The 57,671-nt window shown below is 61.4% G+C and carries 47 protein-coding genes and 1 pseudogene; 18 read left to right on the top strand and 30 right to left on the bottom strand.

Annotation, left to right across the window (positions count from 1 at the left end; genetic code table 11):
• Positions 1-18 precede the first annotated feature (18 nt).
• Positions 19-333, bottom strand: coding sequence for a hypothetical protein (locus tag KGA83_RS17225; RefSeq protein WP_223530299.1), 315 nt, complete (start codon positions 331-333; stop codon positions 19-21).
• A 173-nt stretch (positions 334-506) separates the two neighbouring features.
• Between KGA83_RS17225 and KGA83_RS30090 the strand changes: the two are divergent.
• A pseudogene (locus tag KGA83_RS30090) lies at positions 507-652 on the top strand (lipid kinase YegS); the annotation flags it as partial.
• Here KGA83_RS30090 and KGA83_RS17220 read toward each other — a convergent pair.
• From KGA83_RS17220 to KGA83_RS17210, 3 genes are all read right to left on the bottom strand, one after another.
• Positions 614-1,273, bottom strand: a complete 660-nt coding sequence (locus KGA83_RS17220; RefSeq protein ID WP_108219610.1) for a response regulator transcription factor — start codon at positions 1,271-1,273, stop codon at positions 614-616. The pseudogene KGA83_RS30090 and the gene KGA83_RS17220 overlap by 39 nt on opposite strands.
• Positions 1,270-2,163 carry a sensor histidine kinase gene (locus KGA83_RS17215; protein WP_108219609.1) on the bottom strand — a complete coding sequence of 298 codons (894 nt, stop codon included), beginning with the start codon at positions 2,161-2,163 and terminating at the stop codon, positions 1,270-1,272. Before KGA83_RS17215 ends, KGA83_RS17220 begins: the two co-directional genes overlap by 4 nt.
• A gap of 395 nt (positions 2,164-2,558) precedes the next feature.
• On the bottom strand, positions 2,559-3,029 hold the full coding sequence (locus KGA83_RS17210) for a hypothetical protein (RefSeq protein ID WP_108219608.1): 471 nt from the start codon (positions 3,027-3,029) through the stop codon (positions 2,559-2,561).
• A gap of 463 nt (positions 3,030-3,492) precedes the next feature.
• Between KGA83_RS17210 and KGA83_RS17205 the strand changes: the two genes are divergently transcribed.
• Positions 3,493-4,428 (top strand): chemotaxis protein CheV, encoded by a 936-nt coding sequence (locus KGA83_RS17205; RefSeq protein ID WP_108219607.1) that lies wholly within the window; start codon positions 3,493-3,495, stop codon positions 4,426-4,428.
• A gap of 216 nt (positions 4,429-4,644) precedes the next feature.
• Positions 4,645-5,451: an MOSC domain-containing protein gene (locus KGA83_RS17200; RefSeq protein WP_223530298.1), complete on the top strand. Its 807-nt coding sequence runs from the start codon at positions 4,645-4,647 to the stop codon at positions 5,449-5,451.
• Positions 5,452-5,535: 84 nt separating this feature from the next.
• Here the strand turns inward: KGA83_RS17200 and KGA83_RS17195 are convergent, their stop codons facing one another.
• From KGA83_RS17195 to KGA83_RS17160, 8 genes are all read right to left on the bottom strand, one after another.
• Complete coding sequence (locus KGA83_RS17195) at positions 5,536-5,820, bottom strand: pyrimidine/purine nucleoside phosphorylase (protein ID WP_108219605.1); 285 nt, start codon at positions 5,818-5,820, stop codon at positions 5,536-5,538.
• A 69-nt stretch (positions 5,821-5,889) separates the two neighbouring features.
• Positions 5,890-6,432 (bottom strand): exonuclease domain-containing protein, encoded by a 543-nt coding sequence (locus KGA83_RS17190; RefSeq protein ID WP_108219604.1) that lies wholly within the window; start codon positions 6,430-6,432, stop codon positions 5,890-5,892.
• A 70-nt stretch (positions 6,433-6,502) separates the two neighbouring features.
• The gene (locus tag KGA83_RS17185; protein WP_223530296.1) at positions 6,503-8,464 is read right to left on the bottom strand and encodes an acetyl/propionyl/methylcrotonyl-CoA carboxylase subunit alpha; all 1,962 of its coding nucleotides are present in this window, start codon (positions 8,462-8,464) and stop codon (positions 6,503-6,505) included.
• A gap of 108 nt (positions 8,465-8,572) precedes the next feature.
• Positions 8,573-9,370, bottom strand: a complete 798-nt coding sequence (locus tag KGA83_RS17180) for an enoyl-CoA hydratase/isomerase family protein (protein WP_223530294.1) — start codon at positions 9,368-9,370, stop codon at positions 8,573-8,575.
• Complete coding sequence (gene atuD, locus KGA83_RS17175; RefSeq protein ID WP_108219601.1) at positions 9,367-10,524, bottom strand: citronellyl-CoA dehydrogenase; 1,158 nt, start codon at positions 10,522-10,524, stop codon at positions 9,367-9,369. The genes KGA83_RS17180 and atuD overlap by 4 nt, the downstream gene beginning before the upstream one ends.
• Positions 10,525-10,549: 25 nt before the next feature.
• Positions 10,550-12,166, bottom strand: coding sequence for a geranyl-CoA carboxylase subunit beta (gene atuC / locus KGA83_RS17170; protein WP_223530292.1), 1,617 nt, complete (start codon positions 12,164-12,166; stop codon positions 10,550-10,552).
• 3 nt (positions 12,167-12,169) lie between these two features.
• Entirely contained in the window at positions 12,170-13,039 is an 870-nt protein-coding gene (locus KGA83_RS17165; protein WP_108219599.1) for an SDR family oxidoreductase, read from the bottom strand.
• Positions 13,040-13,051: 12 nt separating this feature from the next.
• Entirely contained in the window at positions 13,052-14,854 is a 1,803-nt protein-coding gene (locus tag KGA83_RS17160; protein WP_223530290.1) for an acyclic terpene utilization AtuA family protein, read from the bottom strand.
• A 177-nt stretch (positions 14,855-15,031) separates the two neighbouring features.
• Here KGA83_RS17160 and KGA83_RS17155 point away from each other — a divergent pair, with 177 nt between their 5' ends.
• The 3 genes from KGA83_RS17155 to KGA83_RS17145 all read left to right on the top strand — a co-directional run bounded on the left by KGA83_RS17155 (position 15,032) and on the right by KGA83_RS17145 (position 17,659).
• Positions 15,032-15,658 (top strand): TetR/AcrR family transcriptional regulator, encoded by a 627-nt coding sequence (locus KGA83_RS17155; protein WP_108219597.1) that lies wholly within the window; start codon positions 15,032-15,034, stop codon positions 15,656-15,658.
• A gap of 93 nt (positions 15,659-15,751) precedes the next feature.
• Entirely contained in the window at positions 15,752-16,570 is an 819-nt protein-coding gene (locus tag KGA83_RS17150) for a substrate-binding periplasmic protein (RefSeq protein WP_108219596.1), read from the top strand.
• A 75-nt stretch (positions 16,571-16,645) separates the two neighbouring features.
• Positions 16,646-17,659: a GNAT family N-acetyltransferase gene (locus tag KGA83_RS17145; protein ID WP_223530288.1), complete on the top strand. Its 1,014-nt coding sequence runs from the start codon at positions 16,646-16,648 to the stop codon at positions 17,657-17,659.
• Between the two features lie 132 nt (positions 17,660-17,791).
• Here the strand turns inward: KGA83_RS17145 and KGA83_RS17140 are convergent, their stop codons facing one another.
• Positions 17,792-18,340 carry an RNA polymerase factor sigma-70 gene (locus KGA83_RS17140; protein ID WP_108219594.1) on the bottom strand — a complete coding sequence of 183 codons (549 nt, stop codon included), beginning with the start codon at positions 18,338-18,340 and terminating at the stop codon, positions 17,792-17,794.
• A 380-nt stretch (positions 18,341-18,720) separates the two neighbouring features.
• Between KGA83_RS17140 and KGA83_RS17135 the strand changes: the two genes are divergently transcribed.
• Together KGA83_RS17135 and KGA83_RS17130 are read left to right on the top strand one after the other, a co-directional pair.
• Positions 18,721-31,719 (top strand): non-ribosomal peptide synthetase, encoded by a 12,999-nt coding sequence (locus KGA83_RS17135; RefSeq protein ID WP_223530286.1) that lies wholly within the window; start codon positions 18,721-18,723, stop codon positions 31,717-31,719.
• A gap of 114 nt (positions 31,720-31,833) precedes the next feature.
• On the top strand, positions 31,834-32,646 hold the full coding sequence (locus KGA83_RS17130; RefSeq protein WP_223530284.1) for an alpha/beta fold hydrolase: 813 nt from the start codon (positions 31,834-31,836) through the stop codon (positions 32,644-32,646).
• Between the two features lie 94 nt (positions 32,647-32,740).
• Here the strand turns inward: KGA83_RS17130 and dsbG are convergent, their stop codons facing one another.
• From dsbG to dsbD, 3 genes are read right to left on the bottom strand one after another with little or no spacing between them, the layout of a single operon-like run.
• Complete coding sequence (dsbG, locus tag KGA83_RS17125; protein ID WP_223530282.1) at positions 32,741-33,508, bottom strand: thiol:disulfide interchange protein DsbG; 768 nt, start codon at positions 33,506-33,508, stop codon at positions 32,741-32,743.
• Positions 33,484-34,338, bottom strand: a complete 855-nt coding sequence (locus KGA83_RS17120) for a TlpA disulfide reductase family protein (protein ID WP_108219590.1) — start codon at positions 34,336-34,338, stop codon at positions 33,484-33,486. The genes dsbG and KGA83_RS17120 overlap by 25 nt, the downstream gene beginning before the upstream one ends.
• Positions 34,338-36,074 (bottom strand): protein-disulfide reductase DsbD, encoded by a 1,737-nt coding sequence (gene dsbD / locus KGA83_RS17115; protein ID WP_223530281.1) that lies wholly within the window; start codon positions 36,072-36,074, stop codon positions 34,338-34,340. Before dsbD ends, KGA83_RS17120 begins: the two co-directional genes overlap by 1 nt.
• 154 nt (positions 36,075-36,228) lie before the next feature.
• Between dsbD and KGA83_RS17110 the strand changes: the two genes are divergently transcribed.
• From KGA83_RS17110 to KGA83_RS17095, 4 genes are all read left to right on the top strand, one after another.
• Complete coding sequence (locus tag KGA83_RS17110) at positions 36,229-36,909, top strand: response regulator (RefSeq protein ID WP_108219588.1); 681 nt, start codon at positions 36,229-36,231, stop codon at positions 36,907-36,909.
• Positions 36,906-38,231 carry an ATP-binding protein gene (locus KGA83_RS17105; RefSeq protein WP_223530280.1) on the top strand — a complete coding sequence of 442 codons (1,326 nt, stop codon included), beginning with the start codon at positions 36,906-36,908 and terminating at the stop codon, positions 38,229-38,231. Before KGA83_RS17110 ends, KGA83_RS17105 begins: the two co-directional genes overlap by 4 nt.
• Positions 38,232-38,440: 209 nt before the next feature.
• Complete coding sequence (locus KGA83_RS17100; RefSeq protein ID WP_108219586.1) at positions 38,441-39,841, top strand: aspartate aminotransferase family protein; 1,401 nt, start codon at positions 38,441-38,443, stop codon at positions 39,839-39,841.
• An 81-nt stretch (positions 39,842-39,922) separates the two neighbouring features.
• Positions 39,923-40,150: an MbtH family protein gene (locus KGA83_RS17095; RefSeq protein ID WP_108219585.1), complete on the top strand. Its 228-nt coding sequence runs from the start codon at positions 39,923-39,925 to the stop codon at positions 40,148-40,150.
• A gap of 202 nt (positions 40,151-40,352) precedes the next feature.
• Here the strand turns inward: KGA83_RS17095 and KGA83_RS17090 are convergent, their stop codons facing one another.
• The 9 genes from KGA83_RS17090 to KGA83_RS17050 form a co-directional block, all read right to left on the bottom strand.
• Positions 40,353-41,255: a metal ABC transporter substrate-binding protein gene (locus tag KGA83_RS17090; RefSeq protein WP_108219584.1), complete on the bottom strand. Its 903-nt coding sequence runs from the start codon at positions 41,253-41,255 to the stop codon at positions 40,353-40,355.
• Positions 41,256-42,155: a metal ABC transporter permease gene (locus KGA83_RS17085; RefSeq protein ID WP_108219583.1), complete on the bottom strand. Its 900-nt coding sequence runs from the start codon at positions 42,153-42,155 to the stop codon at positions 41,256-41,258. It abuts the gene before it with no gap.
• Entirely contained in the window at positions 42,155-43,015 is an 861-nt protein-coding gene (locus KGA83_RS17080) for a metal ABC transporter ATP-binding protein (RefSeq protein WP_223530279.1), read from the bottom strand. The genes KGA83_RS17085 and KGA83_RS17080 overlap by 1 nt, the downstream gene beginning before the upstream one ends.
• A complete protein-coding gene (locus KGA83_RS17075; RefSeq protein ID WP_223530278.1) occupies positions 43,012-43,938 on the bottom strand; it encodes a metal ABC transporter substrate-binding protein in 927 nt (308 codons plus the stop codon). The genes KGA83_RS17080 and KGA83_RS17075 overlap by 4 nt, the downstream gene beginning before the upstream one ends.
• Positions 43,939-43,972: 34 nt before the next feature.
• Positions 43,973-44,545 carry a DUF6162 family protein gene (locus tag KGA83_RS17070; protein ID WP_115948239.1) on the bottom strand — a complete coding sequence of 191 codons (573 nt, stop codon included), beginning with the start codon at positions 44,543-44,545 and terminating at the stop codon, positions 43,973-43,975.
• Positions 44,542-44,871 (bottom strand): hypothetical protein, encoded by a 330-nt coding sequence (locus KGA83_RS17065; RefSeq protein ID WP_223530277.1) that lies wholly within the window; start codon positions 44,869-44,871, stop codon positions 44,542-44,544. The genes KGA83_RS17070 and KGA83_RS17065 overlap by 4 nt, the downstream gene beginning before the upstream one ends.
• Positions 44,868-45,410, bottom strand: coding sequence for a thiamine pyrophosphate-binding protein (locus tag KGA83_RS17060; protein WP_223530276.1), 543 nt, complete (start codon positions 45,408-45,410; stop codon positions 44,868-44,870). The genes KGA83_RS17065 and KGA83_RS17060 overlap by 4 nt, the downstream gene beginning before the upstream one ends.
• The gene (locus tag KGA83_RS17055) at positions 45,407-46,609 is read right to left on the bottom strand and encodes a PepSY-associated TM helix domain-containing protein (RefSeq protein ID WP_223530274.1); all 1,203 of its coding nucleotides are present in this window, start codon (positions 46,607-46,609) and stop codon (positions 45,407-45,409) included. Before KGA83_RS17055 ends, KGA83_RS17060 begins: the two co-directional genes overlap by 4 nt.
• Before the next feature lie 287 nt (positions 46,610-46,896).
• Positions 46,897-47,355 carry a VOC family protein gene (locus KGA83_RS17050; protein WP_108219576.1) on the bottom strand — a complete coding sequence of 153 codons (459 nt, stop codon included), beginning with the start codon at positions 47,353-47,355 and terminating at the stop codon, positions 46,897-46,899.
• Between the two features lie 291 nt (positions 47,356-47,646).
• On the opposite strand from KGA83_RS17050, the gene KGA83_RS17045 reads away from it, so the two are divergent.
• The 4 genes from KGA83_RS17045 (at position 47,647) to KGA83_RS17030 (ending at position 51,869) form a co-directional block, all read left to right on the top strand.
• Positions 47,647-47,916, top strand: a complete 270-nt coding sequence (locus KGA83_RS17045) for a hypothetical protein (protein ID WP_218427822.1) — start codon at positions 47,647-47,649, stop codon at positions 47,914-47,916.
• A 101-nt stretch (positions 47,917-48,017) separates the two neighbouring features.
• Positions 48,018-48,632 carry a LysE family translocator gene (locus KGA83_RS17040; protein WP_223530272.1) on the top strand — a complete coding sequence of 205 codons (615 nt, stop codon included), beginning with the start codon at positions 48,018-48,020 and terminating at the stop codon, positions 48,630-48,632.
• Positions 48,633-48,837: 205 nt separating this feature from the next.
• Positions 48,838-49,995, top strand: a complete 1,158-nt coding sequence (locus tag KGA83_RS17035) for a cysteine desulfurase family protein (RefSeq protein WP_223530270.1) — start codon at positions 48,838-48,840, stop codon at positions 49,993-49,995.
• Positions 49,996-50,060: 65 nt separating this feature from the next.
• Complete coding sequence (locus KGA83_RS17030; protein ID WP_223530268.1) at positions 50,061-51,869, top strand: aminopeptidase P family protein; 1,809 nt, start codon at positions 50,061-50,063, stop codon at positions 51,867-51,869.
• 45 nt (positions 51,870-51,914) lie between these two features.
• On the opposite strand, the gene KGA83_RS17025 is transcribed toward KGA83_RS17030, so the two are convergent.
• The gene (locus tag KGA83_RS17025) at positions 51,915-52,835 is read right to left on the bottom strand and encodes a LysR family transcriptional regulator (protein WP_177413313.1); all 921 of its coding nucleotides are present in this window, start codon (positions 52,833-52,835) and stop codon (positions 51,915-51,917) included.
• Positions 52,836-52,939: 104 nt separating this feature from the next.
• Here KGA83_RS17025 and KGA83_RS17020 point away from each other — a divergent pair, with 104 nt between their 5' ends.
• Entirely contained in the window at positions 52,940-53,938 is a 999-nt protein-coding gene (locus KGA83_RS17020; protein WP_108219651.1) for a zinc-dependent alcohol dehydrogenase family protein, read from the top strand.
• Here the strand turns inward: KGA83_RS17020 and KGA83_RS17015 are convergent.
• Positions 53,935-54,525: a 2-hydroxychromene-2-carboxylate isomerase gene (locus tag KGA83_RS17015; RefSeq protein ID WP_108219570.1), complete on the bottom strand. Its 591-nt coding sequence runs from the start codon at positions 54,523-54,525 to the stop codon at positions 53,935-53,937. The two genes, KGA83_RS17020 and KGA83_RS17015, sit on opposite strands and share 4 nt — an antisense overlap.
• Before the next feature lie 36 nt (positions 54,526-54,561).
• Entirely contained in the window at positions 54,562-55,290 is a 729-nt protein-coding gene (locus KGA83_RS17010) for an SDR family oxidoreductase (RefSeq protein ID WP_223530266.1), read from the bottom strand.
• A gap of 93 nt (positions 55,291-55,383) precedes the next feature.
• On the opposite strand from KGA83_RS17010, the gene KGA83_RS17005 reads away from it, so the two are divergent.
• A complete protein-coding gene (locus tag KGA83_RS17005) occupies positions 55,384-55,944 on the top strand; it encodes a TetR/AcrR family transcriptional regulator (protein ID WP_108219568.1) in 561 nt (186 codons plus the stop codon).
• 14 nt (positions 55,945-55,958) lie between these two features.
• Here the strand turns inward: KGA83_RS17005 and KGA83_RS17000 are convergent, their stop codons facing one another.
• Positions 55,959-56,240 (bottom strand): hypothetical protein, encoded by a 282-nt coding sequence (locus KGA83_RS17000; RefSeq protein WP_223530265.1) that lies wholly within the window; start codon positions 56,238-56,240, stop codon positions 55,959-55,961.
• Between the two features lie 169 nt (positions 56,241-56,409).
• A complete protein-coding gene (gene rhtA, locus KGA83_RS16995; RefSeq protein WP_108219566.1) occupies positions 56,410-57,297 on the bottom strand; it encodes a threonine/homoserine exporter RhtA in 888 nt (295 codons plus the stop codon).
• Positions 57,298-57,671 lie beyond the last annotated feature (374 nt).

Genomic DNA, 57,671 nt, shown 5'->3' with positions numbered 1-57,671 from the left:
TTTTGTGTTGAGGGCCACTCAATGCGCCAGAAGCAATGAAATAACCTGCTCGAAACGGCTATTGGCGATCCAGCCAAGGAGGCCGAGGATCACGGCTGTTCCGCAGGCGGAATAGGCAAGCCTGTGCTTGATGGATTTGACGTCATCCAGGACTTCGTCCATGTCCCTGCGTAAGCTCTTGAGGTGTGTTTCCAGCTCGGTGACGCGAGGTTCCATATCAACTTCTCCCGTGGCTTTTGGGCTGTTGCGGTATTCAGCTCGATGGCCTGCATTTTTATTGTCTGTGAGCGGCAAGAACGAAATGGCCGGCGATCCGAGGTTTTGGCTTTGCATGGCACGTCCTTGTGGTGTCCTGCTCTGGCCCCCAAAAGTCTACCAATTCAAGTTTCCGGTCAATTGAGCCGATTCCTCACGTTTTGTAAGAAAAATCCTGCCGTGTGGGGGGATAAGACTGTCCGACTGGAAGTCATTCGTTTTCTTGCGACTTTTAACGGGGGGAGGCTTCTGGCGTCGACAGCATGTTTATTCGCGCGCGCCTGCCCTGGAAGGGGACAACTTGCGTTTCTCGGTTCGCCCGGCGGCGTTACTCGTGCATCTGCTTGAGGATTCGCTGCTAGTCGTCAAGGCTGATGATTTGTTCGCGTACGGCAAACAGCACCAGGCCGGCCACGTCGTAGATCTGCAGACGCTTCATGATCTGCGAACGGTGGGTTTCTACGGTCTTGACGCTCAGCCCCAGGCCATTTGCGATCTCTCGAGTGGATTTTCCGCGAACGATCAACCGCAGGATTTCCAGCTGACGTGCCGTCAGGTTGTGCGAGTCGGCAGGTTCGGGCGGGTGCTTCTGGTTTCGGGTCAGCGCCTGGTTGATCACCGTGTGGGCAATGGCCGGGCTCAGATAGCGCTCGTTGTTGCGCAAGGCCTCCAGCGCGTGCTCGAGCTCGGTCGCCGTGGTGTCCTTGAGCAGGTAGCCATGGGCTCCGGATTCCAGCGCCTGCATGATCAGGGCCGGGTCGGTATGCATCGAGAGGATCAGGACCTTGCTCTGCGGGCGCACCCGCTTGAGTTGCTGCAAGGCTTCGAGGCCGCCGGTCTGGCGCATCGAAATATCCAGCAGGACAATGTCCGGGGACAGCTGCTCGACCATTTCCAGCAACTGCGAGCCGTCACTGGCCTCACCGATGACGGCATAGCCCGGCAGATCCATTACCAGAGCGCGCACGCCAGCCCTGATCAGCGAGTGGTCATCCACCAGTAGTAAATTACAAGTCAATGCATAACCTTATTCGAACTGGCCCGTTCGAGCGTACGGGGCGCCCAGGGAAAAAGAGCTTCGATCTGGGTGCCTTTGCCCGGCTCGCTGGTCACGGTCAGCGTGCCACCCAGTTGATCGATCCGTTCCGACATCCCGGCCATGCCACGTTGCCCTTCACGACCGGGGTCGGTTGCAGGCGCGAAGCCCTGACCATCATCGCTGACCTGCAACTTCAGGCCTTGTGGCAGGCGCTGCAGGCAGACCACCAGGTTCTTGGCCTGGGCATGTCGCAGGATGTTGGTGACCGCTTCCTGGGTGATGCGGAAAGCCGCCAAGGCCATTTCCTCCGGTATGCCGGTCAGGCGCTGCTGGCATTCCAGGCTCCAGTGCACCGGGGTGTTGGTCAGGGTCTTGAGCAGGTGCGCGCGCAGACTGGCCTCCAGCCCGAGGCTGGTCAACTGCCGGGGATTGAGAATGGCGGATACGTCACGAACTTTGGTCAGGGTTTCTTCCAGCGTGTCGCAGAGGACCGAGCATTGCTCCTGGAGTTCTTCGGGCATCCGGCGCTTGAGCCAGTCACTTTGCAGTTTTGCGGCGGTCAGCAATTGACCGATGTCGTCATGCAGTTCCCGGCTCAGCCGGTGACGCTCGTTTTCCTGAACCTGCAACAGTCGGTCGGCCAGTTCCTGGGGCTGGAATTTGATGGATTTGCGCGAGAGGCAGTACTGCACGGCCGCACTGGTCAGCGCCGCAACGTTGAGCACCAGCAATGGCAGGGGCAACGGGTTGGACAAGCCATAGGCCAACAGACTGCCGAGCGTCGAGCAGGCGCATAACAACAGCGTGAATGTGCGTGCACTTTCTCGAGAGGGTGGCCACGTGGCGATTGACTTGAGGCTGGCGTGCATAGCGGATGGAGCCAATGGATGTTCGCTGCGGGCAGGCCGGTCATGCTGGCTGACAGGCCCCTGTTTTTTAATCTGGAGCGTCGACTTCAACGGGGTGTACTTATTTGGAGAAATCAGCCCCAAACCGTCCGGCTGCAACCACACTGCCACTAATTGGCGTCAACTAACAGGCGGCATAGTAGCACTTAAGATACCGTTGGTCGCGTCCGTATATATGTCCGAAAAGTCAGGAGTCCAGTCGTTCGGCGATGGTTCCATAAAGGAACAAGTTGGTTGATGTGTTTGTTAAAAGAGGTCGTTTATAGCGTTGAGAAAATCAATTGCGACATGTGCGCACTCAAGTTACAGCGCGGTATTGATAACCGAAACACGCCATGGGGCGTGGTTCGGCAAGTTCAGGCCTGTCGTTGCGAATAGGACACGAGGGTGAACGGCCTGGAGTTGACCGGTGGTTGAAACCGGCTTTGCCCGACCTGAAAGGCAAAGGCTTCGATCAGGGTGGCCTGTTCGCTGTCGTCGAGACTGAGCTGTCCGGTGGTCTGGTCGATGAGTTCGAGTTGCCAGGCAATCAGGGTCAGGCAGTCTTTCAGGGCATTCAGTGCCTCGTCGTGCAGGCTCATGGTGTTCTGTGCGTGGTTCAGCAGGCCATGAATATGCAGGGAGAATTCAGACACGGTCGCCAACGCCAGGGCATCGGCCTTGTTGGCCAGCTTGAGTAGTGTGCTGAGCAGGCAGTCGATGGCGTCCTTGTCATTGCTGATCAGCTGCAGATGACTCAGGCATTCCTCGGTTTTAGCCAGGAGTGTTTCAGCCTCGACGAGGAATTCCGGGAGCCGCCGGGCCCACTCTTTACGGTCGTTCGGCATACTTATCTCCACAACGTCATGTCAAATGAGGGGATATCGAGTGTGTCGACGAGGGCGGTCGGGACCCCGGCATTGTCGAGTCGTCGGGTGAACGAGCTGCGGCTGGCCCGCAGGCAGGCTGGGGAACACGAGAGGGTGGTTGGCCACTTACTTGCGATCGCACACACAAGCCTGACTCCGTTCATGCAATGAGAATGGCGTCACATTAATGGCTATTGGATATTGCGAATATCAGGTTGCGCCTGATTGTTGATAGGGGAATCCCTTACGCAGGGGAACCTTTCGCACGCGCAAAGGTCGTGTGGCGCAGAAGTGCGGCGGATGTGATAACGGCGCCAGTAAAGCATGATGTTAATATGACATCAATGGCCGGGCGTGGCATTTCAGAGAGGGTCAAGCTTCGGCAAAAACAGCCGATAACCTTCCTTGAGTGAAATCATCCGAACAAGACCAGGAGTCATTGATGGCCGGCATTCTCGACACGGTAGACCAACGCACGCAATTGGTGGGTGAGAATCGCCTGGAAATTCTCATGTTCCGGCTCGCCGGACGGCAATTGTTCGCGATCAACGTCTTTAAAGTACAGGAAGTCTTGCAACTGCCAAAGTTGACGCTGATGCCGCAGCGCCATCCTTTTGTGTGCGGCGTGGTCAACCTGCGTGGCCAGACCCTGCCGGTGATCGACCTGTCCCAGGCCATTGGTATGCGCCCGTTGGTGCCGGGGCCTGGCAGCACGATTATCGTCACCGAATACAACCGTTCGGTGCAGGCCTTCCTGGTCGGTGGCGTGGACCGGATCGTCAACATGAACTGGGAAGCCATCCTGCCGCCACCGAGCAGTGCCGGCCGCCAGCACTACCTGACGGCCATCAGCAAAGTCGATGATCAACTGGTGGAAATCATTGATGTCGAAAAGGTCTTGGCCGAAATCGTCCCGTACAACGCCAAAGTCTCCCGCGACAAGCTCGAAGATCCGGTGCTGGAACGTGCCCGTGGTCGTGAGGTGCTGCTGGTGGACGACTCGAACGTGGCCCTGGCGCAATTGCGCGATACCCTGGGACAGCTCGGCGTGAAGATGCACATCGCCAGTGACGGGCTGAAGGCCTTGAACATGCTCAAGGCCTGGGCCGATACCGGCGTGGACATGACCGACAAACTGCTGATGGTCTTCACCGATGCGGAAATGCCGGAAATGGATGGCTATCGCCTGACCACCGAAATTCGCAACGATCCACGCCTGCGCGGCTTGTACGTGGTGCTGCACACCTCTTTGTCCGGTAGTTTCAACGACTCGATGGTCAAAAAGGTCGGCTGCGACAACTTTCTCTCCAAATTCCAGCCGGACAAACTCGTCGACGTGGTGCGCCAGCGCCTGATGCTTGACGACGTACCGGCCTGATCAGGCCATGGTCAACTACTGTAGGAGCGAGCTTGCTCCGGGCGGCGTTCCGACGATGGTCTTGAACGATAACGCGTAAAACCAGATGCCCAGCGGCGTCCTTGGGTTTTTCGCGAGCAATCGAGCGTCGACCGGCTGCTCCTACAGGGTTTTTGATCTTTGATTCGGCCTTCAAGCTCGTATAGGGTGGCGTTTTTGCCTATCAGGGAGCTGGCCATGTTGCGTCTGAGCGCGCTGTATCGTTATCCGTTGAAGTCCGCCAGGGGCGAGACGCTGCAACAGACCGGTCTCGATAAACTCGGGCTGGACGGCGATCGCCGCTGGATGCTGGTGGACGAGGCCAGCGGGCGCTTCCTGACCCAGCGTGCGGTGGCGCAGATGAGCCAGTTGTCGGCGTTGTGGAATGTCGAAGGTGGCTTGACCCTCAGTGCGCCCGGCCATTCGCCGATCGACATTGCCTTGCCAGGTAGCGATGCACAACTGCGAGGCGTGACGATCTGGCGCGATACCTTGCGAGTGCCCGATGCAGGCGATGAAGCTGGGGCCTGGGTCAGCCGGTTCATCGGCAAACCGACACGCCTGGTGCAAGTGCCGCTCGATCGGGCGCGGATGACGGAGGCTGGCTACGGCAAGGATGACGATCAGGTGGCGTTCGCCGATGGCTATCCGCTGTTGCTGATCGGCCAGGCCTCTCTCGAGGACTTGTCGCAACGGGTCGGGCGTCCGTTGGAGATGCTGCGTTTCCGGCCGAACCTGGTGATTGAAGGCAGTGCAGCGTTCGCCGAGGACGGCTGGAAGCGTATTCGTATCGGCGAGGTCGAGTTCCGCGTGGTCAAGTCCTGTTCACGCTGCATCCTGACCACCATCGACCCGCAAACCGGGGAGCGCAGTGACGACCGCGAACCCTTGGCCACCTTGCAGAAATACCGTGCCCAGGCGGACGGCGCCATGTTCGGCCAGAACCTGGTCAACGACGGCAACGGTCGACTCGAAGTCGGCATGCCGGTGGAGATCCTCGAGTAACTTTGCGCCGCAATAAAAATGCCCGTGTCGAAAAACACGGGCATTTTTATTGCGGCGACTTTTTTTGGTTGAGGCCGCGCAGGCTTAGCCGCGGTATTCGCACAGGTAGGCAGTGTCGACGGCCACTTTCAGCTGGAACTTGCTGTTGGCCGGCACATTGAACTGGCTGCCGGCAGCGAAGGTTTCCCAGTCGCTGCTGTCCGGCAGCCTGACGGTCAGTGCACCGCTGACCACGTGCATGATTTCACGCTGGCTGGTGCCGAATTCGTACTCGCCCGGAGCCATGACGCCGATGGTCGCTGGACCTTCTGCGGTGCCAAAGGCGATCGACTTGACGGTGCCGTCGAAGTACTCGTTGACTTTAAACATGGGCGATTCCTCGAAAAGGGCTAAAAAGGGCCGGCCAGTATGCACAAGGCTCTTGGCGTCGTCACCTGTCTAAAGCGGCAGAACCAGCGGCAGCAGGCGTGCGGTATTGCGCGCATCTTCCAGCGCCCGGTGTTGCTGGCCGGTGAACTGCAGGCCGGCCAGTTGCAAGGCGCCGTTCAACCCCAGCGGACGTTCCAGGCGTCGGGCCTTGGCAAAGCGCTGTTTGAGGTTCATGTGCGGCACGTTGGCCAGCATGCTGGCGAGTCCCAGTTGCTGCCAATCCTGAAGCAATTGTTTGCGATCGTAATCGCCCCAACTGGCCCAGCCCTCAAGTCGTGTGTGGTGTTGGCCGAGCCAGCGTTCAAATGCCGGCCAGACTTCGCCCAGCGGTTGCGCGGCATCGATATTGGCTTGGGTAATGTGCGTCAGCTCGCGGCAAAACGGCGTCAGCAACGGCCGTCGCGAGGGCCGGACGAAGCGCTGGAACTGGTCCAGTTCGCGTCCCTTGCGGTCCACCAGGGTGGCGCCGATTTCAATGATTTCCATATCCGTTACGGGCCAACCACCTTCATCGGTGGTGGCCTCCAGATCAATGACCAGCCAGTGAGGCATTGCAGGTTTCCTGGTATCCGCGTCCTGTAGGGTTTGAGCGTAGCCAAACCCGGCGGTTCCGCCTAGCGGCTTATTCGACCTCCAACAGAATCTGCCGGTTTTTTACCTGATCCCCGACTTTGACTTGAAGGCGTTTGAGCACACCGTCGATGCCCGATTTCAACGGGTGCTCCATTTTCATCGCCTCCAGTACCACCAGCAACTGGCCCTTGCTCACGGGGCTGCCTTCATTGACCAGGACGTCGACAATCGCCCCGTCCATCGGTGCCTTGAGGGTGCCGGAGCTGACACCGGCCTGGCCGGTCACCTGTGCCTGGGTGCGATCCTCAAACTGCAGGTTGCCTGGGCGGGTAAACAGCCAGAGCTGCCCGGCCTCCAGGCGATAAGCGTGGCGCTGGCGGATGCCATCGATCTCAAGGGTGGCCCAGCGTCCGTCGTTGTGGATGATCTGCAGAGCGAGGTTGTGCCCGGCGACCTGAATGTGCAACGGCTCGCCGGGGATTGCCCGCAATGCTACCGGCCAATCCTGATCCTCAAGACCGATGCGATAGTGCAGCGGTACGCTGGCGTTGTTGCGCCAACCGCAAAGCGCGGCCGGATGAGCCTGCGCTGAGGCCTGATAGAAGAGGGCGGTGGCGATGGCCAGGTGATGCGCGCCCGGGGCATGGGATTGCAGGCAGGCATGCTCGGAAAAGTGCTGCGCGATGAACCCGGTGCTGAAGTCCCCGCCGGCGAACTGCGGGTGTTCCAGCAGGCTGGCGAGCAAACGCTGATTGCTTTGCACGCCCAGCAGCACGCTGTCTTGTACCGCCCGCAGCAATTTGCGTCGGGCTTGCTCGCGGGTGGCGCCGTGGGCAATGAGCTTGCCGAGCATCGGGTCGTAGAAGGGGCTGATGACCTGGCCTTCGATCAGGCCGTGGTCGATCCGCACGCCGTCCTGCAATCCCGGTTCCCAGGCCACGACGCGCCCGGTTTGCGGCAGAAAACCCTGAGCCGGATCTTCGGCATACAGGCGTACTTCCATGGCGTGCCCGTGGAGTTGCACCTGCTCCTGGCGCAAGGGCAGCGGCTGCCCTTCGGCAATATTCAACTGCCAGGCCACCAGGTCCAGGCCGGTGATCAGTTCGGTCACCGGGTGCTCCACTTGCAGCCGGGTGTTCATCTCCAGGAAATAGAATTGCCCGCGTGCATCCAGCAAAAACTCCACCGTGCCCGCACCGACGTACTGCACCGCGCGCCCGGCCTTGAGCGCCGCTTCGCCCATGGCCTGCCGCAGTTCAGGCGTCATCACCGGGCAGGGTGCTTCCTCGATGACTTTCTGATGCCGGCGCTGCACCGAACAGTCGCGCTCACCGAGGTAAATCAGGTTGCCATGCCGGTCACCGAACAGCTGGACCTCGACGTGACGGGGTTCGACCAATGCCTGTTCGAGAATCAGTTCGCCGCTGCCAAAACCGTTCATGGCTTCGGAGCGCGCGGTGCGAATCTGTTCCAGCAAGTCGCTGGCGTTGTGCACCAGGCGCATGCCGCGTCCACCGCCCCCAGCGCTGGCCTTGATCATCAACGGATAGCCGATGCACCCGGCTTCGCGGCTCAGGGTGGTGTCGTCCTGTTCGGCGCCTTGATAGCCTTTGATGCAGGGCACGCCGGCTTCGAGCATGGCAATCTTCGACAGGCGCTTGCTGCCCATCAGTTCGATGGCCGCGGGGCTGGGGCCGATGAAGGTGATGCCGGCGTCCTGGCACGCGAGGGCAAACCCGGCGTTTTCCGAGAGGAAGCCGTAGCCCGGATGGATCGCATCCGCGCCCGTGCGCCGGGCCGCATCGAGGATGGCCTGGACGTTCAAATAAGACTGGTGCACCGGGGCCGGACCGATGTTGACCGCCTCGTCGGCCATCTGCACGTGGAGTGCATCGGCGTCGGCGTCGCTGAACACGGCGACCGTGCGATAGCCCAGCGCCTGGGCCGTACGCTGGATGCGGCAGGCGATTTCACCGCGGTTGGCGATGAGGATTTTCTTGAGTCCGGGCATGGGGCGTCTCTCGAATTGTGCGGTGAAAGTGCTGGCCTCTTCGCGAGCAGGCTCGCTCCCACAGGGGCATGCATTTCAAATGTGGGAGCGAGCCTGCTCGCGAAGTTTTTAAATGGCCCACCCCGGCTTGCGCTTTTGCACGAAAGCCATCGTTCCCTCGACGCCTTCCGCTCCGGTCACCGCTTCGCTGAACCATTGAGCCGCTTGATCCAGCAACTCATCCGAGGGCTGCCCAGCGCTTGCCAGCAAGAGTTTCTTGGTCATCGCATTCGCCTCGGGCGCACAACACAACACATGGGCCAACACCTCATCGAGACGCTCGGCCAGGGCCTGCGGATCATGCTCGACAAAATGCACCAGCCCCATGCGGCGCGCCTGGTGGCCATCAAAGCGGGCCGCGGTCAGGGCCAGTCTTCGGGCCTGGGTCAAACCGATACGCTGCACCACGAACGGCGCGATCTGCGCCGGCAGCAGGCCGAGGCTGGTTTCCGGCAGGCCGAATTGCGCCTGGTGATCGGCCATGGCGATGTCGCTGACACAGGCCAGGCCGAAACCACCGCCAAGCACCGTGCCTTGCAACACCGTGATCACCACTTGTGGCGCGTGTTGCACCTCTTGCAGCAGTGCACCGAACAACCGATTCAAGTCGCGGTGTGCGCTCGAACCCTGAGTACGGGTGTTGGCCATATCCTTGAGATCGCCGCCAGCGCAAAAGTGACCGCCGGCACCGCCGATCACCAAGGCTCGGACGCCTCGGTCATCGCGCACGGCTGCCAGCACCGAGCGCAACTCGGCGACCATCTGCAAGCTCATCGCATTGCGGCATTCCGGGCGGTTGAGGGTGATGTGCAACACACCGTTGTGCAGTTCCAGCAACAAGGTCTGGCAAACCGGCAGGTTGTTCATTTCTTTTTCCCCGGCAGAATGCCCATGAGTTTGCAGATGATCCCCAGCATGATTTCGTCGGCGCCGCCGCCGATCGATACCAGCCTCACGTCACGGTAAGCCCGGGCCACCGGGTTGTCCCACATGAAGCCCATGCCACCCCAGTATTGCAGGCAACTGTCACTGACTTCGCGGCCCAGCCGCCCGGCCTTGAGCTTGGCCATGGAGGCCAGGCGCGTGACGTCCTGGCCTTTGATGTACTGCTCGGTGGCCTGATAGACCAGTGCCCGCAGGCATTCGATTTCGGTTTGCAGTTCCGCCAGGCGGAAGTGGATCACCTGATTGTCGATCAGCGCGTTGCCGAAGGTCTTGCGCTCCTTGCAGTATTCGATGGTGCTGTCGACACAGTACTCCAGGCCTTTGATCATGTTGGCCGCACCGAACAGGCGTTCCTCCTGGAACTGCAGCATCTGCATCATGAACCCCGCACCCTCATGACCGATGCGGTTGCGCTGCGGTACACGCACATTGTCGAAAAATACCTGGGCGGTTTCCGAGCTGCGCATGCCGAGCTTGTCCAGGTGCGAGCTGAGGCTGATGCCCGGTGTGTTCATCGGCACCATGATCAGCGACTTGTTGATATGCGGTTTGTCGTCCGAAGTGTTGGCCAGCAGGCAGATGAAGTCGGCGCTCGGCGAGTTGGTGATCCACATCTTGCTGCCGTTGATCACGTAGTCGTCGCCGTCCTTGCGCGCAGTGGTTTTCAATCCGGCAACGTCAGAACCAGCGCCGACTTCGGAGACACCGATGCAGCCGACCTGCTCGCCGCTGATGGCCGGGCGCAGGAATTCCTCGCGCAACTCATCGGAACCGAACCGTGCCAGGGCGGGTGTGCACATGTCGGTCTGCACGCCGATGGACATCGGGATGCCGCCGCAATGAATGGTGCCGAACTCTTCGGCCGCGACGATCGAATAGCTGTAGTCGAGCCCCATGCCGCCGAATTTTTCCGGTTTGGAAATACCCAACAAACCGAGGTCGCCGGCCTTGCGGAAGATGTCGTGGATGGGGAAGCGCCCGGCCTTTTCCCATTCCTCGACGTGCGGGTTGATCTCGTGCTCGACGAATTGGTGCACGGTGCGGCGCAGTGCTTCGTGTTCCTGGGTGAAGATCATTTTTATTGTTCTCCTCTGATCGCCCTTAGAAGCGGGCTACGCCAAAACTGTTGGCTTGCAATGGCCGCACCTCGGCCTCGTGACAGATGTCCAGCAAGTAACCGAGCAAAGTCCGGGTATCGCGCGGGTCGATCAATCCGTCGTCCCACAGATTGGCGCTGCCGTAGAGCGCCGTGGACTGGCTGTCGAGTTTCTGCGCGGTGACCTGTTCGAGCATGTCGAGCATTTTCGGATCGGGCACCAGGCCGTCCTTGGCCTGTTTGGCCTCGGTGACGATGCGCAGCACTTTGCCCGCTTGTGCACCGCCCATCACGGCGGTGCGGCTGTTGGGCCAGGCGAAGATGAAGCGCGGGTCAAGGCCGCGTCCGCACATCGCATAGTTGCCCGCGCCATAGGAGCCACCGACGACGATGGTCAGCTTCGGCACCCGGGCGTTGGCCACTGCCTGGATCATCTTCGCGCCGTGCTTGATCACGCCTTGCTGTTCCGATTCGGTGCCGACCATGAACCCGGTGGTGTTGTGGAAAAACAGCAGCGGCGTGCGGCTCTGGTCGCACAGCTGGATGAACTGCGCGGCCTTGCTCGCGCCTTTTGGCGTGATCGGGCCGTTGTTGCCGATGAAGCCACAGGCGCGGCCCTGAATTTTCAGATGACCGCACACAGTCTGATGATCGAATTCGCCCTTGAACTCAAGAAAGTTTGAAGCGTCGGCAATCCGGGCGATGATTTCGCGCACATCGTAGGGTTTTTTCGGGTCATCCGGGATCAGGCCCAGCAGTTCGTCGATAGGGTAGAGCGGCTCCTCCCAGCGACGTTCGGGGAGTCGGGGTAACTGCTCGTTCCACGGCAGCAAGGCGACGATCTCGCGCACCTGACGCACACCGTCGGCGTCGTTTTCAGCCAGGTATTCGGCGGTACCGGCGGTTTGTGCGTGCATCTCGGCGCCACCCAGTTCCTCATCGGTCGCGACTTCTCCGGTGGCGGCCTTGAGCAGTGGCGGGCCGGCGAGAAACAGCTTGGCCTTGCCGCGCACCACCACCATGTAATCCGACAGCCCCGGCTGATAGGCACCGCCCGCCGTGGCCGAGCCGTGCACCACAGTGATCTGCGGCAACCCCATGGCCGACATCCGCGCCTGATTGGCAAAGCTGCGTGCGCCTTCGACGAAAATCTCCGCCGCGTAATTGAGGTTGGCACCGCCGCTTTCGGCGAGGGTGATCATCGGCAGTTTGTTTTCCATGGCGATCTGTTGCAGGCGCAGGGATTTTTTCAAACCGCTGGGGGAGATGGTTCCGCCCCTGATCGCGCTGTTGTTCGCCACCACCAGCACGCGCACGCCGGATACGTAACCGATACCGGCGATCAAGCCGCCACCGGCGCAGCTGCCGTCCTTGTCGTCGTGCAGCTTGTAGCCGGCCAGGCTCGCCAGTTCAAGAAACGGCGCGCCGGGGTCCAACAGTAGATTGAGGCGTTCACGGGGCAATAATTGACCGCGTTTTTCGAACCTGGGTTTGGCTTCGGCAGCCTTGTTCAGCAGGTTCTGTTCGAGCACGCGAACTTGCTCGATGGCGCTCAGCATCGCCGCGCGGTTCCGGGCGAACGGCTCGCTGTGGGGATCGAGTAACGACTGAATCACCGGCATGGGTTATTCCTTGTCCTTCAACACGTCTGGTACGTAGGCGCGATGGAAGCCGTTATACGACGTGCTGTTGGTTGCCTTGTGAATCGGCCAGGCGCGCCCGCCGAGGCTGGCGGCGCCGTCGATGCGCAAGGTGGCGCCGCTGACGAACGCTGCTGCCGGGCTGAGCAGGAATACAATCGCCGCGCTGACTTCCGATTCGGTGCCGATGCGCTTGAGCGGCACGTGTTCGCGCAACGTCGGAATCGCAGCCTTGAAGGCGCCTTCGTAGGTGTCCATGCCGCTGGAGGCAATCCAGCCCGGCGCCACGGCGTTGACCCGCACCCCGGCATGACCCCATTCGTACGCAGCGGTCTTGGTCAGGTTGTCCATGCCCGAACGTGCCGCGCCGGAGTGGCCCATACCGGGCATGCCGCCCCACATGTCGGCGAGCATGTTGACGATCGCGCCGCCGTGCTTGCTCATGGACTGGTTGAACACTTCCCGGGCCATCAGGAAACCGCCCACCAGATTGGTGCGCATCACGGTTTCGAACCCCTTCTGATTGATCGAGGCCAGGGGCGAGGGGTACTGCCCGCCCGCATTATTGACCAGGCCATGAATGGGGCCATGCTTGCGAATCAATTCGCTGACCAGGTGCTCCACCGGTTCTTCCTCGCGGATGTCGCAAACCGCCCAATCGGCCTTGCCGCCGTCTTCGGCGATCTCCGCTGCAACGGTTTTCAGCTTGTCGGCCTTGCGCCCGACCAGCAGCACATGGGCGCCGAGGGCCGCCAGTTCGTGGGCGGTGCAGCGGCCAATGCCACTGCCACCGCCGGTGACGATGATGTTTTGGCCGGCAAACAAATCGGCTTTGAAAATCGAATCGTAGGCCATGGCGGCAATCCTCTAGTTGAACTGGTCGGCGATGCGCTGCGGCACCGGAATCTGGATTTCCAGCAGTTGCTGGGCGAAGGCTTTGCCTTGCGGATCGATTCGCAAGCTGGCGACACCGCCGCCGCCGAGGGCGTTTTCCAGCAGGAAATTCAGGCTGTGGCTGGCGGGCAAGTACCAGCGTTCGACTCGCCCGTGGATGGGATCGAGAACGTGGCCCATCCAGTCGACGATCACTTCCGGGGTCAAGGCTTCGGCGATCCATGGCAGGAACTCGGGCTCGCGGGCCATGACGCCGATGTTGCTGTGGTTGCCCTTGTCGCCGGAACGGGCGACCGCCAGATTGACCAGGGCCACGCTGGCGTCGGCCAGGCCCGTCGGTTTCGGTGGTGCGAGCGCGGCTGGCAGGTCCAGCGGGTCGAGCACATCGAGGGCGGGCAGGGCACACCGGTGGCGCTGGCCCATGCAATCAATGTCCAGCGTGCAGGCGGTTTTGTCGATCAGGAACGAGAACAGCCGGATCAGCGGATACACCGTCGGCCGGCCACCGACAATGCCGGTCAGCCCCGGCGCCATGCCGGTGGCGGCCTGGGCGATTTCCCGGGAGAACACGATCAAGGCCTGCTTGTCCGGATGGCGTACCGCGAGTTTGATCACCACTTCGCGGGTGTCCTGACGCTGGCCGTGGGGGCCGTAGGTGGCCTCGCTGCCCAGCAACTCGATACTCACGTCGCTGTAGGGTGCCCAGCCACGCTGGCGGAACATTTCCGAGGTCTTGTTGATGATCGCATCGCTGACTCGTCGCGCCTTGTCGACGGCATCGATGCCGGCAATCAGGCAACTGGCGGTGCAGCGAAAACCATCGGGGCAGGTGGTGCTGACCTTGTATTGTGCGGTTGGCGGCAGGCCTTTGGCGCCGTGCACCTGCACTGCGTTCTTGCCTTGTTGCAGCAGTTTGACCTGAGTGAAGTCGCACACCACATCGGGCAGCAGATATGCCCGGGGGTCACCGATTTCGTACAGCATCTGTTCGCCCACCGTCAGTGGCGTGACCAGCCCGCCGGTACCTTCGGGTTTGCTGACGATGAACTGGCTGTCGGCGCTGACTTTGACGATGGGAAAGCCGATGTGTTCGTAGTCGGGGACGTCGCGCCAATCCGTGAAGTTGCCGCCCGTGCATTGGGCGCCGCATTCGATGATGTGCCCGGCCAATGCCGCCTGGGCGAGCTTGTCGTAGTCGTGCCACGACCAGCCGAACTCATGCACCAGCGCAGCGCTGACCACCGCACTGTCGACCACGCGCCCGGTGATCACGATGTCCGCCCCCAGGCGCAGGGCTTCGACAATACCGGGTGCGCCGAGGTAGGCGTTGGTCGAGAGGCACATCGATGGCAGGGGCGCGCCGCTGAACATTTCATGAATGCCCAGGTCGCGCAGCTGTTTGAATTGCGGCTGAAGGTCGTCCCCCAGCAGCACGGCGATCTTCAGCGCCACCCCGGCCTTGTCGCAGGCCGCTTGCAGGGCGGCGGCGCAGGCTTGGGGATTGACCCCGCCGGCATTGCTGATGACCCGGATGTTCTGCTGTGCGAGTTGTGGCAGCAAGGGCGCGAGCACTTCGATGAAGTCGCCCGCATAGCCGGCCTGAGGATCTTTCATCCGCGCGCCGGCCATGATCGACAGGGTGATTTCGGCCAGGTAATCGAAGACCAGGTAGTCCAGATGCCCGTGTTCCACGAGTTGCGCGGCAGCGGTCGAGGTATCGCCCCAGAAGGCGCTGGCGCAACCGATGCGAATTGTTTTAGGCGCAGTCCATTCCATAGCCACCTCCAACCGAAGTGCGTCGACATTACCAAGCAAGCGCTTGGTTTGTAAATGACTTGGTTATCTTCTGCCCAAGCGCTTGCTTGGTTGCATCCATGAGCTTAAATTGCCCGCGCAACTCCGGTGTTTTCGGGGGATCGGCGTTATTGATAGATCGACTGTAGGAGATAACGGGTGGACGAGCAAAAAGCCCTGAGGGTCATGCGTGAATTGGTGGACGACGGCCAATTGACCGACCCGGACAGCGCCCGTGGCAAGCTGCTACAGGTCGCGGCCCATCTGTTCCGCAATAAAGGCTATGAACGCACGACCGTGCGCGATCTGGCCGGCGCCGTGGGTATTCAGTCCGGGAGCATTTTCCACCACTTCAAAAGCAAGGACGAAATCCTGCGCGCCGTGATGGAGGAAACCATACGCTACAACACCGCGTTGATGCGTGCGGCCGTCGCCGAGGCCGGCAATGTGCGCGAGCGGGTGCTGGCGCTGATCCGCTGTGAATTGCAGTCGATCATGGGCGGTAGCGGCGAGGCCATGGCCGTGCTGGTCTACGAATGGCGCTCGCTGTCCGAAGAGGGCCAGGCCAAAGTCCTGGCGCTGCGCGATATCTACGAAGACATCTGGCTGCAAGTACTGGGCGAAGCCAAGACCGCCGGGTTTATCCGCGGCGATGTGTTCATCACTCGGCGGTTCCTGACCGGCGCATTGTCCTGGACCACCACCTGGTTTCGCGCTGACGGCAACATGAGCCTCGATCAGTTGGCGGATGAAGCGTTGATTCTGGTGCTGGAAGACCGGCAATAAAGTTGTATTGGCCAGCATTAAACTGGCTAACTGGACAAAACCGCCTAGCTTGAATGCATTGATGTCGTTTTATTGGGGAGTGGGGTTGTTTTGATGGATTCGCCAATTCGGACAGCCTCGCAGCTTTTGCTGGCGATGCTTGCAGCGTCAACGGTGATGCCGTCCCAGGCTGCGCAGCTGGTGCGCATTGGTGCCGCGCACTTTCCGCCCTATACCGTGCGCCCGGAATCCGGGGCCGATACCGGGTTGCTGCCGCAACTGGTCGAGGCTCTGAATGCGTCGCAAACTGACTACCAGTTTGCCCTGGTGCCCACGTCCATTGCCCGGCGCTTCGGTGACTTCAAACAGGGTCGGGTCGACATGGCCATCTTCGAAAATCCGGCCTGGGGGTGGGAAGACATTCCCCATACTGCCGTCGACATGGGGCTCGAAGACGCCGAGATTTTTGTCGCGCAACGCCTGCCCGATCGACAGCAAAGCTATTTTGCTGACCTGAGCGGCAAGCGTCTGGCGTTGTTCAGTGGCTATCACTACGAATTCGCCAATTTCAATGCCGACCCCCAGTACCTCGCGAAAAACTACAACGCCACGCTGACCTATTCCCACGACAGCAATCTGCTGATGGTGTTACGCGACCGGGCCGACATTGCCCTGGTCACGCGCTCTTATCTGTTCGACTACTTGTTACGCAATAAAAAAGTCGCTGACGAGTTGCTGGTGTCCCAGCGCGTTGACCAGATTTATCATCACTACGCCATTCTCCGTCCGACCGCGCCCATCACTGGTGAGGCCTTCGGCAAGTTGTTGCAAGGCTTGCGGGACAACGGCCAGATGCTGAAGATTTTCGATCCGTACAAGATTGCGTTGGTGCCGATCCCGCACAACAAACCGGCGCCACAACTCGCCAATTGACGGTCTTTTGCTAAATTTCCTGCCACGGCTCACGTCACTTCGTTGAACTGTCGACGACTACCGTGAGCCCGACCCATGTCCAATCTGAATGACCTGCCTGCCTTGTATCTGCCGACAGGCAGTCGTCTTGCCGCTGATGAAACCGATTGCCGCCTGAGCCTGAGCCTGGAAGGGCAACCGCTGCCCGCCCTGCGGCTGACTCGTGGCCCAGAGTTGCACGTGCAACTGGAGGAGCGTTTCAGTCGCCCTGAAGGGCAGGCATTGTGGGCGGCCTGTTACTGGCTGTTCGCTCGCGACCCCGACTGTCAGCGCCTGGTCTGGCAACTGCAAGACGTGCCAACCGAAGCCTTGTTCAGCGGCCTGCTGATTGCGACTCACGTCAGCGGCGAGTATCTCTGCGAGCGCACTTTGTTCTGGCAGTTGCCGCAGCCGTGGCTGGGGCATTCATTGACCGGCAGTTACCCGCAGCAAATGCTCATGACCGACGGCAAGCGTCATCCACGGCGGCCGGTCAAACCTGGTGGTGAAGTGTATCGACGCTTCGATGCACGACTGGGCACCTGGGTTTCCCTGCGTACCGTGGAAATCGAGCAAGACCTGGCACGCTTCAACCGCTGGCAAAACAACCCGCGGGTCGCGAGTTCCTGGCAGGAGGAGGGCAGTCTCCAACAGCATCGCCAATACCTGAGCAAACTCGAAGCCGACCCGCACACCCTGACGTTGATCGGGTGTTTCGACGATCAGCCGTTCGCCTACTTCGAAGCCTACTGGGCCAGGGAAGATCGCATCGCACCGTTCTACGAGACCAGTGATTACGACCGTGGCATCCACATGCTGGTGGGCGAAGAAAACCACCGCGGTCCGCACAAGGTGGCGAGCTGGTTATCGGCGCTGGTGCATTACCTGTTTCTCGATGATCCGCGAACGCAGCGCGTGGTGGCCGAGCCGCGTGCCGATAACGCGAAGATGATCGGATACATGCAGGCGCAGCGCTTTCACTGCGAGAAAGAGTTCGACTTCCCGCACAAGCGCGCGGCGTTGATGGTGTTGGGGCGGGAGCGGTTTTTTGATCGGTGCACACTGACCTGAGGCTTCAGATTCAAGATTCGTTGTGGTCTTGAGTCAGCCTTCGCGAGCAGGCCCGCTCCCACAGGGTCCTGCGAACACAGGGGAAATGTGGGAGCGAGCCTGCTCGCGATGGGGGCGCTGAAATATCGGATCTTATTGGCGAGCAGCCCTATCGCCCCGGTTGCCCGACACCTTGCGGCAGTGCACCAGCGCATCCCGGATCATGAAGTTCACCAGGGTCGGCGAGACGCCGAGCTCCTTGGCGATGTCTTTTTGCGGTACGCCATGCAGGCGATACATCTCGAAGGCGTAGCGGGTGCGGCTCGGCAGCTCGGTCAACGCATCGGCAATGTGCTCGAGTGTCGAGAAATTGATGTGCGAAGTTTCCGGTGACGCACCCTGGATCACCACATTCAGCCCTTCCTCCTCAGGGCCGGAATACTTCTGTTCCAGCGCCTGCTTGCGGTAGTGGTCGATCGCCAGGTTGCGCACGATCTGGAACAGGTAGCTCAACTGAGCCTTGATCGAACTGGTGATGGGTGGGGCCGATTGCAACCGGAAGAATGCGTCCTGCACAACATCTTCGGCACGTGAGCGGCAACCGGTAATTCGGGCTGCGATCTTCACCAGAATCAATCGATTGTCGACGAATGCCTGAAGTAGCGGTGTATCGCACCTGCTTGTGGATACTGGTTCCATCATGGAAATCACCCTGCTGCCAAAAGGTTAGTGGGACGGTGGATAAACCGGGGGAACCGTCCTACAGATCGAGCGACAAATTAGGCTTAATGATAATTATTGTCAAATGAGAAAAATAACTAATTCGCCGCAGCGGTGCAGAGTGAGAACGGCGACACGCTGACTCACTTCAGTGCGCCTTGTCTTCCTGTCGACGCCTAATTATTTCAAGACGTCATCCGTTCTCATTGGTGAATGGAACAGCGCAATTCTCATAACCCTGTAGGAGCGAGCTCGCTCGCGATGGACGTTAACGATGACGCATTGTCATCGGATAAACGCGGCGCTGGTGAGCCCATCGCGAGCAAGCTCGCTCCTACAGCCGACATCAGGCAGGAAACCTCATGACCGACGCGTTCGAACTCCCCAGCACAATGGTCCAGGCCCTTCAGCGCCGCGCGGCCCTGACGCCGGATCGGGTGGCCCTGCGTTTTCTCGCCGAGACCCCGGATCAGGCTGTAGTGCTCAGTTATCGCGAGCTGGATCAACGGGCGCGGACGACTGCCGGCGCGTTGCAGGCTCAAGCGGATTTCGGCGACCGCGCCGTATTGCTGTTCCCCAGTGGCCCTGATTACGTCGCGGCATTCTTCGGTTGCCTGTACGCGGGCGTGATCGCGGTGCCGGCCTACCCGCCGGAGTCGACACGCCGTCATCACCAGGAACGCCTGTTGTCGATCATCAGCGATGCCCAGCCGCGCTTGCTGCTGACCAGCGCCGGGCTGCGCGATGCGTTGCAACAAATCGAAGGGGCGCCGCCGATGCTGTGTGTCGATACCCTCGACAGTGCACTGGCCGAGCGCTGGGTCGCGGCGGATTTGCAGAACGATCACATCGCCTTCCTGCAATACACCTCCGGCTCTACCGCGCTGCCCAAAGGCGTGCAAATCAGCCACGGCAATCTGGTGGCCAACGAATTGCTGATTCGCCACGGTTTCGGTATTGACCTGAACCCCGACGACGTCATCGTCAGCTGGCTGCCGCTGTACCACGACATGGGCCTGATCGGCGGTCTGCTACAGCCGATTTTCAGCGGCGTGCCTTGCGTGTTGATGTCACCTTCATACTTTCTCGGCCGGCCGTTGCGCTGGCTGGAAGCGATCAGCGAATACGGCGGCACCATCAGCGGCGGGCCGGATTTTGCCTATCGCTTGTGCAGCGAGCGGGTCAGCGAGTCAGCCCTGGAACGGCTCGACCTGAGTGGCTGGCGCGTGGCGTATTCCGGTTCCGAACCGATTCGCCTCGATACCCTGGAACGCTTCGCCGGGAAGTTCGCGACCTGCGGCTTCACTTCGGACAGTTTCATGGCCTCCTACGGTCTGGCCGAAGCCACGCTATTCGTGGCCGGCACAACCCGCGGCCAAGGCATCGGCAACCTGCGGGTAAACGATCAGGCCCTGGCGCAGAACCGTGTCGAAGCGGGCGAGGGCAGCCCGATCATGAGCTGTGGTATCAGCCAACCGGATCACGCCGTGCTGATCGTCGACCCGGTCTCGCTCACCGAGCAGGCCGACAATGTCGTCGGTGAAGTCTGGGCCAGCGGGCCGAGCATTGCCCTCGGCTACTGGTGCAATGCAGAGGCGTCCGCCAGGACCTTCGTCCGGCACGCCGGGCAGACCTGGCTGCGCACCGGGGACCTGGGCTTCCTGCGCAACGGCGAGCTGTTCATCACCGGGCGCCTGAAGGACATGCTGATCGTGCGCGGGCACAACCTGTACCCGCAGGACATCGAACAGACCGTCGAACGTGAAGTGGAAGTGGTGCGCAAGGGCCGCGTCGCCGCTTTCGCCGTCACGGTCGAGGGTCAGGAAGGCATCGGCATCGCCGCCGAAATCAGCCGCAGCGTGCAGAAAATCCTGCCACCGGAGTCCTTGATCAAAGCCATTCGCCAGGCCGTCGCCGAGGTTTATCAGGAGGCACCGAGCGTGGTGCTGCTGCTCAATCCGGGCGCGCTGCCCAAGACGTCCAGCGGTAAATTACAACGCTCGGCGTGTCGCAATCGCCTGGCGGACGGCAGTCTCGACAGCTACGCGGTGTTCCCGTCGGCCGCCACTGAAAGTGCAGGCCGGATCGAGTCGGGCTCTGAGCTGCAAAGCCTGATCGGCCGAATCTGGTGTGAGCAGTTGCAGGTCGCACACGTCGGTGCCGACGATCATTTCTTCCTGCTCGGCGGTAACTCCATCGCGGCGACGCAGGTAGTGGCGCGCCTGCGGGAAGAGTTGGGTCTGGAATTGAATCTGCACCTGCTGTTCGAAGCCCCGACCCTCGACGCATTCGCCGATGTCGTGGCCCGCCAGCAACAGGACGGTGGCCTGGCCCAGGGCGCGATCACTGCGCTGCCGCGCCAGCAACCGATGCCGCAATCCCTGGCACAAAACCGTCTGTGGATCACCTGGCAGCTCGACCCGCACAGCAGCGCCTACAACATTCCCGGTGGCTTGCGTCTGTGCGGCGAGCTGGATGAAGAGGCGTTGCGCATCAGTTTTCAGCAGTTGATCGAGCGCCATGAATCCCTGCGTACGCGATTCTTCGAACGTGACGGCGTGGCGTTGCAACAGGTCGATCCGGCCGCTGAGTTCAATTTGCAAATGATCGACATCAGCGACCTGCCGGCTGCCGAGCGAGAAGCCCGCGCGCAGCAGATCCGCGAAGACGAAGCCCACACTCAGTTCAATCTGGAAAAAGGCCCGTTGCTGTGGGTGACGCTCGTACGCCTCGATGACGAAGACCATCAACTGTTGGTGACCCTGCACCACATCATTGCGGACGGCTGGTCGCTGAATGTGCTGATCGACGAGTTCTCGCGCCTGTACGCCGCTGCATCGCAAGGCGCGACGGCCAATCTCGCGCCGCTGTCGACCCAATATGCCGACTACGGCAGTTGGCAGCGCCAATGGCTGGCGCAAGGTGAGGGCGAGCGTCAGCTGGCTTACTGGAAAGCACAGTTGGGTGAAGAACATCCGACGCTGGAATTGGCCACCGATCATCCACGTTCCGTCCAGCAAGTTCACAGCGCCGCACGACACACTGTGCGCCTGGACGTCAGCCTCAGCGATAGGATTCGCAACACTGCGCAGGCCCACGAATCGACACCGTTCATGTTGTTGCTCTCGGCACTCCAGAGCCTGCTGCACCGCTACAGCGGCCAACGCGACATCCGCATCGGCGTGCCCAACGCAAACCGTCCGCGCCTGGAAACCCAGGGCCTGATCGGTTTCTTCATCAACACCCAAGTGCTGCGCGCTGAAGTCGATTCGCGCCTGCCATTTGTCGAACTGCTGGCCCAGACCCGCCAGGCTGCACTCGGCGCGCAAGCGAATCAGGACCTGCCGTTCGAACAACTGCTCGAAGCCTTCCCCCAGGCCCGCAAACAGGGCCTGTTCCAGGTCATGTTCAACCATCAGCAACGTGACCTGAGTGCGCTCAAACGTCTGCCGGGCCTGCTCGCCGAAGAGCTGCCGTGGCACAGTCGCGAAGCCAAGTTCGACCTGCAACTGCACAGCGAAGAAGACCGAAACGGTCGTCTGACGCTGTCCTTCGACTATGCCAGCGAGCTGTTCGACGCCGCGACCATCGAGCGTCTGGCCGAGCACTTCACCAACCTCTTGAGTGAAGTCTGCGAGCGTGCGCAACAAGCCATCGGCGACCTGCAACTGCTCACCGTCAACGAGCATGATCAGCAAAAAATCTGGAGTGTTGCCCCGTGCGCTCCAGCACAACAATGGCTGCCGGAACAGCTCAACGAACAGGCACGCCTGACCCCGGAACGCACCGCGTTGCTGTGGGACGGCGGCAGCCTCGACTTCGCCGGACTGCACGCTCAGTCCAACCGCCTGGCCCATTACCTGCGCGACAAAGGCGTCGGTCCGGACGTCTGCGTGGCGATCGCCTGCGAGCGTTCGCCGCAACTGCTGATCGGCCTGCTGGCGATCATCAAGGCCGGTGGTGCCTATGTACCGCTGGACCCGGATTACCCGGCTGACCGCTTGGCCTACATGCTCAGCGACAGCGGCGTTGAACTGCTGCTGAGCCAGACTGAACTGCTCGATCGTTTGCCGGCCAGCGACGGCGTCAGCGTCATCGCCATGGATGCCTTGCACCTGGAGAGCTGGCCGAGCCATGCGCCGGGGCTGCAGCTGCACGGTGACAACCTCGCGTATGTGATTTACACCTCCGGTTCCACCGGCCAGCCCAAAGGTGTCGGCAACACCCACGCGGCGCTGGCCGAGCGCCTGCAGTGGATGCAGCAAACCTATCAACTGAACGAAACCGACGTGCTGATGCAAAAGGCGCCGATCAGTTTCGACGTGTCGGTGTGGGAGTGCTTCTGGCCGCTGATCACTGGCGCACGCCTGTTGATCGCCGGTCCCGGCGAACACCGCGATCCGCATCGCATCGCGCAGCTTGTGCAAGCGTATGGCGTGACCACGTTGCACTTCGTGCCGCCGTTGCTTTCGTTGTTCATCGACGAACCGCTCAGCGCTGAATGCACCAGTCTGCGTCGGGTGTTCTCCGGGGGCGAAGCCTTGCCCGCCGAACTGCGCAACCGCGTGCTGGCGCAACTACCGGCGGTGCAACTGCACAACCGCTACGGCCCGACCGAAACCGCGATCAACGTCACCCACTGGCATTGCTCCAGCGCCGACGGCGAACGCTCACCGATTGGCCGGCCGCTAGGCAATGTGATCTGCCGCGTGCTCGACAGCGATCTCAATCCGGTTCCGGCCGGTGTGTCGGGTGAGCTGTGTATCAGCGGTATCGGCCTGGCCCGTGGTTACCTCGGTCGTCCGGCGTTGACCGCCGAACGATTCGTGGTCGATCCGCTGGGTGAGCCAGGCACGCGCCTGTACCGCAGCGGTGACCGGGCGCGCTGGACAGCGGACGGGGTGATCGAATACCTCGGTCGCCTCGATCAGCAGGTCAAGTTGCGCGGGTTCCGGGTCGAGCTGCAGGAAATCGAAGCGCGTCTGCTGGCCCGGGAGGGCGTTGCACAAGCCGTGGTGCTGGTGCGCGAAACCGTGGCCGGCGCACAGTTGATCGGCTACTACACCACGGCGGGCAATGCCGGGGACGAAGCCGATCAAACAGCACGCCTGAAAAGCGCACTGGCCGCCGAACTGCCGGAATACATGGTCCCCGTGCAACTGATGCGCCTGGACGCGATGCCCCTCGGCCCGAGCGGCAAACTCGACCGCCGCGCCTTGCCGGAGCCGCAATGGCAGGTTCGCGAACACGTCGAACCGGTGACTGAACTGGAACGACACATCGCCGGTATCTGGCGCGAAGTGCTGGGCCTGGCGCAAATCGGCCTGCGCGATGATTTTTTTGCCCTCGGCGGCCACTCGCTGCTGGCCACGCAAATCATCTCCCGCACCCGCCAGGCCTGCGACGTCGAGTTGCCGCTGCGGACGCTGTTCGAACACAGCGAGCTCGGTGCATTTGCCGAGCAGGTTCGCCTGATCCAGGCCAGCGGCAGTACCAACGAGCAGCCGCCGATTGAAAAAGTCGACCGCGGGCAGGCGGTGCCACTGTCGTATTCCCAGCAGCGCATGTGGTTCCTCTGGCAGATGGAGCCCGACAGCCCGGCCTACAATGTCGGCGGCATGGCGCGGCTGCGCGGCGTGCTCGACGTGGCGCGTTTCGAGGCCGCGCTGCAAGCCCTGATCCTGCGTCACGAAACCCTGCGCACCACGTTCCCGAGCATCGACGGCGTCGCCCGCCAGCAGGTGCACACGCAAACCTGTGTGCGCATGGCGTGGAAGGATTTCACCGCGCAGGATGCCGAAGGCCGCGAGCGGCTGGTCCAGCAACTGGCCGACGACGAAGCGCACCAGCCGTTCGATCTGGAAACCGGACCGCTGCTGCGCGCATGCCTGGTCAAGACCGCCGAGCAGGAACACTACCTGGTGCTGACCTTGCACCACATCGTCACCGAAGGCTGGGCGATGGACATCTTTGCCCGGGAGCTCAGCGCGCTGTACGAAGCGTTTGTCGATGACCGTGAATCGCCGCTCGCGCCATTGCCGGTGCAGTACCTGGATTACAGCGTGTGGCAGCGTCAGTGGCTGGAGTCCGGCGAGCGTCAGCGCCAGCTCGATTACTGGACCACGCAGCTGGGCCGCGAACACCCGCTGCTGGAGTTGCCAGCCGACCGTCCACGCCCGCCGGTGCAAAGCCATCAGGGTGAGTTGTATCGCTTTGACCTGAGCGATGAGCTCGCGGCACGGGTCCGCGCCTTCAATGCGCAACACGGTCTGACCCTGTTCATGACCATGGTCGCCGCCCTGGCTACGCTGCTGTACCGCTACAGCGGCCAGGCCGATCTGCGCATCGGCGCGCCGGTGGCCAACCGCATTCGTCCGGAAAGCGAAGGGCTGATCGGCGCGTTCCTCAACACCCAGGTGCTGCGTTGCCAGCTCGACGGGCAGATGTCCGTGGGCGAGTTGTTCGAACAGGTGCGGCACACGGTGATCGAAGGCCAGTCCCATCAGGACCTGCCGTTCGATCATCTGGTGGAAGCCTTGCAACTGCCGCGCAGCACTGCTTACAACCCGTTGTTCCAGGTGATGTGCAACGTGCAGCGCTGGGAGTTCCAGCAAAGCCGCAGCCTGGCCGGCATGACGGTCGAGTACCTGGCCAACGATGCCCGCGCGACCAAGTTCGACCTCAACCTGGAAGTCACCGACCTCGACCATCGCCTCGGTTGCTGCCTGACCTACAGTACCGACCTGTTCGACGAACCGCGCATTGCGCGCATGGCCGGGCATTGGCGCAACTTGCTGGAGGCGCTGATTGCCGATCCGCAGCAGCGCTTGAGCGAGCTGCCGCTGCTGGCGTGTGGCGAACAGCAACATCTGCTCGACAGCCTTGGTGTCGAGCCGGGCGAACATCGGCTGGATCAGTGCATTCATCAGCTGTTCGCCGAGCAAGCCTTGATGCGCCAGGACGCTCCGGCCCTGACCTTCGCCGGGCAGACTTTGAGCTACGCCGAACTCGACAGCCGCGCCAACCGCCTCGCGTGGATGCTGCGTGAACGCGGTGTCGGTCCGCAGGTACGCGTGGGCCTGGCACTGGAGCGCTCGCTGGAGATGGTCGTCGGCCTGCTGGCGATCCTCAAGGCCGGCGGCGCCTATGTGCCGCTGGATCCGGAGTACCCGCTGGATCGCTTGCATTACATGATCGAAGACAGCGGCATCGGTTTGCTGCTCAGTGATGCGGCGATGTTCAAGGCTTTGGGCGAGTTGCCGGCGATCGTCGGCCGCTGGTGCCTTGAAGAAGACGCCGCTGCACTGGCCAGCTACCCGGCCACCGAGCTGCCATCGATCAGCCTGCCGCAGCATCAGGCTTACCTGATCTACACCTCGGGCTCGACCGGCAAACCGAAAGGCGTGGTGGTGTCCCACGGCGAAATCGCCATGCACTGCCGCGCGGTGATCGAGCGCTTCGGCATGCGCGCCGACGACTGTGAGCTGCACTTCTATTCGATCAACTTCGACGCCGCGACCGAGCGTTTGCTGGTGCCGTTGCTCAGCGGTGCGCAAGTAGTGCTGCGAGCTCAAGGGCAGTGGGACGCGGAAGAAATCTGCGGGCTGATCCGTCGTCATCACATCAACGTCCTCGGTTTCACACCGAGCTACGGCAGTCAATTGGCGCAATGGCTGGCAACGCAAAAGGAAACCCTGTCGGTGCGCATGATCATCACCGGCGGCGAAGCGCTGACGGGGGAACACCTGGCGCGTATTCGTGCAGCGTTCCAGCCGAGCCTGTTCTTCAACGCCTATGGCCCGACCGAAACCGTGGTCATGCCGCTGGCCAGCCTTGCACCTGAAGTGCTGGAAGAGGGCGCCGGCAGCGTGCCGATCGGCAGCGTGATCGGCGCTCGCGTCGCCTACATTCTCGACGCCAATCTGGCGTTGGTGCCGCCAGGCGCGACGGGCGAGTTGTACGTCGGTGGTGCGGGCCTGGCCCAGGGTTATCACCAGCATCCGGGCATGACCGCGGAACGCTTCGTGGCCGACCCGTTTGTCGCCAGCGGCGGGCGTATCTACCGCACCGGCGACCTGGTGCGCCAGCGCGCCGACGGCCTGGTGGAGTACCTCGGGCGGATCGATCATCAGGTGAAGATTCGCGGTTTCCGCATCGAATTGGGCGAGATCGAAACCCGTTTGCTGGAGCACGAGTCGATTCGTGAAGCGGTGGTGCTGGCCGTCGATGCGCCGAGTGGCAAGCAACTGGTGGGTTACCTCGCCACTGACGTCGCCGAACAGGACGAAGTGCATCACGCCACATTGCGCGTAGCCCTCAAGGCACACTTGAAATCGCAATTGCCGGATTACATGGTGCCTACGCACCTGATTCTGCTGACCAGCATGCCGCTGACCGCCAACGGCAAGCTTGACCGCCGTGCACTGCCGGCGCCGGACCCGGAGTTGAATCGCCAACATTACGTAGCGCCGGGCAACGAACTCGAAGTCACGCTGGCGCAGATCTGGTGCGAAGTGCTGAACGTCGGACAGGTCGGCCTCAACGACAACTTCTTCGAGTTGGGCGGTGACTCGATCCTGTCGATCCAGGTGGTCAGCCGGGCGCGGCAGCAGGGCATTCACTTCAGCCCTCGCGATCTGTTCCAGCACCAGACCGTGCAGACCCTCGCCGCCGTGGCCACCCGCAGCGAGCAGGTCAGCGCCGAACAAGGCCTGATCATGGGCCAGTCGCGACTGACGCCGATCCAGCACTGGTTCTTCGATACTGACATCCCGCAACGCCAGCACTGGAACCAGGCGTTGTTGCTGCAACCGACTGTCACCCTGGAGCCTCATCGTCTGGAGCAAGCGCTGCTGGCAGTGATCGAACAGCACGACGCCTTGCGCCTGCGTTTCAGCCGCGTTGCCGGCCAGTGGCAGGCCTTGCACCAGCCGATTTCCGATGCACCGGTGCTGTGGCAGGTGCATGTTTCGTCCATGGACAAATGCGCGGCCTTGTTCGCCGATGCCCAGCGCAGTCTCGACCTTGAAGAAGGGCCATTGCTGCGGGTGTTGCTGGTCGATGGTCCTGAAGGTCAGCAGCGCTTGTTCATCGCCATTCACCACTTGGTGGTGGACGGCGTGTCGTGGCGGGTGCTGCTGGATGACCTGCAAACCGTGTATCGCCAACTGGACGCGCAGCAGTCGGTGAAGCTGCCAGCGAAAACCGGCGCCTTCAAGGACTGGGCCGCACGTTTGCGGGCCTACGCCGGCAGCGAATCCCTGCGCGAAGAGCTGGGCTGGTGGCAGACGCAACTGGCCGGGCCCGCTGCCGACTTGCCCTGTGATCACCCCGACGGCGGCCGGCAGAAACGGCATGCGCAAGCCGTCAGCGTGCGCCTCGACAGCGAGCGCACCCGGCAATTGCTGCAACAGGCGCCGAGTGCCTATCGCACCCAGGTCAACGACTTGCTGCTGACCGCATTGGCCCGCGTGTTGTGCCGCTGGAGCGGGCACGCATCGACGCTGATTCAACTGGAAGGCCACGGTCGCGAAGCGCTGTTCGACGACATCGACCTGACCCGCACTGTCGGCTGGTTCACCAGCGCCTACCCGCTGCGCCTGACCCCGTCGAACATCGAAGAAGCCGCCGGGCAGGGCGCGTCGATCAAGGCAATCAAGGAGCAACTACGTGCCGTGCCGCACAAAGGCCTGGGCTATGGCGTGCTGCGCTATCTCGCCGATGATCAGATTCGCCACGGCATGGCGCCGTTGCCGGTGGCGCCGATCACCTTCAACTACCTCGGCCAGTTCGACCAGAGTTTCGGGGCGCACGCGCTGTTCCATCCCCTGGATGAAGGCATCGGCGCGGCCCACGATGCCAATGCTCCGCTACCCAACGAGCTGAGCGTCGACAGTCAGGTGTATGGCGGTGAACTGGTGCTGCGCTGGACCTTCAGCGCCGAACGCTTCGATTCGCAAACCATCGACGAGTTGGCCGATGCCTACCTCGGTGAGTTGAGCAGCCTGATCGAGCATTGCCTGCGCGACGACGCGGGTGGCCTGACGCCGTCGGACTTCCCGCTGGCGAATCTCAGCCAGGCGCAACTGGATGCGCTGCCGGTCCCGGCCGCCGTCATTGAAGACGTCTACCCGTTGACCCCGATGCAGGAAGGCATGCTGCTGCACACCTTGCTGGAGCCGGGCACCGGCCTGTACTACATGCAGGACCGCTACCGCATCAACAGCGAACTCGACCCGCAGCGTTTCGCCCAGGCCTGGCAAGCGGTGATCGCCCGCCACGAAGCGTTGCGCGCGTCGTTCTGCTGGAACGTCGGCCAAGAGATGCTGCAAGTGATCCACAAACCGGGCTGCACGCCGATCGAGTATCTCGACTGGAGCGACATCGCCGAAGCCGAGCAAGAGCCGAAGTTGCAAACCTTGCTCAAGACCGAGCGCGAGGCGGGGTTCGATCTGCTCAATCAGGCACCCTTCCACTTGCGTTTGATCCGTGTGGGCGCGGCACGCTACTGGTTCATGATGAGCAATCACCACATCCTCATCGACGCCTGGTGCCGTTCGCTGCTGATGAATGATTTCTTCGAGATCTACAGCGCCCTCGGCGAAGGCCGGGAAGTGCAGCTGGCGGTGCCGCCACGTTATCGCGACTACATCGGCTGGCTGCAACACCGAAGCCTGGCCGAAGCGCGACAGTGGTGGAAAAGCAACCTGCAGGGTTTCGAACGGTCCACGCCGATCCCGAGCGACCGGCCATTGCTGCGCGAACATGCCGGCGACAGCGGCGGCATGATCGTCGGCGACTGCTATACAAGGCTCGACGCCCGTGACGGTGCGCAATTGCGCGAACTGGCCCAGGCCCATCAGCTGACCATCAATACTTTCGCCCAGGCGGCATGGGCACTGGTGCTGCGACGCTTGAGCGGTGATCGCGACGTGCTGTTCGGCGTCACCGTGGCCGGGCGTCCGGTGGACATGCCGCAGATGCAGCGCACCGTCGGCCTGTTCATCAACAGCATCGCGCTACGGGTGAAAATGCCCGAGGACGGTCAGCGTTGCAGCGTGCGCCAGTGGCTCACCGGTCTGCTCGACAGCAACATGCAACTGCGTGAGTACGAATACCTGCCGCTGGTGAACATCCAGGAGCAAAGCGAACTGCCCAAGGGCCAGCCGCTGTTCGACAGCCTGTTCGTGTTCGAAAACGCCCCGGTGGAAGTCTCGGTGCTGGACCGTGCGCAGAGCCTCAATGCGACCTCGGATTCGGGCCGGACCCATACCAACTTCCCGCTCACGGCGGTGTGCTATCCGGGGGATGACCTGGGCTTGCACCTGTCCTACGACCAGCGCTACTTCGATGAGGCCACGGTCGAGCGCATGCTCGGCGAGTTCAAGCGTTTGCTGCTGACGCTGGTGAACGGGTTCCATGGCGACATGGCCGACCTGCCGTTGCTGGGGGCCGAGGAGCAGGATTTTCTCATCCATGGCTGCAACCAGAGCGAACAGGATTACCCGCTGGAGCAGAGCTACGTTGCATTGTTTGAAGCCCAAGTCGCCCGGCACCCGCAGCGGGTTGCCGTCAGCTGTCTGGACCGGCAGTACAGTTATCTGGAGCTGAACCAGTGCAGTAACCGTCTCGGTCATGCGTTGATCGCCGCCGGTGTCGGGCGCGATCAACCGGTAGCCTTGCTGACCGAGCGCAGCCTCGAATTACTGGGCATGATCATTGGCAGCTTCAAGGCGGGAGCGGGTTACCTGCCGCTGGACCCGGGTTTGCCGGGTCAGCGGTTGAGCCGGATCATCGATCTGAGCCGCACGCCATTGCTGGTGTGCACGCAAGCGTGCCGAGAGCAGGCGCAGGCCTTGCTCGACGAGTTCGCCTGCGCCAGTCGGCCACGGCTGCTGGTCTGGGAGGAAGTCCAGGCCCTTGCGCTGTCGGCGGACAATCCTGGCGTCTACAGCGGCCCGGACAACCTCGCCTACGTGATCTACACCTCCGGTTCCACCGGTTTGCCCAAAGGCGTGATGGTCGAACAGCGCGGCATGCTCAACAACCAGTTGAGCAAGGTGCCGTACCTGAACCTGAGCGACGCCGACGTGATCGCCCAGACCGCGTCGCAAAGCTTCGATATTTCGGTCTGGCAGTTCCTCGCCGCGCCGTTGTTCGGCGCACAGGTGGACATCGTGCCGAACACCATCGCCCACGATCCCCAGGGTTTGCTGGCCCATGTGCAGAGCCAGGGCATTACCGTGCTGGAAAGCGTGCCGTCGCTGATCCAGGGCATGCTCGCCCAGGAGCGCATGAGCCTCGACGGCCTGCGCTGGATGCTGCCGACCGGCGAGGCGATGCCACCGGAACTGGCGCATCAATGGCTGTTGCGCTATCCGCAGATCGGGTTGGTGAATGCCTACGGTCCGGCGGAGTGCTCGGATGACGTGGCGTTCTTCCGCGTCGATATGGCTTCGACTCGCGGCAGCTACCTGCCGATCGGCACGCCGACCGACAACAATCGTTTGTACCTGCTCGACGCAGTGCTGGAACTGGTGCCGCTGGGTGCGGTGGGTGAATTGTGCGTGGCGGGGACCGGGGTCGGCCGCGGCTATGTCAGCGATCCGCTGCGCACCGCCCCGGTGTTTGTGCCGAACCCGTTCGGCACACCGGGTGAGCGCCTGTATCGCACCGGCGACCTGGCCCGCCGTCGCAGTGACGGCGTGCTGGAATACGTCGGCCGGGTCGACCATCAGGTGAAGATCCGTGGTTACCGCATCGAACTGGGTGAAATCGAGGCTCGCCTGCATGAACAAGCGCAAGTCCGCGATGCTGCAGTGGGTGTACAGGACGGGGCGAACGGCAAGCATCTGGTTGGCTATCTGGTGGCGGTCGATTCAGCGCTCAATTCCACCGAACGCCTGGAGCGCATCAAGCAACGCCTGCGCACCGAACTGCCGGAGTACATGGTGCCTTTGCACTGGCTGTGGCTGGACAAGCTGCCGCTCAATGCCAATGGCAAGCTGGATCGCAAGGCGCTGCCGGCACTGGAAATCGGCCAGTTGCAAAGCCAGGACTATCAGGCGCCGCGCAATGAACTTGAGCAGACCCTGGCCGATATTTGGGCCGAGGTGTTGAAGGTCGAGCAAGTGGGCGTTCGCGACAACTTCTTCGAATTGGGCGGGCATTCGCTGCTGGCCACGCAAATCGCCTCGCGGGTGCAGAAGACCCTGCAACGGGATGTGCCGTTGCGGGCGATGTTCGAGTGCAGCACGGTGGAAGAATTGGCCGGGTACATCGAGGGGTTGGCGGTGAGCGAGATCACCGAGGAGAAGGTGGATCGCTTGAATGACCTGATGGCGGAGCTGGAGGGGGTGTAATCACCAGCGGCTTGCCCGCGAAGGCGGTGGCACAAACGCACACACTCCAGCAATTGACGAGGGACTGTCTGCCGCTCAGTCTTCCGGTTCCATTTTTATTTGCGCAGACAGTCGATGCCCTTCGTAACGATAGACGGACAAGCCCTTCACTACATCGATCAAGGTACCGGCCCGGCTGTACTGCTGGCCGGTAGTTACCTGTGGGACCAGGCCATGTGGGCGCCGCAGATTGCCGCGCTGTCGCAACAGTATCGAGTGATAGCCCTGGACCTGTGGGGGCACGGTGAATCCGGGACGTTGCCTGTCGGTACTGCATCGCTGGATGACGTGGCGCGTCAGGCATTGGTCTTGCTCGACCATCTGGACATCGACCGGGTTACGCTGGTCGGCCTGTCGGTCGGAGGCATGTGGGGCGCGCGCCTGGCCTTATCGGCTGCGCAGCGGGTCAATGGGCTGGTGCTGATGGACACCTACGTCGGCGCCGAACCGGAGCCGACTCGCCAGTATTATTTTTCACTGTTGAAGCAGATCGAAGAGGCGGGTGTCATCACTCCAGCGCTGCTGGATATCGTGGTGCCGATTTTCTTCCGGCCGGGCATTGATCCGCAGTCGGCGCTCTACCGGGATTTTCGTGCTTCCCTGGCGGCTCTACCCTCGGATCGCCTGCGTGAAAGCATCGTGCCGATGGGGCGGATTACATTTGGGAGGGATGATCTATTGCCACGACTGGGCGAACTGGACGCAGCGACCACGCTGGTGATGTGCGGAGATCAGGACAAGCCCCGACCACCGGGTGAAGCCCGTGAAATGGCTGAATTGATTGGCTGCCCGTGTGTGCTGGTGCCGAAGGCGGGGCATATTTCCAATCTGGAGAACCCCGGGTTTGTGACCGAAAGCTTGCTGGCGTTTTTGGCCGACAGAGCTTAGTTGAATCTACCGACGCCATCGCAAGCAGGCCCGCTCCCACAGGTAATCACCTTTCCCTGTGGGAGCGAGCCTGCTCGCGATGGGGGCGCTGAAGTCACTTCGGCCCCAGGATCTTCGCCAGTTTGTCCGGCGACGGCGCACCTTGCTGCTGTTGCAGATTACCCTTGTCGTCCATGTAGAAAATCGCCGGTGTCGCCTGCAACTCCAGATCTTCCATCAATTGCATGTTGGCCGTGAGCTTTGCCTGAATCACCGGCGGCACTTCCTTCAAGGCCGTGAGCGAGCTGCCCTTGCCAGCGGCTTCGTGATCCTGCAGGGCTTTTTCCGGGTCTTTGGCGGCGAGCAGTGCAGCGGATTTCCCCGGGCTATCCTCGCGGATGATGCCCACCATGATGTGGCGCAACTGCACCTTGCCGGCCTTGACCCACGGCCGGGCCTGTTCCCAGAACATGTTGCAGTACGGGCAGTTCGGGTCACTGAACAGGTACACCACGCGCGGCGCATCCTTCTTGCCGTCGCCGATCCAGTTGCTGGTTTCGAACTTGGCCCAGACTTCCTTGGCCATCGGGGCATACACCAGTTTCTGCAACGGTGCGCTGCTCAGGTCATTGCCCTCGGCGTCATACAGATTGCCCAGCAACACGTGTTTGCCATCAGGGGTTAGGTACAGCGCCATGCCGCGGCTCTGGTATTGCGCGGCATAACCGCGCAAGCCGTCGGGGGCGTCGAACTGGCCGACGATTTTCGCGCCCTTGGCCTCGATTTTCTTGATGGCATCGGGCAACTCTTCGGCCTGCAGCGTTGGCAGGTGAATCAGGGCCGCACCGAGGCTCAGGGTCAGCAGGTGGCGGAGGCGGGACATGGCAATTTCCTTGAGGAGGTGGCAGGTACGGTATCGAAGTTTTCCAGTGCGCGGGCCAGGCTGGCGTCCGACAACTCGCCCAAATGGCTGCCCAGCAGGCGACCTTCGGGACTGTAGAACAGCGTAGTCGGCAACGCCATGGAGCCGACGGCCTGGCTCAGACGCCCGCCGCCGTCGAACAGCACGTTGGACAGGCTCAGGCCTTGGGTTTCCAGAAAGGTCGCGACGCTTTGCATGCTTTCCGCCTGATTGACGAACAGGAAGGTCAGGTCTGGCCGGTGTTGCTGGGCGTTTTCCAGTACCGGCATTTCCCGGCGGCACGGCGGGCACCAGGTGGCCCAGAGATTGATCACCAACGGGCCGCCCTTGTAGTCGGTCAGTTGCACGGTTTCGCCGGCGGCGTTGCGCAGGGCGATTTCCGGCAGGCGTGTGCCTTGTTCATAAATCGACAGGGAGAACGTCGCCAACAACCAGAACGCCAGGCCACTGGCCACGCCAATGCCCAATGGACGGCGCAAACCCGGGCGACGCCAGCCGCGATACAGCGTGGCAAGCAAAACCACAATCACCCCCGGCCAGGCGAGGAAACCGCCATCGCGCAGGTCGATGACCTGCCACGGATCGTTGCGATAGTGGGCCCAATAGGCCACCACGAAACCGATTCGGGCCGCCAGCATGCCCAGTAGAAACAGGCTGAACAGTACCGACTCGGGGTTGTCACCGCCACGTTTGGCCACCCGCCAGCCGACAAACGTGGCCAGCGCCAGCGCACTGATCAGCAGCAGGTGATTAAGCGCAATGGCAAAGGTGCCGAGGGTGAAGGTCAGCATTAACGGGCGTCTCGGGTGTTGGTCCAGCGTTGCAGGAAAGTATCGGCATCGACCTCGCCGGTGATGCGCTGGCTGCGACGCTCTTCACCGTCAGCACCGATCCACAACAGGCTGGGTGGCCCTGGCACTTTGTAACGGCCGAGCAGTTCGCGGCTGGCGGCATTGTCGGCGGTGACGTCCAGTCGGAGCAAGCGCACGTCGCTCAGGGCTTCCATGACATTGGCTTTGCCGAATACCTGTTTTTCCATGACCTTGCACGACACGCACCAGTCGGCGTAGTAGTCCAGCAGTACCCACTGGCCCTGAGCGTGTGCGGCGTCGAGTTCCCGTTGCAGTGCCTGCGGATCCTTGATGGTGGTGAAGGCATCGTGGCCAACCGGCACGGCGGCCACCGCCTGGTTCGAGGCGCGGTAGACCTGCAGTGGTTTGAATGGATCATCGCCGCCACCCGCCGCACCGATCACCAACAGGCCACCCCATAAACCGAGCAGCAACGAGCTGGCGCCAAACAGGTGCGCGATACGGCCGAAATCTTCCGACTGTTTCCAGGCGCTGTAGGCCGTGATCAACAGCAGCGCCCCGCACAATCCGACCCACAGGGATTCGTCCAGCACCGGACGCAGCATCAGCAACGCGGTGGCGAGGAACAGAAAGCCAAAAATGCCTTTGACCAGGTTCATCCAGGCGCCGGGTTTGGGCATGAAGCGATTGCCGACGGTCACCAGCAACAGCAGCGGCACGCCGATACCGATGCCCATGGCGAACAGAATCAATCCGCCATGCAACGCGTTACCGCTTTGCGCGATGTAGAGCAGGGCACCGGCCAGCGGTGCGGTCATGCATGGGCCGACCAGCAGGCCGGACAGCGCCCCCAGCACCCCGGCGCCGATCAGATTGCCACCACGTTGATTGCGCGAAACGTTTTCCAGGCGATCGCGTACGGCCACCGGCAGTTGCAATTCGAAGAAGCCGAACATCGGTAGCGCCAGCACCACGAAAACCGCCGCGAAACTGCCCAGCAACCAAGGGTTCTGCAGCCAGGCTTGCAGATTGGCCCCGAGGGAGGCGGCCAGCACACCCATCGCCGCATACACCAGCGCCATGCTGACCACGTAACTGCTGGCCAGGGCGAAACCGCGTTTGGGCGTGGCGCCGCTGCCGACGATCAACCCGGCCAGAATCGGCAGCATCGGCAACGAACATGGCGTGAAGGCCAGCAGCAGGCCCAGGCCGAAGAACAGCAAAAGGCTCCAGCCCAGCGCCCGTTGTTGCAGGCTGCTGGCCAGCGCCTGGTCCGGTGCTTCAGTGGCCGTATTCAACGCATTGGCATTGCCCAGGTCCACGACTCTGGTTTGCGGCGGATAACACAAACCGGCATCGGCACAACCCTGGTAACTGACCTTGACCGTGCCGCTGGCACCCGCCGGAATCTTCAGTTCCAGACCCTGACGGTAGACTTGCTGTTCACCGAAAAACTCGTCGCTGTGAGCTTCACCTTCCGGCAACGCGGGATGCTGCCCGACAGGCAACCCGTCGTACTTCAAGCGTTTCTGGTACAGGTAATAGCCGTCGGAGATCTGCCAATAGAGCTGGGTTTCACCGGATTCCAGACGTTCGGAGGTAAACGTGAATGCTTTATCAACCGGGAGAAATTCAGGTTTGGTGTCGAACGGATTGGTTCCCGCCTGGGCCAGGCCCGCGATCAAGAGGGTAAAAAGTAAAAACAGACGATGCATGAATAAGCCTTTGCCCTGTGCTAATGAGGTGCACAGTGGCGGGTGGCGATTAACCGATGATTAACCGCCCCGGCCTTGTGGCGGTGGCGCTTGCGGCATAATGTCGACTTAATCGGTCAACGGCTTAATAGGCTTTATTTCTACGAGGCTCCCCATGCACGTACTGGTTTGCGAAGACGATGAGCTGATCGCCAGCGGCATTGTCGCTGGCCTGACCGCCCAGGGTCTGACCGTGGAGCACGTCGCCACGGCGTCCGCCGCCCGGGCGATGCTCAAGGTGGCGGAATTCGATGTCATGGTGCTCGATCTCGGGTTGCCGGACGAAGATGGCCTCAAGCTGCTGCAACAGTTGCGCCATCAAGGCCTGGAGTTGCCGGTTTTGATCCTCACCGCCCGGGACTCGGTCACCGACCGCGTCGATGGCCTGCAAGCCGGCGCGGACGATTATCTGCTCAAGCCGTTCGACTTGCGTGAACTCGCTGCACGCCTGCACACGCTGTTGCGACGGGTGGCGGGGCGCAGCGTCAACCTGATCGAACACGGTGCCCTGACCTACGACCCGAGCAGCCGCGAAACCACGCTCGCAGGACAGCCGGTGGACCTGTCGCGCCGCGAACAGTCGCTGCTGCAAGCCTTGTTGCACAACCGTGGGCGGGTGCTGTCCACCGAGCAACTCAAGGACAGCGTCTATGGCTTCAACGACGAACTGGAAAGCAACGCCCTCAACGTCCATATCCATCACCTGCGGCGTAAACTCGGCAATGGCATTGTCGAGACCGTGCGCGGCCTGGGTTATCGCCTGGGGCCGGCTGATGGCGGAGAAGAACCGAAGTGATGAGTCTGCGTTTGCGCCTGAGCCTGACGCTCGGCGCCGCATTTGCCTTGATCTGGGCCTTGGCCGCGGCCTGGATGCTCAGTGATCTGCGCAATCAAATGATGTTTTCCCTCGACCAGCGCCTGGTGGCGTCGGCACGCATGGTCGCCGGCCTGATGGAGCAACTGCCGCCCGTGCCGAGCAAGGGCGAGGGCACCCACTTCAGTGCCGAACAGTTGAACATTCCAGGTGGCATGGCGTGCCAGGTCAGCTCGTTGCGCGGTGAAATCCTTGCCCGCAGTCACACCGAACCGCAGCAGGCCCTGGAGGCCGAGAAACTCGGTTTTCACGATCAGATGATCGACGGCGCGCCATGGCGCAGCTTCACATTGGCCCGGGGCGATCTGCGCATCACCACCGCCGACCGGCAGATCGAGCGTGAGGCGTTGAACATGTCGATCCTGCTGGCCGCTTCGGTGCCGGTGGGCGTGGCGCTGCTCGGTTGCCTGTGTTTGCTCTGGCTGGGCATCGGCCAGGGACTGGCGCCGCTCAACCGCATGCGCGACGCCTTGATGCGCCGCAGCGCCGACTCCCTCGAACCCTTGCAGATCCAGCCGTTGCCCAGCGAGTTGCAACCCCTTCTGGAAACCCAGAACCAGTTGCTCCAGCGCATCGGCAAGACCATCGAGCGCGAACGTCGCCTGACCGGGGACGCGGCCCACGAACTGCGCAGCCCGCTGACCGCGATCAAGACCCACCTGCAAGTGGCGCGCATGACTGACGGCAGCGCCCGGGACCAGTCCCTGGCCCGGGCCGAAGAGGGCGCCGACCGCATGCACCGGACCCTCGAACAATTGCTGTTGCTGGCGCGCGTCGAGGGCAGTCTGTCGTTTGACGACGGTGTGCAATGCAACGCCGAGCAAGTGGCGAAATTGGCGATCCAGGACGCGGCAAGCGGCGATCGCCAACGCATCAGGTTTCAGGCCCTGGGCAAGGTTTCCGCCGCGCCGGTACAAATGCCCGCCGTGCTGTCGATTGCCGCGCTGCGCAACTTGCTCGACAACGCACTGCGCCATACACCCGCCGACAAAGCGGTGGAGTTGAGCCTGGAAACCACCGGCAATCGTGTGCAGTTCGTGGTGCGCGACCATGGGCCGGGGATTGCCGAAGAAGATCTGCAACACCTGACCCAGCGTTTCTGGCGCAACGGCCAGAGCACCGGTTGTGGTCTGGGGCTGGCGATTGTCCAGGCCATCGTTCAGCGTTGCGGTTGTACGTTGCAATTCGATAGCCGGCCAGACGGCTTGCGGGTCGAGCTGACGATGCCGCTGCAACCCGTCTGAAAAACACCACCCCCCTGTAGGAGCGAGCTTGCTCCGGGCGGCGTTCCGACGATGGTCGATAACGATAACGCGTGCTTTCTGAATGCACGCGGTGTTCTTGAGTCCATCGCGAGCAGAGCTCGCTCCTACAAGGTATCCGTGTTACCGCCTAAATCCCTCAAGCGCTGATGCGTTTCCAGAACAGGAAAACCTTATTGAGGGGTCGAGAGATGTCAGTCGCTACCAGCCTTATCGAAGAGCAGCCGGTGACGCCCGCCGAGACGCTTTATCAATTCAACGAATCGCCATTGCTCGCGCGTCAGAGCCGGCAGGAATCCAACGCCCGCAGCTATCCGCGACGCATTCCCCTGGCGCTCAAGCGCGCCAAGGGCATTTACGTCGAGGATGTCGAAGGCCGCACGTTCATCGACTGCCTGGCCGGTGCCGGGACCCTGGCCCTGGGGCATAACCACCCGGTGGTGATCGAAGCCATTCAACAAGTGCTGGCCGATGAACTGCCGCTGCATACCCTGGACCTGACCACGCCGGTCAAAGACCAGTTCGTTCAAGACCTGTTCGGCCTGTTGCCGCCAGCGCTGGCTGGCGAAGCGAAGATCCAGTTCTGTGGCCCCACTGGCACCGACGCCGTGGAAGCTGCACTGAAACTGGTGCGCACCGCCACCGGCCGAAGCACCGTGATCTCGTTCCAGGGCGGTTATCACGGCATGAGTCAGGGCGCGTTGAGCCTGATGGGCAGCCTCGGGCCGAAAAAGCCCTTGGGCGCCTTGCTCGGCAGCGGCGTGCAGTTCATGCCGTACCCATACGATTACCGCTGCCCGTTCGGGCTCGGCGGCGCGCAAGGGGTCAAGGCCAACCTGAGTTACCTGGAAAACCTGCTCAACGATCCCGAGGCCGGCGTGCAATTGCCGGCGGCGGTGATCGTGGAAGCGGTGCAGGGCGAGGGCGGGGTGATCCCGGCGGATCTGGACTGGTTGCGCGGTGTGCGGCGGATCACTGAGCAGGCGGGTGTTGCGCTGATCGTCGATGAAATCCAGAGTGGCTTCGCCCGCACCGGCAAGATGTTTGCCTTCGAACACGCCGGGATCATCCCCGATGTGGTGGTGATGTCCAAAGCCATCGGCGGCAGCCTGCCGCTGGCGGTGGTGGTCTACCGTGACTGGCTCGACACCTGGCTGCCGGGTGCCCATGCGGGGACGTTCCGTGGCAACCAGATGGCCATGGCCGCCGGTTCCGCGGTGATGCGTTATCTGGTCGAACACAAGGTCTGCGAACATGCCGCCACCATGGGCGATCGGCTGGCCGAACACCTGCGCATCCTGCAGCGAGACTTCCCGCAACTGGGCGACATTCGTGGTCGTGGCTTGATGCTCGGTGTCGAGTTGGTTGACCCGACGGGCGTGCTGGATGCCCAAGGTCATCCGCCGGCTTTCGCCCGCCTGGCACCGCTGGTTCAGCGCGAATGCCTCAAGCGTGGCTTGATCCTGGAACTCGGTGGTCGCCATGGCGCGGTGGTGCGTTTCCTGCCGCCACTGGTGATTACCGCAGCCGAAATCGATCGTGTGGCCGAGATTTTCGGCCGGGCCCTGACCGCCGCCGCCACCACTCTTTAAATTTTCCGCCCTGCGGACCGTTCCTTCTACATAACGGCTGTGCACACGGCGCAGCCCGCCCGATAACGATGGAGAGACACCATGACGTCAGTATTCGACCGCGAGGACATCCTCTTTCAGGTCGTGGTCAACCACGAAGAGCAGTACTCGATCTGGCCCGACTACAAAGCCGTGCCACAAGGCTGGCGCACCGTGGGCAAAAGCGGGCTGAAAAAAGAATGCCTGGCCTACATCGAAGAAACCTGGACCGACATGCGCCCATTGAGCCTGCGGCAGAAAATGGATGAGCAGGCGGCTGTGGCGCGCTGATTCGTCATGCAAAAAGAAGCCCGCTGGACTGGTGACAGTCAGCGGGCTTTTTCAGGTCTGGAGTTTGTGCACAGGAAACTTGTATGCGGCGCGCAATCCTGTAGAAGCTAGCTTGCCAGCGAAGGACGTTAACGAAGACAAGTACTTGATGGATGAACGCGGTGCCTATGAGCCCATCGCTGGCAAGCCAGCTCCTACAGGATTACGCGCCACTCAGCCCCTTGATCAGCAAATCCACATTCCCCTCCAGCTCCGCCACCGGATCCTCGGCATCGGTACTCAACACCACCAACCGGCTACCCGACCCGGCAATCACCGCTTTCAGCGCATCCGACGGCTGCCGGTGATGCAGCACCACCGCCACGTCATTGTCCTTGAGCGTCGTGCCCAGTTGCTCGAGCGCTTCGGCTGTCCATTCGGCATCCGGGCGTGTGTCCTGGCCAATCGATTCCAGGTTGAGGCTGCCGATCAGATAGCCGAAATGATCGCTGAGGCTCATCACACTGAGGTTATCCGCATTGGCCAGCCGCGCTTCGCTGTCGGCGCTGAGCTTGAGCAAACGCTGTTTGAGCGCTGCCAGGTTGGCGTCGATTTTCGGCTTGGCCTCGGGAGCCAGGCGTACCAGATCCGCCGCCATCACATCGGCCATGCGCCCCATGTTATTGCTGGAGAACCACGGCTGGCTGTTCAGCCCGTCGACCTTGTTGTCGGGTTGCACGGCAATGCCGGGCAGGGCGCCATCCACCGGGCGGGCGGCATCGACTTCGACGATGCGGATATTGCTGCGCCGGGAGATCGGGTACAGCGGGTCATCCGGCCACAGTGAGCGCAGGCCGATCACCGCGTCGGCATCGTTCGCCAGTCCGGCCAGCGCCGGGGCACCCCGGCCGGTGAAGTAGGCGGTCTGGCGGCTGCCGGGCAAATTGGCCGGGGCTGCGCGTTCAAGGCTGACATCGGTGCCTTTGAGCAGCACCTCACCGAGACCATAAGTTATGGGCAAGGAGGCCAGCACGCGCAGCGATTTGCCGCTGCCAGCGGCGAAGGTCGTGGTGGTCAACCCGCACAAGGCAACGGCGAGGGTCAGTTGACGCAGTGAAAAATTCATTTATCCAAGGTTCCCTTTCAGGCTGGGGACAACGCCGCGCGCGAGGGCGGCCAGGGCGAAGGCGATACCGGCCACCAGAATGATCGCGGCACCGGACGGAATCGGCAGGTCGAAGACAATCGGCGCGAGAATCCCGCACAGCGTGCTGACGGTGGCGATCAGCACCGAACACCAGAAAAAGCCTTTCAGCGACTGGCTGAGCAAGCGTGCCGCCGCGGCCGGAATCACCAGCAGGGCACCGACCAGAATCGCGCCGATGACCTTCACGGCGGCGACGGTGATCAGCGTCACCAGAATCACGAACAGATAATCCAGGGTCTTCACCGCCACCCCGCGTACCGCCGCCAGTTGCGGATTGAAACTGGCGAGCATGATGCGGTTGTACAGGGGCAAGGCCAGGGCCATCACCCATGAACCGACGATGGCCAGCACCAGCAGGTCGTTGCCGTTGACCGTCAGCACCGAGCCGAACAGTACGTTTTCCAGAATGTGCACGTTGATCTTGCCCGCCAGAATCAACAGCAGGCTCGCGCCCAGGGCGAGCGACACCGAGAGAAACACACCGATCAAGGTGTCCGGCGCCAGGCCGGTGCGGTTGCGCAGGTAGTTAAGCAGGATCCCGAACAGCAGGCAGTAGCCGAACAGGCTGCCGTAAGGCCCGGTGTAGGGTTCACCGAGCAGGATGCCGATGGCCACGCCGGTCAGTGCGGCATGGCCGACGGCTTCGGAGAAAAACGCGAAACGCTTGACCACCACCAGCGTGCCCAGGCCCCCTAGCACCGGGCCGATCAGCAGACCGGCGATCAAGGCGTTGACCACGAACCCATAGGCCAGCGCCTCGGGCAGATAACCCGACGACGCCCAGCTCTGGACCATCAGGCGAAAGGCTTCGTAACTCATCAGGCAAGACTCCGTGGGTGAGTCGAGAACAGCGTCAACAGACGCTCCGGCGTCAGCGCCTGTTGCGGCGTGGCGTCGAACAGTACCCGGCGATTGAGCCCGGTGACTTGATCGGCCAGGCGCCCGACCGCTTCCAGGTCGTGCTCGATCCACAGCACGGTAATCCCCGCCGCTCGCCAGTCACCGAGCAGGCGTTCGAACACCCGGATGCCGGCCTCATCGAGGGCCGACATCGGCTCATCGAGCACCAGCAATTGCGGGGGTGGAATCAGCCCCTGGGCCAGCAACACCCGTTGCCGTTCGCCGCCGGACAGCGCGCCCATGCGGCGTTTGCGTTTGTCCTGCATGCCAACCCGTTCAAGGGCCTCGCCAATCGCCGTCGCGTAGTTTTTGCTCAAACCGAGGAAGGCCGGGCGACGCTGGCACATGGCGGCCATGAAATCGTCGACCGTCATCGGCAAGCCCCGGTCGAACTCCAGCGCCTGCGGTACATAGCCGATGGTGCCGGGTTCACCCGGCCATTGCAGGCTCAAGCGGCCCTGATGGGGCATTTGCCCGAGCAGGGTCTTGATCAGCGAACTCTTGCCGCCGCCGTTGGGGCCGACCAGTGCGTGCACGCTGCCGGGGCGGACCTGGAAGGTCACCTTGTCGAGGATCGTCGTGCGTCCGAGGGTCAGGCTGACGTCGGCAAAATCCAGCGTCGGCCCGAGAACCTGTGGGAGCGAGCTTGCTCGTGATAGCGGACTGTCATCTGGCGATGATGCTGACTGACCCACCGCCTTCGCGAGCAGGTCGAATCGTCGCACCGTCGCTCCCACAGGGGATTCTGCATCGGCCAGGATGGTTTCTTTCGATGTCATGCCCCGGACTCCTGAATCGCCCGCACCACGGTGTCGAGATTGCCGGTCATTTCCTTTTCGTACTTGTCGGCGGTGTATTCCCCGTAGGAGATGTGCGACAGCGGATACAGCTTCACCCCGGACTCGCGCTGAATGGTCTCGACGTAAGTGGAAGGAAAATCCATCTCCGAGAAGATCACCTTCACGTCCAGCTCGCGCAGTTGATCGATGGTTTTTTTCAATTGGCTCGGGCTCGGTTCGATGCCATGGGCCGGTTCGACCACGGCTGTCACTTCCAGGCCGAATTCACGCAGCAGATAGTCGTAGGCGGCGTGCACCGTGGCCACCCGCAGTTCGGCGTTCGGTGCCTGGGTCAGTTTGGCCAGGGCGTCGGCGCGCATCTTGCGCAGGCGCTTGCCGTAGGCGCGGGCGTTCTCGGTGTAGGTCCTGGCATTGGCTGGGTCGCGCTTGCCCAGCTCCCGGGCGATGTTGTTGACCTGGGCGATGGAGGCGCTGATTGACAGGAAGGTGTGCGGGTTCACCACTTTGCCGGCACCGCGGGCGGCGACGCCGGTGGCGGCCAGCAGCGGCACGTTTTCGTTGGCCTCGATCACCGGCACATTCGGGGTTTCGCTGGCGGAGATCATGCGGTCGGCGAAGTCGTCATGGCCGACGCCGTTGAGCACGATCACGTCCAGCCCGCCGATGCGCTTGATGTCCTCGGCGCGGGGCTCGTAGGCATGCGGGTTGAAACCGGCCGGAATCAGCGGCACCACCTCGGCCTTGTCGCCGACGATGTTCGCCACGTAGCTGTAGTAAGGATGCAGGGTGATGCCGATGCGCAGGCGCTTGGCCTCTTCGGCGTTGGCCAGTAATGGCAGCAGGCAGGCCAACAGGCCGATCAGCAGCAGGCGCAAGTGAGAACGTTGAGATGAAATGGGCATGGGAAGCGGGCTTCTCTCGGGTGAAGGCGAGGGTTCAGTGCCGGTGCTGGCGGGTCACGCCGGCATCGAATTGCGCGACGATCTGTTGCCAGCCAGCGCTTTCGAGCGCGGCGTCGCTAAGGTCGGGCGGTGCCGTGAGCGTGCCGACGCGGTTGAGCCAGATGTCCGGGGCGTCATCGGTTGCGGTCAAGCGCATCAGGAATGAACCGGCGACCGTTGGGGTCTGGCTCTGGCCGAAATAGGCCTTGGCCTCGAGCAATTGCCAGGCATGACCGCCACGGCTGACGGCGCTGGCATCCTGGGCAAACGGTGCAAGACCTTCCTCGGCGAGCACCTCGGGCGTCGGCAGCGCTTTTTGTTCCTGGCGCAGCAAATGAATTTCGTCCAGCGTCACCCGCAAATCGGCGTAGATTCCTTGCTCGGAGGCACTGAGGTCACGCCGCGCATCCAGTTGATGGCTGCCGACGCTGCTCTGCTCATGGGATTCACCACGCCAGAGCACCACCGAGCCGGCCACCGCCAGGATCATCAGGCACAACAGCAGAACGTAGAGGGTTTCGTGCCCGGCCCCGGCCGGGCGCACGACTTGGGTCGTTGGAGTGCTCATGGTGCCTCGATGTCCGCTTGGTCGATTTCCACGACGTGACCGGGGCCGGCATCGAACAGCACATAGAACTCGGCGCCGGGTTTCTTGAAGGTCAGGGTCGAATCAGGCCCGAGCTTGCCCGGCAGCAGAATGGTTTCGTCGTAGCCGATCACATCGAGAGTCACGCCCGGCGCGCCGCTGCCGTCGGAAAAACCGCCGGTGCACTTGATCTGGTCCGTGTCGATGGCCTTGCATTCGCACATCGGGTTATGGGCCAGGGCGCTGGCGCTGAAGCCGGCGCAGAGCACCAACAACAGGACGTTGAGCGAGCGAAGAGGGTTGATCATGGTTTGCCTCCTTGTTTGTTCAACCAGGCAATGGTGGCGGGTGAGGCCTGGCTCAAAGGAATGGATGCCTGATGCATGGCGCCATTCCAGCCTTCCATGGTGATCCACAGTTCGGCGTCGGCCGTGGTCTTTTCCGGGACGGGCAACGAAGCGCCCATGCGGTACGGGGTGCCAAAGAAAATCACCCCGGCGGCGCGCAGGCTGCGGGGCTTGCCGATGCGCAGGTAAGTGGCCTTGACCTGGCCGATACAGGCTTCGCACAGCGCGGCGTTGAAGCCCTTCATGTAACCGGCCGGGCCATCGAGCATGGGTGCGGCGTTACGCAACTCCGCCAGGCGCAGGCTCCAGGGACCGACCTGGACTTCGCCGACTTCCCGTTCGCCCAAGCCACTGTCGCCACGCATCAGCGACTCGTCGGCGAAATACCTGGGCATGAAGCCGAGAGGAATCAGCAGCAACAGGACGTTCAGGTGATAGCGCCATTTATGCCAGAACAGGCTAAGGCGCGAGGGTTGTGAGACCGCAGTGTCTTTACTCACAGATTGACCTCCGACACTTCGTTGCTCGTGGCCGGTTGCACCGTGGTGCCACGCGGTTTCTTGTTGCTGCGCTTGAAGGCATTGGCCGTGGCCAGTGCCGTGCGCTTGGTCCAGATCAGCAGACCGCTGAGCACCATCATGCTCAGCAGCAGACCGAAGAACGCCCAGATCAGCTTGATCCACAGTCCGCCGAAATCGCCGGTGTGCAGCGGGCGCATGGACTCGGTGATGAACTCCAGGGCCGAACGGTCGGAAATCAGGCGCGAGGCGGCGACTTCGCCGTTGTACGGGTTGAGGGTCGCGGTCTGGAACATCAACGGATACCAACCGCGTCCCCCGACATCCAGATGGCTATAGGCATTGCCCGGCAGGCTGACGAAACTGGCCTCCAGCCCGGAGATTTTCTGCGTGGCGATTTCAACCGCGCGGTCCAGGTCGATACGTGGCGGGGGCGAGCCATCGGGCGACAGCGGTACCGCTTCGCGGGCCATCGCCGGAATGATCTTTTCCGTGGAAATTGAAATCTGGTTATCGGACAGCAATGCCTGGATCAGAAACCAGGTGCCGGTGATGGAAATCACCGCGATGAACCAGATCGACCAGATACCGCTCAAGCGGTGAAAGTCGCCCCAGAAAATCCGCGCGCCGTGGCGAATGCGCAGGGTCGGGCGGAAAAAACCTTTCCAGAAACGTTTGTAGACCACTAGCCCGGTGATCAGCGACGCCAGCAATGGCAAGCCGAGAAACGACACCAGGTACCAGCCCCAGCTATAGCCATTGGTAAAAGGCACCAGCCACCAAGCGTGCAGGGCGCGGGTGAAGGCGCGGAAGTTGAATGGCGGCGCGACACCCTGGATCACGCCGCTGTACGGATTGACATAAATCACCACCGAGCGCCCGTCGGGGTAGCTGACTTCGACATCCAGGGCGAAGTGCGATTCGTCGGGGCGACTGATGCTCTGCACCACGGTCTGCGGTTCGGCCCTGTTGATGGCCTCGATGACCTGCTGATAGCTGAGCAGCGGAGCATCGTCCGAGGGCTGGCTGGCGCGCATTGGCGGGTTGGCCAGCCAGACGATTTCCTGGCTGATGACGGCCAGGGTCCCGGTCACACAGACGATCAGCACGAAAAACCAGATCGGCAATGCCAGCCAGCTATGGATCAGGAACCAGATTTTTGAACGGGACTTCTTTGACATGTTGAAGGTCTTGGCTCGATGAGAGGCCGCTCGGCTGCGGGCTTCGCAGGGATGAGCGCCCTGAAGGTCCGGTCGTGGCTTTTGCCTGCGCGACAGGACTGCATCTAGGTAGGACGGATGAGCAGGGGAAATCCCGAAAGGGGAAATGAAAGAAAATGTTTCGCATTGCCGGCAGGTCAGGGGCGGGCATGCTTGCGCAAGTGATTAGCCAGTCGACGGTGCTGTTGAAGGCGGGGCCTGTGGGAGCGAGCCTGCTCGCGAAGAGGCCCGCTCCAACACCAGGGATTTCAACTCTGGGCAAACATCTCCTTCGCCCGTTGCTCGATCTGCGCCTGGGTCAGGTCTTCCTTGCGCGTGGCCAGGAACCACAGGTGCCCGTAGGGATCCTTCAAGGTCCCTGAACGGTCGCCGTAAAACTGATCCTTGACCTCAGATACAACGGTTGCGCCGGCATCGATCGCCTGTTTGCAGGACTTGTCGACATCCTGCACGTACAAATGCAGACCCACGGACGGGGAATTGTCCGGGTTGCTCAGCGGCCCTTGATCGCACGGTGTGCCCAGCATGATCGGGCAATCGCCGATGCGCAGTTCGGCGTGGCCGACACCGCCATCGGGCATGTTCAGGCGCATGACTTCAATGGCGCCGAAGGCTTTTTTGTAGAAGGCGATGGCTTCGGCGGCTTTGTTGATGCCCAGGTAGGGGGTGATGCTGTGATACCCCTCTGGAATGGGTTTGACGCTCATGATGGATCTCCCTGTTCCGGATGTGTGAATAGAAAGTACCTCTGCCGTTATACGACCGAATAAATATAGGCCAGCCTGTTTCGTACTCAGCGAGTGTCCGACGAGCAGCAATGCCATTCAACTGCCATCAAGCCGGCTCCCACCGGTGCGTCTCCGGCCCGCGTTCCCCCGGCACATCGACAATGATCGCCATTTCTTGATAGCCACTATTGAAAGCGTTGATTTCTGCTGCCCGGGAGGCGCGGGTAGCCTGTGTTCATTGCCTCGAACCCAGTCGCCAGGACGCCAAAAATGAAACCGATGATCGCAACGATGCTGATGCTCGCCGTCTCCGTACTCGCCGGATGTGCCAGCCATGTTTCCCCTGAGCTTCGGCCTTACACCGCTGAAGAAAGCCAGGAACTGGCACTGGAGGCGCTGAACCGCCGCGGTCTGTCCTTCGACGAATACCACGCGAAAAAAGCCGAGCTGCTCGGCCAGCCGCAAAAGTCGTTCAACTTCGACAACCAGGGTGAAATGAACGCCGGGCGATCTGTACAGCTTCACGGTCGTCCAAGCTGAGGCGAAACTGTACTGCTCCAAGTTTCGCGTAACTGTCCATGGGTTTCGCCCTGGGTGTGCGATAGGGTCAACACCTGACCGACCCTGACGGACTACCACCCATGACGCTCTCTCTCGACCTGCTGCTGGGCTTCGCCCTGTTTGCCCTCGTCACCTCGATCACACCCGGCCCGAACAACACCATGTTGCTGGCATCCGGGGTGAACTTCGGCTTCAACCGCACGATTCCGCACATGCTCGGCATCACTTGTGGCTTCTTTGTACTCGTGGTGGCGGTTGGTTTCGGCCTTGGCGCGGTGTTCCAGACTTATCCTTTGCTCTACACCGTACTGCGTTATGTGGGGGCGGCGTATTTGCTGTATCTGGCGTGGAAAATCGCCCATTCCGGGCCAGTCTCGGAGAGCCAGCAGGGCGAGGCGAAACCGATCAGTTATCTGGGCGCCGCCGCGTTCCAGTGGGTCAATCCCAAAGCCTGGATCATGGCCATTGGTGCCATCAGCACCTACACACCGATGCAGGGTTACTTCACCAATGTGATCGTGATTGCGGCGGTTTTTGCCATCATCAACCTGCCGAGTGTCGGTGTCTGGGCCGCTTGCGGCACGCTGTTGCGCAACGTTCTGAAGGATCGCCGCTGGCTGCGCCTGTTCAATTGGGGCATGGCTGCGCTGCTCGTGGGTTCGCTGTACCCGCTGTTGCTCGAAAGCTTTAGCTGATGCATTGCTTCAACCGGTTGCCCGATGCCTGTTAAGCTGACTTTTCAGGAGCGTTCCTACGCACTATTAAATGAAGTAGTTCTTCTTTAACGGCATCCGATCAGGTATTGGTACGTTCTGAAAACAGCGCGCAGCTCACAAGGCTGCGCTTTGCCGTTTGCAGTCACGAGCTTCCTGATCCCGGAACACGCTCTGCGAGTCTTTTATGAATAAACGTCCGTTGTATTTCGATTACGCCGCCACCACGCCGGTGGATGAGCGGGTCATCAAGGTGATGGTCGAGTGTCTGGGCTTTACCGGTAATTTCGGCAACCCGGCCTCCAGCTCCCACGCATTCGGCCAGCAGGCCCGGCAATCGGTGGAGCAGGCGCGACGCCAGGTCGCCGAACTGGTCGGCGCGACGCCCGAGCAGATTGTCTGGACCTCAGGCGCCACCGAATCCAACAACCTCGCGCTCAAAGGCGTGGCTCAGGCCCGCGGCATTGGCGGCGGCCATATCATCACCAGCCAGATCGAACACAAAGCCATTCTCGATACTGCGAAGCAACTGCAGGATGCCGGTGTCGCGGTGACTTATCTGGTGCCGGACGCCGAGGGCCTGATCACAGCGCAAGCGGTCAGCCAAGCCATGCGCGAAGACACCTTCCTGGTGTCACTGATGCTGGTCAACAACGAACTGGGCACCCTCAACGACATTCCCGCCATCGGTCAGGTCGTGCGTGATCGCGGGGCGTTGTTCCATGTCGACGCCGCACAGGGCGCGGGCAAAGTGGCGATCGATCTCGGGCAGTGGCCGGTGGACCTGATGTCGTTTTCCGCGCACAAGCTCTATGGGCCCAAAGGCATTGGTGCGTTGTACGTCGGTCCGCGCGCACAACAGCGTTTGCAGGCGCAGATCCATGGCGGCGGGCATGAGGGCGGTTTGCGTTCCGGCACTCTGGCAACCCATCAGATCGTGGCCATGGGCTTGGCTTTCGCCCTGGCGGCAGCGTCCTTCGATGAAGAGAAAGCAGTCATCGTGCGTTTGCGTGAACGCTTGCTCGACCAGTTATTGAGCATTCCCGGTGTGCGGCTCAATGGCAGCCCGACCCGGCGCATCCCCCATACGCTGAGCCTGACCTTCGACGAAGGTGAGTTCAACTCGGCAGCGTTGCTGGCCTCGATCGCGTTTTCCGCGACCTCGGCCTGCAATTCCGCGAGCAATACCCCATCTCATGTACTGCTGGCCCTGGGGCATGATGCCCGCTCGGCCAGTCGCACCATCCGCTTGAGCCTCGGGCGCTTCACCACCGAGCAGGACATCGACCAGGCGGTTCAACTGATCAAGGCAGCCTGCGCCAGTGCTCCGGCATTCTGGCAATAAGGCGACGAAGCGCCGGCGCTGATCGGCACCCAACAATAATGATGAAGTGGTTAGCAGGAGACTCGATGAATACGCAGCTTTCGATCAATGGATCGGTGCCTCAGCGCCTGGCGCAAACCCGCGAATTGATGAGCCGGGAGGGCATTCACGCCTTGCTGGTGCCGTCGGCCGACCCGCACTTGTCCGAATACCTGCCGGGCTATTGGCAAGGGCGCCAGTGGCTGTCGGGTTTCCATGGTTCGGTCGGCACCCTGATCGTGACCCCGGATTTTGCCGGCGTCTGGGCCGACAGCCGTTACTGGGAGCAGGCGACCAAGGAGCTCAAGGGCAGCGGCATTGATCTGGTCAAGCTGCAACCGGGTCAACCCGGACCGCTGGAATGGCTGGCCGAGCAAACCCCCGAGGGTGGCGTTGTCGCGGTCGATGGCGCGGTCATGGCCGTGGCTTCGGCACGGACCCTGGGCAGCAAGCTTGAAGAACGTGGCGCCCGTCTGCGCACCGACATCGACCTGCTGAGCGGAGTCTGGAACGACCGCCCAGGCCTGCCGAACGAGCCGATCTATCAGCACTTGCCACCACAGGCGACCGTCAGCCGTGGCGAAAAACTCGCCAAACTGCGTGAAACCCTTCAGGCGCGGGGTGCCGACTGGCATTTCATCGCCACCCTGGATGACATCGCCTGGCTGTTCAACCTGCGTGGCGGCGACGTGTCGTTCAACCCGGTGTTTGTTTCCTTCGCCTTGATCAATCAGCAACAGGCCACGCTGTTCGTTGCCTTGAGCAAAGTCAGCAGCGAACTGCGCGCCATCCTCGAACAGGACGGCGTGACCTTGCGCGATTACAGCGAGGTCGCCGCCGCTCTGCGTGCCGTGCCGAGCGGTGCGAGCCTGCAAGTCGACCCGGCGCGGGTCACGGCGGGGTTGCTGGACAACCTCGACAGCGGGGTGAAGCTGATCGAAGGCCTGAACCCGACTACCCTGGCCAAATCGCAAAAAAGCCTGGCCGATGCCGAACACATCCGTCAGGCCATGGAGCAGGACGGCGCAGCGCTGTGCGAATTCTTCGCCTGGCTGGACTCGGCGCTGGGGCGCGAGCGCATCACCGAACTGACCATCGACGAAAAACTTACCGCCGCCCGTGAGCGCCGTCCGGATTATGTGTCGCTGAGTTTCAACACCATCGCCGCGTTCAACGCCAATGGCGCGATGCCGCACTACCACGCCACCGAAGAAGAACACGCGGTGATCGAAGGGGACGGCCTGCTGCTGATCGACTCCGGTGGCCAGTACCTGGGCGGCACTACCGACATCACGCGGATGGTGGCGGTGGGCACACCGACCGATGAGCAAAAACGCGATTGCACCCGCGTACTCAAGGGGGTGATTGCCTTGTCCCGCGCGCAGTTCCCCAAAGGCATTCTGTCGCCGCTGCTCGATGCCATCGCCCGCGCGCCCATCTGGGCGGAAAGTGTCGATTACGGTCACGGCACCGGTCATGGCGTCGGCTACTTCCTGAACGTCCACGAAGGTCCGCAAGTCATCGCCTATCAGGCCGCACCTGCACCGCAAACCGCGATGCAACCCGGCATGATCACCTCCATTGAGCCGGGCACCTATCGTCCGGGTCGTTGGGGTGTGCGGATCGAAAACCTGGCGATGAACCGTGAGGCAGGCAAGAGCGAATTCGGCGAGTTCCTGAAGTTTGAAACGCTGACCCTGTGCCCGATCGACACACGTTGCCTGGAAACATCGTTGCTGTCGGACGAGGAAAAACAGTGGTTCAACGCCTACCACGCCGAAGTGCGTGAGCGTCTGAGTCCGTTGGTTGGGGGTGCTGCACTTGAGTGGCTGAACACTCGCACTGCGGCTATCTGATCGGGTGCAGCTTTGGTTCCTGTGTAGCTATTTCTTTGTGCGCAGCTATTGGTTCCTGTGCAGCTCAGGCGCTTTATCCAGCGCCTGAGCCATATAGTCGACAAAGGCTTTGACCCTGGCGGATTGGCGACGATTCGCCAGGGATACGGCATAAATTGGCAGCGACAACGTACTGTAGTCCTGCAAAATCGCGCTCACCCGGCCGGCGCTCAGGTCTTCGCTGAATAGCCACACCGGTGACAGTGCAATCCCCAATCCCCCCAGCACCATTTCGCGGATCGCCTCGGAATTGTTGCTCTGCGCATTGCCCTTGATCCGCACTTCGTGGCGTTGGGCGTCTTTTGTGTACACCCACAGGTTTTGACTGCTCAGCAGGTTGAACATCAGGCAGTTGTGCCTGCCCAGTTCCTGTGGTGTTTGCGGTTGGCCGTTTTGCCTGAGGTAGTCAGGTGATGCGACGGTCACACGGTGGGTACTGCCGACATGGCGAGCGATCAGGCCGCTGTCGTTCAGGGCACCGATCCGGAATGTGACGTCCAGCCCTTCGCCGACCAGATCCAGGTTTTGATCGCTCAGTTGCAGGTCTATCTGTACGTCAGGGTAGTGTTTGAGAAAGTCCGGCAACCGGGGTGCGATCTGCAGGCGTCCGAAACTCACCGACGAGCCGATTTTCAGAGGTCCGGCGACCTTTTCCCGACCGGACTGGAAGCTATGTTCTGCCGCATCCACGGCGGCGAGGATGGTCCGGCATTCGTTGTAATAGCGCTGACCTTCGTCCGTCAGGGATAGCTTGCGGGTGCTGCGGGCAATCAGCTTTCCGCCCAATCGGGTTTCCAGTGTTTGCAATATTTTGCTGATGGTCGGCTGGCTGGTCTGCAACTCCCGGGCAACGGCGGAAAAACTGCCCCGTTCGACCACCCGCACGAAAATCGCCATTGCATTGAGTTTGTCCACGGGATTGCTCATTGATGCTGTATCGGCATGATCACTATAGCGATATGGCGTCTTATCGGCATGAGTTGAGCAAGACAAAATCGGGCTTGCATTCACTACTGATGGGACATGGCGAAATGACTGACTCACTGAATATGCGCGCTTTGATGGTCGACTCGGCCAATGCGCCGTTACGTTTGGTTTCCATTGCACGGCCCGTGCCGCAGACGGGACAGGTACTGGTCAGGATCAAGGCCAGCGGTGTCAATCCGCTGGACGGCAAAATCCGCTCCGGGCAGGCGACCCATGCGGCTCAACCATTACCGGCGATAGTGGGGATGGATCTGGCCGGGACTGTAGAGGCGTTGGGGGAGGGCGTCAGTGGCTGGCTGCCGGGAGATGACGTATATGCCATGGCCACCGGTATCGGTGGTATTCAAGGTTCATTGGCCGAGTACGCGGTGGTCGACGCGCGACTGTTGGCTCGCAAACCACACAACTTGAGCATGCGTGAGGCTGCCGGTTTGCCGCTGGTGCTGATCACCGCTTGGGAAGGTCTGGTCGACCGGGCTCGCGTTCGGCCCGGGCAGAAGGTATTGATCCATGGTGGCGCCGGTGGCGTTGGCCATGTCGCGGTGCAAATCGCCCGCGCTTTTGGCGCAGAAGTTTTTGCCACGGGCTCTGCCGGGCAGCAGTCGATTATCGAAGGGTTCGGCGCGACGTTTATCGATTACCGCAAGTCTTCGGTTGAAGACTATGTGGCCGAGCATACGGCCGGTGAGGGCTTCGACATTGTCTATGACACAGTGGGGGGTGAAACGCTGGATGCGTCATTCAAGGCGGCACGGATGTATCACGGTCATGTGCTCAGTTGCCTGGGGTGGGGGCAGCACAGCCTGGCACCGCTTTCCTTTCGCGGGGCGACTTACTCCGGTGTCTTCACTTTACTGCCGCTCCTGACCGGCAAGGGGCGTGAGCATCACGGCGAGATTCTGCACGAGGCGGCGCAGTTGATTGAAGCTGGCAAGATCGCGCCATTGCTTGACCCGCACTCGTTCACGCTGGAATCGGCAGAAGCCGCCCATGTACTGCTCTTGTCAGGAGCGGCAAAGGGGCGGTTGGTGGTCGAGGTTTAACTCAGGGCCTCGAGTACGAAGTCCAGTCGATCCTGGCCGAAGTACAGTTGGTCATCGACGAACATGCTTGGCGCACCGAACACTCCTCGCTGCACGGCTTTTTCGGTGTTGTCCTTGAGCAGGGCTTTGACTTCCTCATCGGTGCTCAGGGCCAGCACCTCTTGTGGATCGAATCCGTTTTCGCTCAATACTGCCGCGACGGTTGCCGGTTCATCCAGGCTGCGACCGTCGACCCAAATGGCGTTGAACAGGCAGTCGATGAAGGCGGCAAAGCGTTCAGGGTGGCGCAGTTGCATGCCTGTCACGGCGCGCATGAGCATCAAGGTGTTGATCGGGAAGTGCGGATTGAATTTCAGGGGCACGCCGTAGCGTTTGGCGTAGCGGTCCAGATCCTGAAACATGTAGCGGCCCTTGGCCGGGATAGTCACCGGAGAGGCGTTGCCGGTGGCTTTGAACACTCCGCCCAGCAAGAACGGAATGTAGATCAACCGGGTATCAGTCTGTGCGCAAATTTTCGGTAGCTGGGTATAGGCCAGATAGGTGGCGGGGCTGCCGAGGTCGAAGTAGAACTCCACGGTTTTGCTCATGGTCAAGGCGCTCGTCTTGTTGTTTTTTTGGGGGAATTACCAGCGTTCGCTCCAGGGGCGAAGGTCCAGTTCGAAAGTCCAGGCGTCGCGGGGCTGGCTGTGCAGGTACCAGTAATTCTCGGCAATGTGTTCGGGGTTGAGGATGCCGTCCTGACCCTTGGTCGCGTATTTCTCGGGGAAGCTGTCGCGGATGAAATCGGTATCGATGGCGCCGTCGACGACGACATGGGCAACGTGAATGTTCATCGGGCCGAGCTCTCGGGCCATGCTTTGCGCCAGTGCACGAATGCCGTGCTTGGCACCGGCAAATGCGGCAAAGCCGGCGGCACCGCGCAGGCCGGCGGTAGCACCGGTGAACAGAATCGTTCCCCGCTGGCGCTTGGCCATGCGTTTGGCCACTTCACGTGCATTGAGAAAACCGGAAAAACAGGCCATTTCCCAGATCTTGAAATACTTGCGGGCGGTTTCTTCGAGAATGCTGCACGGCACGTTGGCGCCGATGTTGAAGACAAATGCCTCGATGGGACCGATCTCGCTTTCGATCCGCTCGACCAGCGCGATCACGTCTTCCTCCTTGCGTGCATCGCAGGCAAAACCGTGGGCCTCGCCACCATCGGCCTTGATGGCATCCACCAGTGGCTGGAGTTTGTCCGCACTGCGGCGGGTGACGCAGGCGACAAAACCCTCCCGGGCAAAACGCTTGGCAATGGCGCCGCCCGTGGCATCACCTGCACCGACGACCAGTACGACCTTCTTGTTATTCATGGGTAGATCCCTTTTGGTAAACGATCGTTAACTAAACGAACGTTATGCTATGATTCGACAGACGTCAAGGTGAGCAATTCAAGGGGAAGGGCAATGCGTTATTCGGCCAGTCACAAGCTGGAAACCAGGCAAAGGCTGCTGGAAAGCAGTGCGGTGTCGGCCAAGAAGTCCGGATTTTCAACGGTGGGCGTGGACGGCCTGATGAAAGCGATTGGCTTGAGTGGCGGCGCCTTCTATAGCCACTTCTCGTCGAAAGACGAGTTGTTCGCAACCATTGTTGAACGTGAGTTGGGTCAAAGTCTGGCGCGACTGGGGGACGGGCAGGATCGTGACAAGCTTGAGCGCTGCTTGAAACAGTACCTGAGCATGTCTCACGTCGAGAGTCCGGAAACCGGTTGTGCGCTACCGGCCTTGGGGGCGGAAATTGCCCGTTCCGACCTGACTGTCCGCCAACAGGCAGAGCACTGGATTTGTCGGCTTCAGGAAAGTTGGGCGGGTGTTTTGCAAAGCGACAGCCTGGCGTGGGCGATTCTGTCGCAATGTATTGGCGCGCTGGTCGTGGCGCGCATGCTGGCTAGCCCGGATATCCAGCGCACAGTGCTGAAGTCCAGCTACGAGGAAATCGGCCGTCAGATCGCAAGTCCGAGAACCTGACGCGACGACCCTGCCTATTTGCAGATGACGATCATGCTGCGGCTGGTATAGCCAGCAGGATTGAGGCCAAACGGATAATCGCCAGGCTCTTCCACGGCATCTCCCGACTTGGCGATGACCTTGTAGCCCTTGGGTGCGCAGGAGTTGGCGGCGCTGGCGTAGCACTTGTCCCAGGATGAAGACAATCCGGAACAGTTGATGTGCAGCCCTTTCTTGCCGTGCTTGATCTGTGTTTCCGAGGTCGCTGCGCAGCCTGCAATTGCAAGTACGGCGACCAGTAGCAAAAATCGTTTCATTACTGTCCTTATAGCGTCCCCGGATCTTGTGCCCGGGTCTGGCTGTATTCGCTTTCGCTTGACGCGTACCGATGTCCCTATCTGGATTTGTCCATGGCATGACCTTGGGTTGCGGGGCTAAACATGGCCTAGTTGAGCGGCAAATACCAGACCCGTGTCATATCCGCTCTCAATCTGCCGCTACTGCTGGCCTGGCGGCAGTGCTCATGGTCATGGTTGCACCGACGGAGGCCAGGATGATGCACAGGATTGCCATCCACTGCGACAGTGAGAGGTATTCATGCAGGAACAGCAAGCCCGATAACGCACCGAAGGCAGGCTCAATGCTCATCAATGTGCCGAAGGTTCTGGCCGGCATGCGGGTCAGAGCGACCATCTCCAGGGTGTAGGGGAGGGCAGTGGACAAGACGGCGACGCCAAGCGCCACAGGGATCAGTGACGGGGTCAGCAATGCGGAGCCGGCATGGACAATACCGATAGGGGCTACAAAGAGCGCGGCGATCATTACACCCAGTGCGGCGGTTTGCACACCATTATCGGCCCCGGCCTTTTGGCCAAACAGAATGTACAGTGCCCAGCAGACCCCTGCACCCAAGGCATAACCGGCGCCTACCAGATCGATTCCTGCGGTCGCTTCTCCCGTTGGTATCAGTAACAGCAAGCCGACGGCAGCCAGGGCGATCCACAAAAAGTCGATAGCGCGACGCGAGGCGTAGATTGCCACGGCCAGTGGGCCGGTGAATTCAAGCGCCACCGCGATGCCCAGCGGGACGGTTTGCAACGACATATAGAAGAGGAAGTTCATGCCGCCCAGCGCCATCCCGTAGACGATGACGGTGCGCAGGGATCTTGCGGTGAGTTTTGCCCGCCATGGACGCAGTATCAGCATCATGATCACGCTGGCAAAAATCAGTCGTAATGTTGTCGTCCCCTGAGGGCCAACAACGGAGAACATGCTTTTGGCCAGGGAGGCTCCGGACTGGATCGATGCCATGGCTATGAGCAGCAGCCCAACCGAGAACAGGGTAGAGGCCAGGCTGCGAGGCTGATCATTCATTACGTGGCATCGTCCGAAATGTAGGAATCAAGGGTATTTCTTTTTGTGTTGGGCAATATACTGCGCATTCCCCGCGGGCGCGTCTATATATATGCAGTGTTTTTGTACATATCGGTAGAAAACCAGAATCGGCGCTTGACGGCAGATTCTGGAGGCCTATAATTCGCCCCACTTCCGGCGCAGTCGAAACGGAAAACTCCTTGGTAAACAATGAGTTACGCAGTTTTCGGCAGCAGGTTGCTTCAGTTCATCGAAGCCAAAAGGAAGTTGAAAAAGAGGTGTTGACAGCAGCGTGTAACGCTGTAGAATTCGCCTCCCGCTGATGAGAGATCTGAAGCGCAAGTGGTTGAAGTTACAAGGGAAACTTTGAAAGC

This window comes from Pseudomonas sp. GL-R-19, from assembly GCF_019956375.1.
Classification (GTDB): Bacteria; Pseudomonadota; Gammaproteobacteria; order Pseudomonadales; family Pseudomonadaceae; genus Aquipseudomonas.
Note: the sequence above shows the minus strand (reverse complement) of the source record. Positions and strands in the feature narration are given on the sequence as shown.

Coding starts and splice junctions, on each gene's coding strand:
- KGA83_RS17225 (WP_223530299.1), bottom strand. CDS start 333: ATGCAAAGCCAAAACCTCGGATCGCCGGCCATTTCGTTCTTGCCGCTC.
- KGA83_RS17215 (WP_108219609.1), bottom strand. CDS start 2,163: ATGCACGCCAGCCTCAAGTCAATCGCCACGTGGCCACCCTCTCGAGAA.
- KGA83_RS17210 (WP_108219608.1), bottom strand. CDS start 3,029: ATGCCGAACGACCGTAAAGAGTGGGCCCGGCGGCTCCCGGAATTCCTC.
- KGA83_RS17205 (WP_108219607.1), top strand. CDS start 3,493: ATGGCCGGCATTCTCGACACGGTAGACCAACGCACGCAATTGGTGGGT.
- KGA83_RS17200 (WP_223530298.1), top strand. CDS start 4,645: ATGTTGCGTCTGAGCGCGCTGTATCGTTATCCGTTGAAGTCCGCCAGG.
- KGA83_RS17195 (WP_108219605.1), bottom strand. CDS start 5,820: ATGTTTAAAGTCAACGAGTACTTCGACGGCACCGTCAAGTCGATCGCC.
- KGA83_RS17190 (WP_108219604.1), bottom strand. CDS start 6,432: ATGCCTCACTGGCTGGTCATTGATCTGGAGGCCACCACCGATGAAGGT.
- KGA83_RS17185 (WP_223530296.1), bottom strand. CDS start 8,464: ATGCCCGGACTCAAGAAAATCCTCATCGCCAACCGCGGTGAAATCGCC.
- KGA83_RS17180 (WP_223530294.1), bottom strand. CDS start 9,370: ATGAACAACCTGCCGGTTTGCCAGACCTTGTTGCTGGAACTGCACAAC.
- atuD (WP_108219601.1), bottom strand. CDS start 10,524: ATGATCTTCACCCAGGAACACGAAGCACTGCGCCGCACCGTGCACCAA.
- atuC (WP_223530292.1), bottom strand. CDS start 12,166: ATGCCGGTGATTCAGTCGTTACTCGATCCCCACAGCGAGCCGTTCGCC.
- KGA83_RS17165 (WP_108219599.1), bottom strand. CDS start 13,039: ATGGCCTACGATTCGATTTTCAAAGCCGATTTGTTTGCCGGCCAAAAC.
- KGA83_RS17160 (WP_223530290.1), bottom strand. CDS start 14,854: ATGGAATGGACTGCGCCTAAAACAATTCGCATCGGTTGCGCCAGCGCC.
- KGA83_RS17150 (WP_108219596.1), top strand. CDS start 15,752: ATGGATTCGCCAATTCGGACAGCCTCGCAGCTTTTGCTGGCGATGCTT.
- KGA83_RS17145 (WP_223530288.1), top strand. CDS start 16,646: ATGTCCAATCTGAATGACCTGCCTGCCTTGTATCTGCCGACAGGCAGT.
- KGA83_RS17140 (WP_108219594.1), bottom strand. CDS start 18,340: ATGATGGAACCAGTATCCACAAGCAGGTGCGATACACCGCTACTTCAG.
- KGA83_RS17135 (WP_223530286.1), top strand. CDS start 18,721: ATGACCGACGCGTTCGAACTCCCCAGCACAATGGTCCAGGCCCTTCAG.
- KGA83_RS17130 (WP_223530284.1), top strand. CDS start 31,834: ATGCCCTTCGTAACGATAGACGGACAAGCCCTTCACTACATCGATCAA.
- dsbG (WP_223530282.1), bottom strand. CDS start 33,508: ATGTCCCGCCTCCGCCACCTGCTGACCCTGAGCCTCGGTGCGGCCCTG.
- KGA83_RS17120 (WP_108219590.1), bottom strand. CDS start 34,338: ATGCTGACCTTCACCCTCGGCACCTTTGCCATTGCGCTTAATCACCTG.
- dsbD (WP_223530281.1), bottom strand. CDS start 36,074: ATGCATCGTCTGTTTTTACTTTTTACCCTCTTGATCGCGGGCCTGGCC.
- KGA83_RS17110 (WP_108219588.1), top strand. CDS start 36,229: ATGCACGTACTGGTTTGCGAAGACGATGAGCTGATCGCCAGCGGCATT.
- KGA83_RS17100 (WP_108219586.1), top strand. CDS start 38,441: ATGTCAGTCGCTACCAGCCTTATCGAAGAGCAGCCGGTGACGCCCGCC.
- KGA83_RS17095 (WP_108219585.1), top strand. CDS start 39,923: ATGACGTCAGTATTCGACCGCGAGGACATCCTCTTTCAGGTCGTGGTC.
- KGA83_RS17090 (WP_108219584.1), bottom strand. CDS start 41,255: ATGAATTTTTCACTGCGTCAACTGACCCTCGCCGTTGCCTTGTGCGGG.
- KGA83_RS17085 (WP_108219583.1), bottom strand. CDS start 42,155: ATGAGTTACGAAGCCTTTCGCCTGATGGTCCAGAGCTGGGCGTCGTCG.
- KGA83_RS17080 (WP_223530279.1), bottom strand. CDS start 43,015: ATGACATCGAAAGAAACCATCCTGGCCGATGCAGAATCCCCTGTGGGA.
- KGA83_RS17075 (WP_223530278.1), bottom strand. CDS start 43,938: ATGCCCATTTCATCTCAACGTTCTCACTTGCGCCTGCTGCTGATCGGC.
- KGA83_RS17070 (WP_115948239.1), bottom strand. CDS start 44,545: ATGAGCACTCCAACGACCCAAGTCGTGCGCCCGGCCGGGGCCGGGCAC.
- KGA83_RS17065 (WP_223530277.1), bottom strand. CDS start 44,871: ATGATCAACCCTCTTCGCTCGCTCAACGTCCTGTTGTTGGTGCTCTGC.
- KGA83_RS17055 (WP_223530274.1), bottom strand. CDS start 46,609: ATGTCAAAGAAGTCCCGTTCAAAAATCTGGTTCCTGATCCATAGCTGG.
- KGA83_RS17050 (WP_108219576.1), bottom strand. CDS start 47,355: ATGAGCGTCAAACCCATTCCAGAGGGGTATCACAGCATCACCCCCTAC.
- KGA83_RS17045 (WP_218427822.1), top strand. CDS start 47,647: ATGAAACCGATGATCGCAACGATGCTGATGCTCGCCGTCTCCGTACTC.
- KGA83_RS17040 (WP_223530272.1), top strand. CDS start 48,018: ATGACGCTCTCTCTCGACCTGCTGCTGGGCTTCGCCCTGTTTGCCCTC.
- KGA83_RS17035 (WP_223530270.1), top strand. CDS start 48,838: ATGAATAAACGTCCGTTGTATTTCGATTACGCCGCCACCACGCCGGTG.
- KGA83_RS17030 (WP_223530268.1), top strand. CDS start 50,061: ATGAATACGCAGCTTTCGATCAATGGATCGGTGCCTCAGCGCCTGGCG.
- KGA83_RS17025 (WP_177413313.1), bottom strand. CDS start 52,835: ATGAGCAATCCCGTGGACAAACTCAATGCAATGGCGATTTTCGTGCGG.
- KGA83_RS17020 (WP_108219651.1), top strand. CDS start 52,940: ATGACTGACTCACTGAATATGCGCGCTTTGATGGTCGACTCGGCCAAT.
- KGA83_RS17015 (WP_108219570.1), bottom strand. CDS start 54,525: ATGAGCAAAACCGTGGAGTTCTACTTCGACCTCGGCAGCCCCGCCACC.
- KGA83_RS17010 (WP_223530266.1), bottom strand. CDS start 55,290: ATGAATAACAAGAAGGTCGTACTGGTCGTCGGTGCAGGTGATGCCACG.
- KGA83_RS17005 (WP_108219568.1), top strand. CDS start 55,384: ATGCGTTATTCGGCCAGTCACAAGCTGGAAACCAGGCAAAGGCTGCTG.
- KGA83_RS17000 (WP_223530265.1), bottom strand. CDS start 56,240: ATGAAACGATTTTTGCTACTGGTCGCCGTACTTGCAATTGCAGGCTGC.
- rhtA (WP_108219566.1), bottom strand. CDS start 57,297: ATGAATGATCAGCCTCGCAGCCTGGCCTCTACCCTGTTCTCGGTTGGG.